The organism is Nonomuraea sp. NPDC049695 (assembly GCF_040674955.1).
In the GTDB taxonomy this organism is placed as follows: domain Bacteria; phylum Actinomycetota; class Actinomycetes; order Streptosporangiales; family Streptosporangiaceae; genus Nonomuraea; species Nonomuraea helvata.
The window spans coordinates 1-56,220 of sequence record NZ_JBFANV010000038.1 but is presented as its reverse complement, the minus strand read 5'-3'; the positions used below and the strand labels follow the sequence as shown (position 1 = coordinate 56,220).

The 56,220-nt window shown below is 70.7% G+C and carries 54 protein-coding genes and 1 tRNA gene (1 of these 55 only partly in view); 38 read left to right on the top strand and 17 right to left on the bottom strand.

Features of this window, described 5'->3' with window-relative positions:
- Positions 1–853, bottom strand: partial view of a non-homologous end-joining DNA ligase gene (gene ligD / locus AB0J64_RS29590; protein WP_364033722.1) — the 5' portion only. It extends 149 nt beyond the left edge of the window; 853 of the gene's 1,002 nt are visible here — the first part of the coding sequence; it begins with the start codon at positions 851–853; the stop codon falls past the left edge of the window.
- 48 nt (positions 854–901) lie between these two features.
- Positions 902–1,096: a hypothetical protein gene (locus AB0J64_RS29585; protein WP_344985132.1), complete on the bottom strand. Its 195-nt coding sequence runs from the start codon at positions 1,094–1,096 to the stop codon at positions 902–904.
- 390 nt (positions 1,097–1,486) lie between these two features.
- On the opposite strand from AB0J64_RS29585, the gene hisD reads away from it, so the two are divergent.
- Genes hisD through hisF form a run of 9 tightly spaced genes read left to right on the top strand, consistent with a single transcriptional unit; the run spans position 1,487 to position 7,497 of the window.
- A complete protein-coding gene (hisD, locus tag AB0J64_RS29580) occupies positions 1,487–2,803 on the top strand; it encodes a histidinol dehydrogenase (RefSeq protein WP_364033719.1) in 1,317 nt (438 codons plus the stop codon).
- Positions 2,800–3,870, top strand: a complete 1,071-nt coding sequence (locus AB0J64_RS29575) for a histidinol-phosphate transaminase (protein WP_364033716.1) — start codon at positions 2,800–2,802, stop codon at positions 3,868–3,870. Before hisD ends, AB0J64_RS29575 begins: the two co-directional genes overlap by 4 nt.
- Positions 3,867–4,460, top strand: a complete 594-nt coding sequence (hisB, locus tag AB0J64_RS29570) for an imidazoleglycerol-phosphate dehydratase HisB (protein ID WP_344985129.1) — start codon at positions 3,867–3,869, stop codon at positions 4,458–4,460. The genes AB0J64_RS29575 and hisB overlap by 4 nt, the downstream gene beginning before the upstream one ends.
- A complete protein-coding gene (locus tag AB0J64_RS29565; RefSeq protein ID WP_344985127.1) occupies positions 4,457–4,612 on the top strand; it encodes a hypothetical protein in 156 nt (51 codons plus the stop codon). Before hisB ends, AB0J64_RS29565 begins: the two co-directional genes overlap by 4 nt.
- Positions 4,609–5,241: an imidazole glycerol phosphate synthase subunit HisH gene (gene hisH / locus AB0J64_RS29560; RefSeq protein ID WP_364033800.1), complete on the top strand. Its 633-nt coding sequence runs from the start codon at positions 4,609–4,611 to the stop codon at positions 5,239–5,241. Before AB0J64_RS29565 ends, hisH begins: the two co-directional genes overlap by 4 nt.
- A 13-nt stretch (positions 5,242–5,254) precedes the next feature.
- The gene (locus AB0J64_RS29555; protein ID WP_364033712.1) at positions 5,255–5,584 is read left to right on the top strand and encodes a hypothetical protein; all 330 of its coding nucleotides are present in this window, start codon (positions 5,255–5,257) and stop codon (positions 5,582–5,584) included.
- Positions 5,585–6,307 carry a bifunctional 1-(5-phosphoribosyl)-5-((5-phosphoribosylamino)methylideneamino)imidazole-4-carboxamide isomerase/phosphoribosylanthranilate isomerase PriA gene (gene priA / locus AB0J64_RS29550; RefSeq protein WP_364033709.1) on the top strand — a complete coding sequence of 241 codons (723 nt, stop codon included), beginning with the start codon at positions 5,585–5,587 and terminating at the stop codon, positions 6,305–6,307.
- Positions 6,308–6,328: 21 nt separating this feature from the next.
- Complete coding sequence (locus AB0J64_RS29545) at positions 6,329–6,739, top strand: Rid family hydrolase (RefSeq protein ID WP_344985124.1); 411 nt, start codon at positions 6,329–6,331, stop codon at positions 6,737–6,739.
- The gene (gene hisF / locus AB0J64_RS29540; RefSeq protein WP_364033705.1) at positions 6,736–7,497 is read left to right on the top strand and encodes an imidazole glycerol phosphate synthase subunit HisF; all 762 of its coding nucleotides are present in this window, start codon (positions 6,736–6,738) and stop codon (positions 7,495–7,497) included. Before AB0J64_RS29545 ends, hisF begins: the two co-directional genes overlap by 4 nt.
- A 69-nt stretch (positions 7,498–7,566) precedes the next feature.
- Here the strand turns inward: hisF and AB0J64_RS29535 are convergent, their stop codons facing one another.
- From AB0J64_RS29535 to AB0J64_RS29520, 4 genes are all read right to left on the bottom strand, one after another.
- Positions 7,567–8,928 (bottom strand): glutamine synthetase family protein, encoded by a 1,362-nt coding sequence (locus tag AB0J64_RS29535; RefSeq protein WP_364033702.1) that lies wholly within the window; start codon positions 8,926–8,928, stop codon positions 7,567–7,569.
- 61 nt (positions 8,929–8,989) lie between these two features.
- Entirely contained in the window at positions 8,990–9,151 is a 162-nt protein-coding gene (locus AB0J64_RS29530; RefSeq protein ID WP_357598428.1) for a hypothetical protein, read from the bottom strand.
- A gap of 127 nt (positions 9,152–9,278) precedes the next feature.
- Positions 9,279–9,722, bottom strand: a complete 444-nt coding sequence (locus AB0J64_RS29525; protein ID WP_364033699.1) for an ABA4-like family protein — start codon at positions 9,720–9,722, stop codon at positions 9,279–9,281.
- Positions 9,719–10,639 (bottom strand): hypothetical protein, encoded by a 921-nt coding sequence (locus tag AB0J64_RS29520; RefSeq protein WP_364033696.1) that lies wholly within the window; start codon positions 10,637–10,639, stop codon positions 9,719–9,721. The genes AB0J64_RS29525 and AB0J64_RS29520 overlap by 4 nt, the downstream gene beginning before the upstream one ends.
- Positions 10,640–10,733: 94 nt before the next feature.
- On the opposite strand from AB0J64_RS29520, the gene AB0J64_RS29515 reads away from it, so the two are divergent.
- On the top strand, positions 10,734–11,351 hold the full coding sequence (locus AB0J64_RS29515) for a MerR family transcriptional regulator (protein ID WP_364033693.1): 618 nt from the start codon (positions 10,734–10,736) through the stop codon (positions 11,349–11,351).
- Between the two features lie 23 nt (positions 11,352–11,374).
- Here AB0J64_RS29515 and AB0J64_RS29510 read toward each other — a convergent pair whose 3' ends face one another.
- Entirely contained in the window at positions 11,375–12,004 is a 630-nt protein-coding gene (locus tag AB0J64_RS29510; RefSeq protein WP_364033690.1) for a TIGR03085 family metal-binding protein, read from the bottom strand.
- Positions 12,005–12,128: 124 nt separating this feature from the next.
- On the opposite strand from AB0J64_RS29510, the gene AB0J64_RS29505 reads away from it, so the two are divergent.
- Together AB0J64_RS29505 and AB0J64_RS29500 are read left to right on the top strand one after the other, a co-directional pair.
- Complete coding sequence (locus tag AB0J64_RS29505) at positions 12,129–13,913, top strand: ABC transporter ATP-binding protein (RefSeq protein WP_364033797.1); 1,785 nt, start codon at positions 12,129–12,131, stop codon at positions 13,911–13,913.
- Complete coding sequence (locus AB0J64_RS29500) at positions 13,910–15,691, top strand: ABC transporter ATP-binding protein (RefSeq protein ID WP_364033687.1); 1,782 nt, start codon at positions 13,910–13,912, stop codon at positions 15,689–15,691. Before AB0J64_RS29505 ends, AB0J64_RS29500 begins: the two co-directional genes overlap by 4 nt.
- Here AB0J64_RS29500 and AB0J64_RS29495 read toward each other — a convergent pair whose 3' ends face one another.
- Positions 15,692–16,081, bottom strand: a complete 390-nt coding sequence (locus tag AB0J64_RS29495; RefSeq protein WP_364033684.1) for an ATP-binding protein — start codon at positions 16,079–16,081, stop codon at positions 15,692–15,694.
- A complete protein-coding gene (locus AB0J64_RS29490; RefSeq protein ID WP_364033681.1) occupies positions 16,074–16,955 on the bottom strand; it encodes an MEDS domain-containing protein in 882 nt (293 codons plus the stop codon). Before AB0J64_RS29490 ends, AB0J64_RS29495 begins: the two co-directional genes overlap by 8 nt.
- An 82-nt stretch (positions 16,956–17,037) precedes the next feature.
- Between AB0J64_RS29490 and AB0J64_RS29485 the strand changes: the two genes are divergently transcribed.
- From AB0J64_RS29485 to AB0J64_RS29440, 10 genes are all read left to right on the top strand, one after another.
- Complete coding sequence (locus AB0J64_RS29485; protein ID WP_364033678.1) at positions 17,038–17,388, top strand: STAS domain-containing protein; 351 nt, start codon at positions 17,038–17,040, stop codon at positions 17,386–17,388.
- Positions 17,389–17,817: 429 nt separating this feature from the next.
- Positions 17,818–18,165 (top strand): phosphoribosyl-AMP cyclohydrolase, encoded by a 348-nt coding sequence (hisI, locus tag AB0J64_RS29480; RefSeq protein ID WP_344985112.1) that lies wholly within the window; start codon positions 17,818–17,820, stop codon positions 18,163–18,165.
- A gap of 9 nt (positions 18,166–18,174) precedes the next feature.
- Positions 18,175–18,732: a Trp biosynthesis-associated membrane protein gene (locus AB0J64_RS29475; RefSeq protein ID WP_364033674.1), complete on the top strand. Its 558-nt coding sequence runs from the start codon at positions 18,175–18,177 to the stop codon at positions 18,730–18,732.
- Positions 18,733–18,915: 183 nt separating this feature from the next.
- Positions 18,916–19,563 (top strand): DUF4190 domain-containing protein, encoded by a 648-nt coding sequence (locus AB0J64_RS29470; protein ID WP_364033671.1) that lies wholly within the window; start codon positions 18,916–18,918, stop codon positions 19,561–19,563.
- Positions 19,564–19,724: 161 nt separating this feature from the next.
- Positions 19,725–20,348 carry a CD225/dispanin family protein gene (locus AB0J64_RS29465; protein ID WP_364033668.1) on the top strand — a complete coding sequence of 208 codons (624 nt, stop codon included), beginning with the start codon at positions 19,725–19,727 and terminating at the stop codon, positions 20,346–20,348.
- 23 nt (positions 20,349–20,371) lie between these two features.
- Positions 20,372–20,803 (top strand): DUF2752 domain-containing protein, encoded by a 432-nt coding sequence (locus tag AB0J64_RS29460; RefSeq protein ID WP_364033666.1) that lies wholly within the window; start codon positions 20,372–20,374, stop codon positions 20,801–20,803.
- A gap of 131 nt (positions 20,804–20,934) precedes the next feature.
- Complete coding sequence (trpC, locus tag AB0J64_RS29455) at positions 20,935–21,774, top strand: indole-3-glycerol phosphate synthase TrpC (RefSeq protein ID WP_364033663.1); 840 nt, start codon at positions 20,935–20,937, stop codon at positions 21,772–21,774.
- Positions 21,775–21,812: 38 nt separating this feature from the next.
- Positions 21,813–23,018 carry a tryptophan synthase subunit beta gene (gene trpB / locus AB0J64_RS29450; RefSeq protein ID WP_364033794.1) on the top strand — a complete coding sequence of 402 codons (1,206 nt, stop codon included), beginning with the start codon at positions 21,813–21,815 and terminating at the stop codon, positions 23,016–23,018.
- Positions 23,019–23,111: 93 nt separating this feature from the next.
- On the top strand, positions 23,112–23,906 hold the full coding sequence (gene trpA, locus AB0J64_RS29445) for a tryptophan synthase subunit alpha (protein WP_364033660.1): 795 nt from the start codon (positions 23,112–23,114) through the stop codon (positions 23,904–23,906).
- Positions 23,907–24,048: 142 nt separating this feature from the next.
- Positions 24,049–27,924 carry an endo-alpha-N-acetylgalactosaminidase family protein gene (locus tag AB0J64_RS29440; protein WP_364033657.1) on the top strand — a complete coding sequence of 1,292 codons (3,876 nt, stop codon included), beginning with the start codon at positions 24,049–24,051 and terminating at the stop codon, positions 27,922–27,924.
- Here the strand turns inward: AB0J64_RS29440 and AB0J64_RS29435 are convergent.
- Positions 27,911–28,570, bottom strand: a complete 660-nt coding sequence (locus AB0J64_RS29435) for a VC0807 family protein (protein WP_364033654.1) — start codon at positions 28,568–28,570, stop codon at positions 27,911–27,913. The genes AB0J64_RS29440 and AB0J64_RS29435 overlap by 14 nt on opposite strands.
- Entirely contained in the window at positions 28,567–29,160 is a 594-nt protein-coding gene (locus tag AB0J64_RS29430) for a TetR/AcrR family transcriptional regulator (RefSeq protein WP_364033651.1), read from the bottom strand. The genes AB0J64_RS29435 and AB0J64_RS29430 overlap by 4 nt, the downstream gene beginning before the upstream one ends.
- A 196-nt stretch (positions 29,161–29,356) precedes the next feature.
- Between AB0J64_RS29430 and AB0J64_RS29425 the strand changes: the two genes are divergently transcribed.
- The 7 genes from AB0J64_RS29425 (at position 29,357) to AB0J64_RS29395 (ending at position 35,199) form a co-directional block, all read left to right on the top strand.
- A complete protein-coding gene (locus AB0J64_RS29425; protein ID WP_364033648.1) occupies positions 29,357–29,842 on the top strand; it encodes a MauE/DoxX family redox-associated membrane protein in 486 nt (161 codons plus the stop codon).
- Complete coding sequence (locus tag AB0J64_RS29420) at positions 29,829–30,587, top strand: thioredoxin domain-containing protein (protein WP_364033645.1); 759 nt, start codon at positions 29,829–29,831, stop codon at positions 30,585–30,587. Before AB0J64_RS29425 ends, AB0J64_RS29420 begins: the two co-directional genes overlap by 14 nt.
- 26 nt (positions 30,588–30,613) lie before the next feature.
- Complete coding sequence (lgt, locus tag AB0J64_RS29415; RefSeq protein ID WP_364033642.1) at positions 30,614–31,750, top strand: prolipoprotein diacylglyceryl transferase; 1,137 nt, start codon at positions 30,614–30,616, stop codon at positions 31,748–31,750.
- On the top strand, positions 31,747–32,451 hold the full coding sequence (locus tag AB0J64_RS29410; RefSeq protein WP_364033639.1) for a VIT1/CCC1 transporter family protein: 705 nt from the start codon (positions 31,747–31,749) through the stop codon (positions 32,449–32,451). Before lgt ends, AB0J64_RS29410 begins: the two co-directional genes overlap by 4 nt.
- Positions 32,452–33,593: 1,142 nt before the next feature.
- Positions 33,594–34,301: a hypothetical protein gene (locus AB0J64_RS29405; protein ID WP_364033636.1), complete on the top strand. Its 708-nt coding sequence runs from the start codon at positions 33,594–33,596 to the stop codon at positions 34,299–34,301.
- 26 nt (positions 34,302–34,327) lie between these two features.
- Positions 34,328–34,612 (top strand): hypothetical protein, encoded by a 285-nt coding sequence (locus AB0J64_RS29400; protein WP_364033633.1) that lies wholly within the window; start codon positions 34,328–34,330, stop codon positions 34,610–34,612.
- Entirely contained in the window at positions 34,612–35,199 is a 588-nt protein-coding gene (locus AB0J64_RS29395; RefSeq protein WP_364033630.1) for a hypothetical protein, read from the top strand. The genes AB0J64_RS29400 and AB0J64_RS29395 overlap by 1 nt, the downstream gene beginning before the upstream one ends.
- Positions 35,200–35,432: 233 nt before the next feature.
- Here the strand turns inward: AB0J64_RS29395 and AB0J64_RS29390 are convergent, their stop codons facing one another.
- Positions 35,433–36,977 (bottom strand): bis-aminopropyl spermidine synthase family protein, encoded by a 1,545-nt coding sequence (locus tag AB0J64_RS29390; RefSeq protein WP_364033627.1) that lies wholly within the window; start codon positions 36,975–36,977, stop codon positions 35,433–35,435.
- A 489-nt stretch (positions 36,978–37,466) separates the two neighbouring features.
- On the opposite strand from AB0J64_RS29390, the gene gltB reads away from it, so the two are divergent.
- Both gltB and AB0J64_RS29380 read left to right on the top strand, forming a co-directional pair.
- The gene (gene gltB, locus AB0J64_RS29385; protein WP_364033625.1) at positions 37,467–41,972 is read left to right on the top strand and encodes a glutamate synthase large subunit; all 4,506 of its coding nucleotides are present in this window, start codon (positions 37,467–37,469) and stop codon (positions 41,970–41,972) included.
- A gap of 75 nt (positions 41,973–42,047) precedes the next feature.
- Positions 42,048–43,526, top strand: a complete 1,479-nt coding sequence (locus AB0J64_RS29380; RefSeq protein ID WP_364033622.1) for a glutamate synthase subunit beta — start codon at positions 42,048–42,050, stop codon at positions 43,524–43,526.
- A gap of 31 nt (positions 43,527–43,557) precedes the next feature.
- On the opposite strand, the gene AB0J64_RS29375 is transcribed toward AB0J64_RS29380, so the two are convergent.
- Positions 43,558–44,391: a helix-turn-helix transcriptional regulator gene (locus AB0J64_RS29375; RefSeq protein ID WP_364033619.1), complete on the bottom strand. Its 834-nt coding sequence runs from the start codon at positions 44,389–44,391 to the stop codon at positions 43,558–43,560.
- A 93-nt stretch (positions 44,392–44,484) separates the two neighbouring features.
- On the opposite strand from AB0J64_RS29375, the gene AB0J64_RS29370 reads away from it, so the two are divergent.
- The 3 genes from AB0J64_RS29370 to pyk all read left to right on the top strand — a co-directional run bounded on the left by AB0J64_RS29370 (position 44,485) and on the right by pyk (position 49,115).
- Complete coding sequence (locus AB0J64_RS29370; RefSeq protein ID WP_364033616.1) at positions 44,485–45,546, top strand: aldo/keto reductase; 1,062 nt, start codon at positions 44,485–44,487, stop codon at positions 45,544–45,546.
- A 299-nt stretch (positions 45,547–45,845) separates the two neighbouring features.
- A complete protein-coding gene (locus tag AB0J64_RS29365) occupies positions 45,846–47,474 on the top strand; it encodes a S8 family serine peptidase (protein WP_364033613.1) in 1,629 nt (542 codons plus the stop codon).
- Positions 47,475–47,684: 210 nt separating this feature from the next.
- Positions 47,685–49,115, top strand: a complete 1,431-nt coding sequence (gene pyk, locus AB0J64_RS29360) for a pyruvate kinase (RefSeq protein WP_364033610.1) — start codon at positions 47,685–47,687, stop codon at positions 49,113–49,115.
- Between the two features lie 221 nt (positions 49,116–49,336).
- Here the strand turns inward: pyk and dapD are convergent, their stop codons facing one another.
- Genes dapD through AB0J64_RS29345 form a run of 3 tightly spaced genes read right to left on the bottom strand, consistent with a single transcriptional unit; the run spans position 49,337 to position 51,682 of the window.
- A complete protein-coding gene (gene dapD / locus AB0J64_RS29355) occupies positions 49,337–50,311 on the bottom strand; it encodes a 2,3,4,5-tetrahydropyridine-2,6-dicarboxylate N-succinyltransferase (protein WP_364033607.1) in 975 nt (324 codons plus the stop codon).
- A 24-nt stretch (positions 50,312–50,335) separates the two neighbouring features.
- Positions 50,336–50,758: a pyridoxamine 5'-phosphate oxidase family protein gene (locus tag AB0J64_RS29350; protein ID WP_364033604.1), complete on the bottom strand. Its 423-nt coding sequence runs from the start codon at positions 50,756–50,758 to the stop codon at positions 50,336–50,338.
- Between the two features lie 18 nt (positions 50,759–50,776).
- Positions 50,777–51,682 (bottom strand): LysR family transcriptional regulator, encoded by a 906-nt coding sequence (locus AB0J64_RS29345; protein WP_364033601.1) that lies wholly within the window; start codon positions 51,680–51,682, stop codon positions 50,777–50,779.
- A gap of 71 nt (positions 51,683–51,753) precedes the next feature.
- On the opposite strand from AB0J64_RS29345, the gene AB0J64_RS29340 reads away from it, so the two are divergent.
- A complete protein-coding gene (locus tag AB0J64_RS29340; protein WP_364033598.1) occupies positions 51,754–52,482 on the top strand; it encodes an SDR family NAD(P)-dependent oxidoreductase in 729 nt (242 codons plus the stop codon).
- Between the two features lie 147 nt (positions 52,483–52,629).
- On the opposite strand, the gene AB0J64_RS29335 is transcribed toward AB0J64_RS29340, so the two are convergent.
- A tRNA-Leu gene (locus AB0J64_RS29335) sits at positions 52,630–52,712 on the bottom strand.
- A 109-nt stretch (positions 52,713–52,821) separates the two neighbouring features.
- Between AB0J64_RS29335 and AB0J64_RS29330 the strand changes: the two genes are divergently transcribed.
- The 3 genes from AB0J64_RS29330 to AB0J64_RS29320 form a co-directional block, all read left to right on the top strand.
- Positions 52,822–53,406, top strand: coding sequence for a response regulator (locus AB0J64_RS29330; protein ID WP_364033595.1), 585 nt, complete (start codon positions 52,822–52,824; stop codon positions 53,404–53,406).
- A gap of 254 nt (positions 53,407–53,660) precedes the next feature.
- On the top strand, positions 53,661–54,851 hold the full coding sequence (locus tag AB0J64_RS29325) for an ABC transporter substrate-binding protein (protein WP_364033592.1): 1,191 nt from the start codon (positions 53,661–53,663) through the stop codon (positions 54,849–54,851).
- A 230-nt stretch (positions 54,852–55,081) separates the two neighbouring features.
- A partial coding sequence (locus AB0J64_RS29320; RefSeq protein WP_364033589.1) for an ABC transporter substrate-binding protein occupies positions 55,082–56,220 on the top strand: 1,139 nt, incomplete at its 3' end.

Genomic DNA, 56,220 nt, shown 5'->3' with positions numbered 1-56,220 from the left:
GCTCGACCCAGTGGGCGTCCCTCGCGTACTCGCGCGGCACCGCCTCGTCGAACGGCGGCTCCGGCCGCTCGAGCGCCGCGAGGCGCTCGCCCAGCTCGCGCAGCGCGGCCTCGGTGAACCCGGTGCCGACGTGCCCCACGTACCGCAGCCGGCCCTGGGGGTCGTACGCGCCGAGCAGCAGCGACCCGATCATCCCCGACCGCCGTCCGCCTCCGGGCTTCCAGCCGCCGATCACGACCTCGACGGCGCGCACGTTCTTGATCTTCGTCCAGTCGGCGCTGCGCCTGCCCGGACGGTACGGCGAGCCCATCCGCTTGCACACGACGCCTTCGAGCCCCAGCTGCCTGGAGGAGTCGAACGCGAGCCCGGCGTGGTCGGCGAACCACACCGGCACCTCCCACCGGTAGCCGGGCCTGAACGTGGTCTCGAGCAGCTCCCTGCGCCGGGAGTAGGGGCGGGAGACGATGCTGTCGTCGTCGAGGTGGAGGATGTCGAAGGCCATGTACGTCACCGGCACCGACCTGGCCAGCTCCGCGATCGCCGCGGGATTGCGCTGGTGCATCCGGGGTTGCAGCGCCTCGAAGCTAGGCCGCCCGGTCTCGTCGAACGCCACGATCTCCCCGTCGATCACGGCCGGGTGCCCGCCGGTGGCGCCGGCCATGAGCTGGAGCTCGGGGTAGGCGGCGGTGATGTCCTTGCTGTTGCGCGACATCAGGCGGACGGCGCGGCCCTGGATGTAGGCGAGGGCGCGGACGCCGTCCCATTTCATCTCCACGGCCCAGTCCGCGCCCTGGACGGAGTTCAGGGAGCCGAGCTGGGCCAGCATCGGCGTGTAGGGCGGCAGCCGGACCATGGTGCATGCCGTACCCGGCCCGGCTGATCGACAGTGGCGGGTCAGGGTCTACAGATGGTCAAGGGAGGGGTCTTCGACGAGCTCGGCCAGATCCACGCCGTGGACGGCCAGCTCGGAGACGGTGGCGCAGTAGCCGCGCAGGTACGTCCTGCCGTTGACCTGGTGGGACACACGCAGAAGTGGGCGATCGTCCAGAATGATCGCCTCTACCAGGAGCCCGTCCGGGCTTCGCCACTGTCCCACCCGGCAAGCGTATGGGCTCGGACATAATGGACATGCAATGTGAAAGTACTCACATGGCCTCGAAGGCCGCTGTGACCTCCTCCCTGTCGCGACACGTGCTCCGTGGCCGCCCGGCAAAAACTGCTTGGCGCTTTTTTGGCATGGCGCGTTAGCGACAGGCTCCTGAGGGGCAGTGGTGTGGTCCTGAGCTTTCCCGGCCGTGGCCGTCCCCCCCGTGACGGTCGCGGCGCCGCCCCGGCACGCCCGGTCCGGGGTCGCGGCGGCCGTGGGCGCGACGTCGGCGAGCGTCGCCCACGGCCGCCACACGTCGTCCGTGGGTGCCGCGGGTTGCGTGCGTCCCGCATGGTGGACAGAACCTGATTCAGGGGACGGACTCCGTAGACTGTACGGGTGATTTCCCGTATCGACATGCGCGGTTCTCTGCCGGAGGATCTGCGCGACGTGCTGCCCCGCGCCGAGCTCGACGTCGAGGCCGCCCTGGAGAAGGTGCGGCCCATCTGCGACGACGTACGCCATCGCGGGGCGGCAGCCGTACGGGAGCTGACCGCCAGGTTCGACGGTGTCGAGATCGCCACCACCCGCGTCCCCGCCGAGGCGATCGAGCGAGCGCTGAGCGAGCTCGACCCCAGGGTGCGGGCGGCGCTGGAGGAGTCGATCAGGCGGGCCAGGCTGGTCCACCGCGACCAGCGGCGCGCCGACGTCACCACGCAGGTCGTGCCCGGCGGCACCGTGACCGAGCGGTGGGTGCCGGTCGAGCGCGTGGGCCTGTACGTCCCCGGCGGCCGCGCGGTCTATCCCTCCAGCGTGGTGATGAACGTCGTCCCGGCCCAGGAGGCCGGCGTCGCCTCGCTGGCCGTGACCAGCCCGGCGCAGAAGGAGTACGGCGGGCTGCCGCACCCCACGATCCTGGCCGCGTGCGCGCTGCTCGGCGTGGACGAGGTCTACTCGGTGGGCGGGGCGCAGGCGGTGGCCATGTTCGCCTACGGCACGGAGGAGTGCCCGGCCGCCACGATGGTGACCGGTCCAGGCAACATCTGGGTGGCGGCGGCCAAGCGGCTGCTCAAGGGCCGCATCGGCATCGACTCCGAGGCCGGCCCGACCGAGATCGCCATCCTGGCCGACGAGACGGCCGACCCGGTCCACGTGGCCGCCGACCTGATCAGCCAGGCCGAGCACGACGTGATCGCCGCCGCCGTGCTGGTCACCACCAGCGCCGAGCTGGCCGACGCGGTCGAGAAGGAGCTGCCGGGCCAGGTGTCGGCGACCAAGCACACCGAGCGCATCACCGAGGCGCTGAGCGGCAGGCAGTCGGGCATCGTGCTGGTCGACTCCATCGACGACGGCATCAAGGTCGTGGACGCGTACGCGGCCGAGCACCTGGAGATCCACACCGCCAACGCCGCCGAGGTCGCCGGGAAGATCCGGAACGCCGGGGCGATCTTCGTGGGCACGTACGCGCCCGTCTCGCTCGGCGACTACCTCGCCGGCTCCAACCACGTGCTGCCCACCGGCGGCTGCGCCTGCCACTCCAGCGGCCTGTCGGTGCAGTCGTTCCTGCGCGGCATCCATGTCGTCGACTACACCCGCGAGGCGCTCGCGGGCGCGGCGGCCCACGTGTCGGTGCTGGCCGACGCCGAGGACCTGCCCGCCCACGGCGCCGCCGTCCGTGCCCGATTCGACTGGAAAGTTCCCACGGAGAACGCGTGAACCTCGACGACCTGCCCATCAGGGACGATCTCCGGGGTAAGTCGCCGTACGGCGCGCCCCAGATCGACGTCCCCGTCAGACTCAACACCAACGAAAACCCCTACCCGCCCTCGCCCGAGCTGGTCGCCGACCTGGCCGAGGCGGTCAGGGCGAGCGCCGCGGACCTCAACCGCTATCCCGACAGGGATGCCACCGCGCTCCGCGCCGACCTGGCCGGCTACCTGGGCCACGGGCTGACCACCGAGCAGGTCTGGGCCGCCAACGGCTCCAACGAGGTGCTCCAGCAGATCCTCCAGGCCTTCGGCGGCCACGGCCGCACGGCCATCGGGTTCGAGCCGTCATACTCGATGCACCCGATCATCACCAGCGGCACCAGCACCGAGTGGATCTCGGCCAGCCGCGAGGACGACTTCTCGATCGACCCCGCCAAGGCGACGGCGGCGATCGAGGAGCACCGGCCCGACATCGTGTTCCTGGCCTCGCCCAACAACCCGACGGGCACCGCCCAGCCGCTCGAGACCATCGAGGCGGTGGTGGCCGCGGCCCCGGGCATGGTCGTGGTCGACGAGGCCTACGCCGAGTTCGCCCGCGAGGGCACGCCGTCGGCGCTCACCCTGCTGCCCGCCCACCCGAGGCTGATCGTCACCAGGACGATGTCCAAGGCGTTCGCCATGGCGGGCACCCGGCTCGGCTACCTGGCCGCCCACCCGGCCGTGGTGGAGGCGCTGCTGCTGGTGCGGCTGCCGTACCACCTGTCCACGCTCACCCAGGCGGCCGCCCGCGTGGCGCTGCGGCACCGCGCCGAGCTGCTGGGCACGGTCGACGCGCTGCGGCGCGAGCGCGACGACACGGTCGCGTGGCTGCGCTCCAAGGGCCTGGCCGTGGCCGACTCCGACGCCAATTTCGTGCTTTTCGGGCGCTTCCCCGACCGGCGCAAGGTGTGGGAGGGGCTGCTGGAGCGCGGGGTCCTCATCCGCGAGGTGGGCCCGCCACAATGGCTGCGTGTGTCGATCGGCACCGGTGAGGAGATGGCGGCCTTCCGCGCCGCCATGGAAGGAGTGTTGTGAGTCGCGTAGGCCGCGTCGAGCGCGTTACGAAGGAGACCTCGGTCCTGGTGGAGGTCGGTCTCGACGGCACCGGCCGGGTCGAGGTCGCGACCGGGGTCGGGTTCTTCGACCACATGCTGGCCCAGCTCGGCAAGCACGGGCTGTTCGACCTGACGGTCAAGACCGAGGGCGACCTGCACATCGACTCCCACCACACGATCGAGGACACCGCGCTCGCGCTGGGCGCGGCGTTCCGCGAGGCGCTGGGCGACAAGTCGGGCATCAGGCGGTTCGGCAGCGCGTCGTGCCCGCTGGACGAGTCGCTCGCCCAGGTGACCGTCGACCTGTCCGGGCGACCGTACCTCGTGCACACCGAGCCCGAGGGCATGGCGCCGATGATCGGCCCCGACTATGACACGACGATGACGCGCCACATCCTGGAGTCGCTGGTCGCGCAGGCCGCCATCTGCCTGCACGTCCACGTCCCGTACGGGCGCAACGCCCACCACATCGTGGAGGCGCAGTTCAAGGCGCTGGCCAGGGCGCTGCGTGAGGCGTCCGAGCTCGACCCGCGCGCCACGGGCGTGCCCAGCACCAAGGGCGTCCTATGACCGACAACCTGCTCGCCGGCGTGATGGTCTTCATCGGCCTGTTCCTCATCGGCGGCGTGTTCTCCCTGTTCAGGCAGGGCCTCAAGATCGGTGCGGCGATCTGCGCGCTGGGCGCCGCGATGGCGATCACGGCGGGGGTGCTGTGGTGGTGAAGCCCAACATCGTCATCCTTGACTACGGGTCGGGCAATCTGCGCTCGGCCGAGCGGGCGCTGGCCAGGGTGGGCGCCGAGGTGACCGTGACGCCCGACTTCGACGCCGCCCTCGACGCCGACGGCCTGGTGGTGCCGGGCGTCGGCGCGTTCGAGGCGTGCATGACCGGGCTCAAGGGCGTCCGCGGCGAGCAGATCATCGGCCGCCGCCTGTCCGGCGGGCGTCCGGTGCTGGGCATCTGCGTGGGCATGCAGATCCTGTTCGCCAGGGGCGTCGAGCACGGCGTCGAGACCGAGGGCTGCGGCGAGTGGCCGGGCACCGTCGAACGGCTCGAGGCGCCCGTGCTGCCCCACATGGGGTGGAACACGGTCAAGGCGCCCGCCGGCAGCGTCCTGTTCGCGGGGCTCGACGCGGCGACCCGCTTCTACTTCGTCCACTCGTACGGTGTGCGCGAGTGGGAGCTCCGTGCCGGCGAGGGGTTCGGCGAGCCGATCGTCACCTGGGCCGAGCACGGCGTGCCGTTCGTGGCCGCCGTGGAGAACGGCCCGCTCATGGCCACCCAGTTCCACCCCGAGAAGTCCGGCGACGCCGGAGCCACACTGCTGAAGAACTGGCTCGGCTCGCTATGAGCCGCGAGATCTCATGAGCAAGGAGCGTGCGCGCCGGCGGGCCGAGCGAGAGGCGGAGCGGGCGCGCGCGATCCGGGTCAATGAGGCGCGGCAGGCGCGCAAGGCGCGCCGCCGCGCGCTCCTGGCCAGGCTGATCCCGCGCCCGGTGCGGTTCTACCGCCAGGGCGGCCTGATCGCCCGCCGCCACCGCGCCCAGAACGTCGCGCTCGGACTGGGCTTCCTGTTCGTGCAGGCGATCGTGTGGCTGCTGTGGGGGTCGATCTTCCTCAGTTTCGGTGTGTTCGTCTTCTCGCTGCTGCTCGCGCCCGTTGTCCTGACTCTCGCTTTCGACCGGAGGACCTGAATGTCGCTCGTGTTGTTGCCCGCCGTGGACGTCGTGGACGGCCAGGCCGTACGCCTGGTGCAGGGCGAGGCCGGCACCGAGACCGGCTACGGCGAGCCGCTCGCCGCCGCGCTGGCCTGGCAGGAGGCCGGCGCCGAGTGGATCCATCTGGTCGACCTCGACGCCGCGTTCGGCAGGGGGAGCAACCGGGAGCTGCTCGCCGACGTCATCGGCCGGCTCGACGTGAACGTGGAGCTGTCCGGCGGCATCCGCGACGACGAATCCCTGGCCGCCGCGCTGGCCACCGGCTGCCGCCGGGTCAACATCGGCACCGCCGCGCTGGAGAACCCCGACTGGTGCCGGAGGATCATCGCCGAGCACGGCGACAGGATCGCGGTCGGGCTGGACGTGCGCGGCACCACGCTGGCGGCCCGGGGCTGGACCGAGGACGCCGGTGACCTGTGGGAGGTGCTCGACCGGCTCGAGTCCGACGGCTGCCCCCGCTACGTCGTCACCGACGTGACCAAGGACGGCATGCTCCAGGGCCCCAACCTCGACCTCTACCGCCGGATCCTGGCCCGCACCGACAGGCCGGTCGTGGCCAGCGGCGGCGTCTCCTCCCTCGACGACCTGCTCGCCCTCGCCACGCTCGTCCCCGACGGGCTCGAGGGGGCCATCGTGGGCAAGGCTCTTTACGCTCACGCGTTCACACTGGAAAACGCGCTTGCCGCAGTACGCGTGTAGCGCTTGCCGGGAGGGGGCGAGATGAGCGTTGGCATCTTCGGCATGGAAAGCACCGGGTCGCGGGTGTTCTCCGGCGGCATCTGGGAGGAGAGGTACGGCTACGCCCGCGCTGTCGTCGCGGGTGATCGGGTGATCGTGTCCGGCTGTACGGCCACGGTCGGCGGAGAGGTGCGCCATCTGGGCGACGCCTACAAGCAGAGCCTGACCGCGATCGACATCGCGCTGGAGGCCGTCACGACCGGCGGCCTGACCTGCGAGGACGTGGTCATGGTCCGTTACTATGTGGTGGAGCAGCGCCACTTCGACCTCGTGGGCCAGGCCATCGGCGAGGTCTTCGGGAAGGTGCGCCCCGCCTGCACTGGAGTGAGGGTGGCCGGGCTGGTCGACCCTCGGATGCTGGTCGAGATCGAAATCGAGGCTGTTCGAGCATGACCGTAGCCGTAAGAGTCATCCCCTGTCTCGACGTGGACGCCGGGCGCGTGGTCAAGGGCGTCAACTTCGAGAACCTGCGCGACGCCGGCGACCCCGTCGAGCTCGCCAGGCGCTACGACGAGGAGGGCGCCGACGAGCTCACCTTCCTCGACATCACCGCGTCGTCCGGCGAGCGGGAGACCATGCTCGACGTCGTGCGCCGGACGGCCGAGCAGGTGTTCATCCCGCTGACCGTCGGCGGCGGCGTCCGCGCGGTCGAGGACGTCGATCGGCTGCTGCGGGCCGGGGCCGACAAGGTGTCGCTCAACACGGCCGCCATCGCCCGGCCCGAGCTGCTCACCGAGGCGTCCCGGCGGTTCGGCGCCCAGTGCATCGTGCTGTCCGTGGACGCCCGGCGCGCTCCGGGCACCGCCAGTGGGTTCGAGGTGACCACGCACGGCGGGCGGCGCGGCACCGGCATCGACGCGGTGGAGTGGGCGGCGCGCGGCGAGGAGCTGGGCGTGGGCGAGATCCTGCTCAACTCGATGGACGGTGACGGCACGCTCGACGGCTACGACCTGGAGATGCTGCGCGCGGTGCGTGCCGCGGTGCGGGTCCCGGTGATCGCCAGCGGCGGCGCCGGCCGCCTGGAGGACTTCCCTCCGGCGGTGGCGGCGGGTGCCGACGCGGTGCTGGCGGCCTCGGTGTTCCACTTCGGCACGCTCAAGATCTCCGAGGTCAAGGAGTCGCTCCGGCTGGCGGGCCACCCGGTCCGCTGACCACACCGCCGATGGGTGTGCGCCCCCGTACGGGGCGTACACCCATCGGGCAGCCGGTGAGTCGTGCCCTCAGAACACCCGCATGTGGTGGAACAGCTCGTACGCGACGTCCTTGGCCGCGAACGCCGCCACCTCAGAGCGCTTGACCGCCAGGTACGCGGTGCGTCGCAGCGGCCCCAGCGCCTCCATGAGCACCTCGTCCGCCTCCAGCGCGTCCAGCGCCTCGTCCAGCGACGAGGGCAGGCGCGTGTACTGGCCGGGCCGCGTGTCCGGGTCCACGTCGACGGCGGGGCCTGGGTCCAGCTTGCGGCGGATGCCGTCCAGGCCCGCGTGGATGACGGCCCCGAGCGCCAGGTACGGGTTGGCGGAGGAATCCGACGGTTTGAGCTCCAGGTTCGGCTCGCCGGTCTCGCCGAGCGGGGAGCACACGCGGACCGCGGCCTCCCGGTTGTCGGGCCCGTAGACGGCGTACGCGCTCGACCACATGCGGGGGGCCAGCCGCCGGAAGCTGTTGACGCTCCCGCACGTCAGCGCCGTCAGGGCGGGCAGGTGGGCGATCAGGCCGCCGATGAACCCGTCGCGCACCTCGCTCTCCTCGGCGAAGAGGTTCCGCGTGTCGTGCCACAGCGACAGATGCAGATGGGTCCCGTTGCCCGCCTGGTCGGCCAGCGGCTTGGGGGCGAGCGTCGCCCACATCTGCATGCGCAGGGCGACGCCGCGCACGGTCTCGCGGTAGAGGACATGGTTGTCGGCGGCGCGCAGCGCGGGCGCGTGGCGGATGGACAGCTCCTGCTGTCCCGGCCCCAGCTCGGGATGGTAGTGCTCGACCCGTAGCCCCTGCTGCTCCAGGGCGTGGATGAGCTTGATCGTGTAGTCGTGGGCGGTGTCGAATCCGACGTTCGCATAGCAGAGTGAGTCGTCGAGCGGCACCAGCCGGTCGGGGCCGCCGGCCGGGTCCGGCAGGCGGCGGCCGAGGGTGAACTCCGGCTCGAACGCGGCCACCAGGGAGTAACCCTCGGTGGCCAGCTCGGCGACGGCGTCCTTGAGGAAGGTGCGCGGGCAGGCCCCCCAGGGCGTGCCGTCGGGCAGGCACAGGTCCGAGAGCATCGCGGCCGCACCGGGGGCGTGAGGCAATGGGACGTACGTTGCGGGGTCGGGAAGAATGCGCACCTCGCCCACCGGACCCATGTGCTCGACCTCCTGGAGCTGGTCGAGCATGTTCATCGCCATCATGGCCACCGTGTGCCCGATGCCCGTGCTGAGCCGTTCGGCCAGCCGTGACCGGGATGCCGCCTTCCCCCGGATCACGCCAGCGTGGTCTGCGTAGAGAAAGCGGATCAGCTCGATGCCCTCGAGCTCAGCTCGCTCGAGGATCCGCCGCGCGTTGGCATCGAGCTGATTGATCTTGGTGCCGCTCGGGCGATCTCTCATCCTGCCTGCGTAACACGATCTGGCAGCGCGGGGAAGCACCAGACGCAGACAGAAGCTCGCGTCAGGTCAGAACATTGGTAAAGAAGACAGCCAGTTGGTTGGCGCCTTGGAGAATTCCATCAAACACTCCGTTGACCGCCGCCGCAGCCTGGGCCGGCTTGGTGAAAAGGTAGAACACCACGAACGCGACAGCCACGTAGGTGAGCACCTTCTTGACCTGCATGGGGGCCTCCTGCAGTCCATTCCCAGCCGTATATACCCGGATCTGGGCGATCACCGGCATCTTCTGTGAAGATGTTCATGATCATAACCGGGGGGCTTCTTGCCACTGCCATGGTACGGGTTAGAACTCAGGCGTGAGCCCCTACCGCGCCGGTATTTCTGCGATAGGCGAGACGGATCACCAGATAGATCGGCAGCGCGATCGGCGACAGCAAGATCGTGAGGATCAGCATCGGGGCCATGACCAGCGGATGGATGGTCCTCTCGCGGCTGTCGAGGTACATCCACCGCCCGAGGAAGAGGTCCCAGGCGATGATCTGCGCCCACAGCGCGGTCAGGGCCTCCGGCCTGGTCACCAGCTCCTGCAGCCCCTCCAATGAGGGCCGCGTCACCACCGGCCAGAACGCGCCGAACAGAGGCACGAGCAGGACGAGTTCGACGGCCACCGCGGGCAGCACGATCAGCGGCGAGCCGGCGACCAGGCGGGTGAGCCGCCAGGTGGGGGCCAGGATCATCAGCGCCCAGAAGGGCGCGGCCACGTAGAAGCTCAGGTCGAACAGGAACGAGGTCATGCGGCGGTCTCTCTCTTGGGCTCTTGCATGGGGCGGAGCGCGACCGCGGCCGCGCTGAGTGCGGTGACGACCAGGACGCCCAGCACGGCCAGGGTCGCGGCGTCGGGGCGGATCAGCGGCTGGCCGCGCAGGGCCTGCCACAGGATGAGGAGGAACAGGCCGCCGTAGGCGAGGCCGGCGATGAGCACCAGGCGCAGCCGCACCTCTTCGCGGCGCAGGACGGCGAAGCGCGCGGACAGGGCCGCGAGCAGCAGCGCGAACAGGGGGAGCAGTTGCAGGGCGTGCATGCCCACGAAGTGCGGAACGCGCAGGTCGCCGCCGATGGTGCTCCAGCCGACCACGGGCAGTCCCGGGCCGCCGTCGGGCACGCCCACGCTGTGGGCGCCGGCGAAGTCCTCGGCCCACGTCTGCCCTGGCACGCTGGTCACCATCAGGCCGCCGGAGGCGATGCCGAACGTGGAGACGACCAGGCCCAGCCGTACCGTCCAGGTGCTCACGCGGTCGGCCTGGCGTTCGATGATCACGAAGACCGCGGCGGCCAGGTTGGCGAGCATGAGCAGGCCGATCGTGACGCCCATGGCGATCCAGATCGACCTGTCGAGCGGGGTCGCCTCGTTGAAGTGACTGTGCCGGCCGCGGGCTGCCTGGAAGGCGATGAGCGCCACCTCGCCCAGCCCGGCCACGACCAGGGCGGTGCCCGCCCACCAGCTCACCCGTCCGGCCCGGTGACGGAGTGAGAGCAGCCAGGCCCACGTGAACGCGTAGAGCGTGAACGAGATCGTGAACTTCAGGGGCTTGATCCAGAGCGGGAGGCCGTCGAGCGTGCGGCCGTCCACGAAGACGAGGACCAGGAAGATCGAGCTCAGCGCGGCCATGGCGGCGGCGAACAGCAGGAGCGGGCGGTGCCATCGCAGCATGGAAGCCTCCGATGTGGATAGTGGATAGCACTACTTATCACTATCTATAGCTAAGCTATCCACATACGGCAAGAGGGGACGTGAAAGCGTGCGCATGGCAGAGCTGAGCGAGTCGACCGGGATCCCGATCCCGACGATCAAGTACTACATGCGGGAGGGCCTCGTGGCTCCCGGCCAGCCGACCGGCCGCAACCAGGCCGACTACACCGAGGAACACGTGCGCAGACTCAAGCTCGTGCGCGCCCTCGTCGAGTACGGCGGGCTGTCCATCGCGGTGCTCCGCGACTTGATCGCGAGGATCGACAATCCGGACCTCGAGGCGTTCGACCTGCTCGGCGCGGCGCAGAAGACCGTGACCCAGGCCAAGGACCCGCGGCCCGGGCCGTACAAGGACCGGGCGGAGCGCCGCCTGCACGACCTGCTCACCGAGCGGGGCTGGCGGATCAGGACCGGCGACCCCGCCTACCGCACGGCCGTCGGCGTGCTGGCGGCCCTCGACGAGGTCGGCCGCCAGGACATGCTCGACGTGCTCGGCTCCTACGCCGAGGCCGCCGAGCGGATCGCCGAGATCGACGTCGGCCTCGTCGGCGACGTGAGCGACCGCGAGCACGCGGTGGAGATCGTGATCATCGGGACCTCGCTGGGCGACACGCTGATCGCCTCGTTGCGCCGGCTGGCCCAGGCCTCCGTCGGGGAGCGCCTATATACCTGAAAGCGCCTATATAGCTAAAGCGCCTATACGCCTAGAGAGGCGTCGAGGAGCCGGTCGGCGGCTTCGGGGTCGCCGGTCAGCTCCACCCTGGTGTGCCGCTGCCGTCCGAAGCAGAACATCAGCAGCTCGCCGGCCCGCCCCGTCACCTCCACCTTGGCGCCGCCGCGGGGACCGCCGAGCGCCACGCCGCCGCCGAGCCGGTGCAGCACCACGCCCACCGGCGCCTTGCGCAGCATCAGCCGCGCACCCGAGGCGACCCGCTTCCAGATGAGCCGCTCGAGGTCGTCGGACAGCTCGCGCGGCTCCCACTCCGGCTGGGCGCGCCGGACGTCCTCGTGGTGGACGAAGAACTCCAGGGTGTTGACGGCCTCGTCGAGGGAGGACAGCAGCCCGTAGACGCCGCCCGGCTTGCGCACCATGCCGACCAGCTCGGGATAGGGATGCTTGGCCTTGAGCCCGTCCTGCACGGAGGCGGTGTAGCCGGCCAGGGGCTTGATCGCGATGCCGCCCATCGCGTCGGGCCGGCGTTCGCGCAGCACCAGGTGGGCGGCCAGATCGTACGTGCTCCAGCCCGTGCAGAGCGTCGGCGCGTCGGGGCCGAGGCGGTCGAACAGGTCGCACAGAGCGGTGCGTTCGTCGCGAGCGTGAGTCACATGGGCAACCCTACCCGCGGGAATAACGTACAGATCTGAAGTGATAGTGACTTAGGCAGATATGTCAGGTATGGAAGATTGAAGGGATCATTTCCGCGTGGCGACGAAGGTCACCTCGGCCGTGATGCGTCAAGGACTCCGTGTCCTTGGGGTGGCCATTCGCACGGAGAAGGCGGTGTTCGCGCTGGCGGTGCTGGCCAGCGCGGTCTACGGGGGCATGACCGTGGGCTCCGCGTGGGCGCTCGGCTGGGCGACGCAGCACGTGGTGCTGCCCACGTTCGCCCAGGGCGACGTCGCCTCGGGCACGCTGTGGACGGGAACGCTCCTCATCATGGGCGCGGCGTTGCTCAAGTCGTTCGGCGTGGCCGGGCGGCGCATCCTCGCCGGGGTCATCCAGTACCGCATGCAGGCCAGGTCGCGCAGGGACGTGACCAAGCAGTACCTGCGGCTGCCGCTGTCCTGGCACCATCAGCACCCGACCGGCCAGCTGCTGTCGAACGCCAGCGCCGACGCCGAGGCCGCCTGGGCGCCGCTCGCGCCGCTGCCGATGGCCGTGGGCGTGATCGTCATGCTGTTCACCGCGGCGATCGCGATGGTGTTCACCGACCTCACGCTCGCGCTGGTGGGTTTCCTGATTTTTCCGGCTATCGCCGTACTTAACCTCATTTATCAGCGCAAGCTCAGCCCGCTCGCCACCCGCGCCCAGCAGCTGCGCGCCGAGGTCAGCGAGATCGCGCACGAGAGCTTCGACGGCGCGCTCGTCGTCAAGACGCTCGGCAGGGAGGAGCTGGAGACCGACCGGTTCCGGCGGCGCGCCCACGAGCTGCGCGACGCCAACATCGCGGTCGGGCGCGTGCGCGGGCTGTTCGACCCGATGCTGGAGGCGCTGCCCACGATCGGCGTGCTCGCGGTGCTCGCCGTCGGCGCGATGCGGCTGTCGGGCGGCTCGATCGACTCCGGCGACCTGGTGCAGGTGGCGTACCTGTTCACGCTGCTGGCCTTCCCGATCAGGGCGCTCGGCTGGGTGCTGGCCGAGCTGCCGCGCAGCGTGGTCGGCTGGCAGCGGGTGCAGGCCGTGCTGGATGCGACCGGCTCCATGGAGTACGGGCAGGCGGCCACGACCTCGTCCGCCCCGGCGGCGCTGGAGGTCTCCGGCGTCTCGTACGCCTACGGCGAGGCCGAGGTGCTGCACGACGTGAGCTTCGACGTGCCCGCCGGCCGTACTGTCGCCCTGGTCGGGCCCACCGGGTCGGGCAAGTCCACGCTCGTTCAGCTGCTGGTCAGGCTCGTGGACCCCGACGCGGGGCGCGTGCTGCTCGACGGCGTGGACCTGCGCGAGCTGGCCTACGGCGGCATCGCCGAGTCGGTGGCGCTGGTGCCGCAGCAGACGTTCCTGTTCGACGACAGCGTGCGCGGCAACATCGCGCTCGGGCTGGAGACCGGCGACGAGGACGTGTGGGCCGCCCTGCGGCTGGCCCAGGCCGACGGGTTCGTCGCCAGTCTCGCCGACGGGCTCGGCACCAGGGTCGGCGAGCGCGGCGCGTCGCTCTCCGGCGGCCAGCGCCAGCGGCTCGCGCTGGCCCGCGCCGTCGTGCGCCGGCCGCGCCTGCTCATCCTCGACGACGCCACCTCCAGCGTGGACCCGCAGGTCGAGGCCAAGATCCTGTACGGGCTGCGGGACGCCGCCGAGGCGTCGACCGTCGTGGTCGTCGCCTACCGGATGGCCACGATCGCCCTGGCCGACGAGGTCGTCTACCTGGACCACGGCCGCGTCGTGGACCGCGGGACACACGAGGAGCTGCTCGAGCGCTGCGCCGGCTACCGCAACCTGGTGACCGCGTACGAGCGCGAGGAGGCCGAGCGGGCCGCCGTAGACGTGACAGCCGAAGGGGAAGAGGTCAGCGCATGACGGCGCAGAGCATTCAGGGCAATTCCGAACGTTCCGCGCTGGCCACCATCCGCCAGGGACTCTCTTACACCCCCGAGTTCCGCAAGGGGCTGGCGGGGACGCTGGCGCTGGCCGTCGTCGCGACCACCGGCAAGATCATCGTGCCGATCGCGGTGCAACAGACGATCGACACGGGCCTCAAGGACGGCACTCCGGACATTCCCTACATCACCGGGGCCGTCCTGGTGTGCGCGGTGGCCGTGCTGCTCACGGCGCTCGCCGCGTACATCATGAACGTCCGCCTCTACAAGGCGACGGAGTCGTCACTCGCGACCTTGCGCGTGCGCGGCTTCCGCCACGTGCACGACCTGTCGGTGCTCACCCAGAACACCGAGCGGCGCGGCTCCCTGGTCTCGCGCGTCACCAACGACATCGACCAGATCAGCAACTTCATGCAGTGGGGCGGGCTGATGATCATCGTGGCGTTCGGCCAGCTCTTCGTGGCCACCGTCCTGATGTTCGTCTACTCCTGGCAGCTCACGCTGCTCGTCTGGGCCTGCTTCGTGCCGCTCATGATCGCCCTGCCGCGCTTCCAGAGGCTGCTGTCACGGGCGTACACGGTCGTGCGCGAGCGCACCGGCGACATGCTGGCGGCCGTCAGCGAGTCCGTCGTCGGGGCCGCCGTCATCAGGGCGTACGCCTCCGAACGCCGTACCGCCGAGCGCATCGACAGCGCCGTGAACGCCAACAGGAGCGCCCAGGTCAGGGCGCAGACCATCGTCGGGTTCGTCTTCCCGCTGACCGAGATCGTGGCCGCGATCGCCATCGCCGGGATCGTGCTGCTCGGCGTGCGGCTCGGCCTGTCGGGGGACATCACCCAGGGGCAGCTGGTGGCGTTCCTGTTCCTGGTCACCCTCTTCGTCTCGCCGCTGCAGACCGCCACCGAGGTGCTGAACGAGGCGCAGAACGCGGTCGCCGGCTGGCGCCGCATCCTCGGCGTCCTCGACACCCCGCCCGACGTGGCCGACCCCGGCGACAAGGGCGTGGAGCTGCCCCGCGGCCCCATCTCGGTCGCCTTCGAGGGCGTGCACTTCTCCTATCCCGGCGGCGCCCCCGTGCTGCGCGAGGTCACGCTGGAGATCCCGCCGCGCTCCCGGGTGGCCGTGGTGGGGGAGACGGGGTCGGGCAAGACGACGTTCGCCAAGCTCCTGACCCGGCTCATGGACCCGGCCTCCGGACGGGTCACGGTGGACGGCAGCGACCTGCGCGACGTCCGCTTCTCCTCCCTGCGCGAGCGGATCGTCATGGTGCCGCAGGACGGCTTCCTGTTCGACGGGACGCTGGAGGAGAACATCCGCTACGGCAAGCCGTCGGCCACCACCGAGGAGATCGAGCTCGCCATGACCGAGCTGGGCCTGGCCGACTGGCTGGAGGGCCTGCCCGCGGGCCTGGACACGCCCGTGGGCCAGCGCGGCGAGTCGCTGTCGGCCGGTGAGCGGCAGCTCGTCGCGCTGGCGCGCGCCTACCTCGCCGACCCCGACCTGCTCCTGCTGGACGAGGCCACCTCGGCGGTGGACCCGGCGACGGAGGTACGGCTCGCGCGGGCGCTGGAGGGCGTCACGCGGGGCCGTACGGCCATCTCGATCGCGCACCGCCTGTCGACCGCCGAGAACGCCGACGAGGTCCTGGTCTTCGACGCGGGCCGCCTGGTGCAGCGCGGGCCGCACGCCGAACTGGTCAACGAGCCGGGAGTGTACGCCGACCTGCACGCCTCCTGGATCTCGGCCGCCCACTCCTGATCAGGGATCCACGGCGGCGAACGTCACGGTCGTGCCCCCGGGCCCGGACACGATCGTGATGTGCTCGCAGAGCATGCGCGTCAACCACAACCCCCGCCCGCGGAACTCGAACCCCGCGGGCGGCCGCGTGTCACCCATCCACCCCGCGGGCAGCCCCGGCCCCTCGTCGGTCACCTCGCACCACAACCGCCCGCCGTGCGACCACAGCCGCAGCCGCCCGTACCCTCCGCCGTGGACCACGGCGTTGGTGGTGATCTCGTTGACCGCGAGCACGAAGTCCTCCAGGCGCCGTCCGCTCAGCCCCTCGTAGGCGGCGTGCTCGGCGACCGCCTTGCGAAGGAGCGTGATGCGCCCGCGCGCGAAGCTCGCGCACAGCACCTGTCTACGCATCGCCCACCCGGCGAACGGTGATGAACTCATCCGCCCTGATCAGCCGGAGCACCCTGGCCATGGAGTCGCCGCAGACGACCACGGTGGACCCCGGGGGCCGCGCCATGGCCGTGAGGGTCAGCAGCTGCGCCGAACCGGCGTCGATGAAGGCGAGATCGGAGGCGTCGATCACGACCTCGGCGGGCTCCTTCTCCAGCCGCCCCAGCAGCGACGCGAACGCCTGCCTGTTGGTCAGGTCGACCTCACCCCAGACCCGCAGCCCGCACGGCTCGTTGGCGAAGCGCAGCAGCGCCTGCTCGGGCGCGACCGGGTGCACGGACATGGCCCGCTCGATGGACTCACGGGCGAACAGGTTGCGGTCGTACTGGCAGACGGCCGCCAGCCACCGCTCGCCGAACAGCTCGTTGGCCGCCGCTTCGAACGCCGCCTGCCCGCCCGCGTCGCAGGCCCCCCAGGACGCGTCGACCAGGGCGTACACGCCGTGCTGGCCGTGCTTGCGCGCCCGCTCCTTGGCGTCGGTCAGCTTCCTGAGCACCCGGTCCGGGTCGAGGCGGCCGTCGGTGAAGTGGGTGTCGGCGCAGGCCAGGATCTCGACCTGCCCGGCCGACTCGGCGTCGGCGAACCCCGGCACGAGCGGCCCCAGCCACCCGCGCGTCCGCTCGGGGCTCTCGGCATGGGTGATGATCATCACTTTGGTACGGCGGCGCAAACCGTTCACCGTGAACGCCCTCGCGGCCGCCATCCGCTCCCGCCGGTCCTCGAACGGCAGGCACACGTGATCCCCCAGGTCGGGATCGAGGACGGAGCCCTGCACCACGATGCTGTCCTCCCTGCACACGTCGCGCCCCGCAGCCGCTCCTCGCGGAGTCGTCACGTAGCGCATTGTCTGCAAAACCTACCGTGACGGGGCGCGGACAGGTGTACCTTTTCGGCTGGGCCGCCCACGGGGAGAAGTCATGAGGAGCACGGGCGTGGATTTCCTGCGGATGACGCGACGTCAACACGGCGACCTCGTGGTGGTCAGCCTGACGGGCGAGGTGGACGTGGACAACGTGTCGCAGGTCAGGCAGTGCCTCGACGAGGCGGCCTCGGCGCCCAGGCCGCGGCTGGTGGTCGACCTGACGGGGCTGACCTTCATCGACACGACGGGCCTCGGGGTGCTGGTGCGCCTGCTGGCCACGCTGCGCGAGCGCAACGGCACGATGGCCCTGGTGGCGCCGGACGGCCAGGTGCTGCGACGGCTCCGCCGTACGAATCTGGCGGCGCTGTTCCCGATCTACGACACCCTCTCCCAGGCCCTGGCCTGACACGGCCCCGCGGTCGCGCACGTCGCGGGGGTCGCTCCAGCGCTCGCGCGGCTCCGGGCACCGAGCCGGGCGCGGCGGTGCTCGGCGCCATGCGCGCGATGGGCGACCCGCGCCGCCGGCGGTCCGTGGCAGCGTCGCCCGGGCGCTGACGGCGCGGCACGGTCGCTTCGCATGCGGCATTCGACCGCGCGGCGGCACGCGCATAGGGGAGGGCGAGTTCGGGGTGGCGAGCACGTAGGGGAGGGCGAGTGCGCGGCGGCACGCCCATGCGGGAGAGAGCGAGTGCGCCGGGTCGGCGGGACGTGGTGCGGCGGTGTCCGGCACAACGTGCGCGGCGCGCAGGCGGTGCCGGCGGGTCGGCAGGGCCTGGTGGGCGGGACGGGATGCGGTGGTGGTCGGGGCGCAGGGGTGGGCTGGTTGAATGGAGGCATGTCCCTCGATCCCAAGGTGGCCGCGCGGTTGAAGCGCAACCCCGACGGCCTCGTCGCCGCGATCGTCCAGCAGTACGACACCGGCGAGGTGCTCATGCTGGCCTGGATGAACGACGAGGCGCTGCATCGGACGCTGACCACCGGCAGGGCCACCTACTGGTCCCGCAGCCGCGCCGAGTTCTGGGTGAAGGGCGACACCTCCGGCAACGTCCAGCACGTCAAGTCCGTGGCGCTCGACTGCGACGGCGACGCCGTCCTCCTCAAGGTCGACCAGGTCGGCGCCGCGTGCCACACCGGGGACCGCACGTGCTTCGACGCCGACCAGCTCGAGATCGCGCTCGGTTAGCAGGTTCGGATGGGGCACAGAGAGCTGTGGGGCTGGGTCGGGGCGACCGCCCTGGGATGCGTGCTCGTGCTGTTCGCCGCGAGCCGCGCCTGGGTGCGGCTCCTGGGGCAGACAGGCGCGAGCGCGCCCACCGGCGGGGACCTCAGCCCCGTGCTGACGCCCGTGGCACTGGCCGGGCTGGCCGGCATCGTGGCCGTGCTGGCGACCAAGGGCGCGGGGCGGCGCGTCGTCGGCGCGCTGATCGCCCTGTGCGGGGTGGGCGCGGCGGCCGGGACATGGACGGCGCTGAGCGGCGACACCGTGGACGGCTGGCTGCGCGAACGCAACGTGCTGCATGGCGTCGCCGGCCTCCCCTGGGAGGTCACGCCGCTCTGGCCGACCGTCGCCGCCGTCGGCGCGGCCCTGATGATCGCCGGCGGGATACTGGCCGTCGTACGCGGCGGCACGTGGGCGGGGATGTCGGCACGCTACGACAGGACCGCGGACAAGGCCCGAGCCCGCGCCCAGGACGACAGGGCGCTCTGGGACGCGCTCGACCGCGGCGACGACCCCACAGACTCCCGCTGACCCCGCCCCAGGGCCGAGCTCAGCTGAGGGCCCCGCGGCCCCTGCGAGCCCGGATGGCCTGGCGTGCCGGGCCTCACGCGCTATGACGATTTCTTTACTGTTTTGAACCTGTGTCTGCTTGGCAAACGTTTCCTCAATAAGCTGCCGTTGCAACTCGCCACGAACACTTGAGGAGCCAAACGCATGAGCTACGGGGATCAGGGCGGTAGCGGCGGCTACGGCGCGCAGCCACCCGGCGGCGGATACGGCCAGCAGCCTCCCGCCGGGGGCGGCGGCTATGGCCAGCAGCCGCCGAGCGGGGGCGGCGGGTATGGCCAGCAGCCTCCCAGCTACGGCCAGCAGCCGCCCGGCGGCGGCGGTTACGGCCAGCAGCCGCCGAGCAGCGGCGGCTACGGCCAGGGCGGCTACGGGGAGCAGCCCCCCAGCTATCCGCAGGAGCTCGGCTACGGCCAGCAGCCGCCCAGCGGCGGCGGTTACGGCCAGCAGCCCCCGAGCTACGGCGGCTACGGCCAGCAGGGCTACGGCCAGTACGGCCCGCCGCCCCAGCAGGCCAAGTCGACCAACGGCATGGCGGTGGCCTCGCTCGTCCTGGGCATCGTCGGCCTGATCTTCTGCGGCCTGACCAGCGTCCCGGGCGTGATCCTCGGCCACATCGCGCTCAACCGGATCAAGAAGACCGGCGAGGAGGGCTCCGGCATGGCCGTCGGCGGTCTGGTCACCTCGTACATCACCGTCGTGCTCTGGGTCATCGGCTGGATCATCTTCGGCGGGATGCTGCTGTCCCTCATCGGACTCAGCGCCGCCGCCACGTCGTCCTCGTACGACTACTGACCCGTCCGTAACGGGGCCTGTACGTAGCCGGACCGTGACGAGCCGCTTGCGGTCCGATTACGAGTTGTCCGCAAGATGGACGTTTCTCCACGTAAGAGATGCATTCTCGCTAGGCTGCCGCGCGACTCACCACGAAGATGACGACATAAGGGGTCATTAGCATGAGTTACGGCAACCAGGGCGACGGCGGTTACGGCGGCCAGCCGCCGGGCGGCGGCTACGGCCAGCAGCCCCCGAGCGGTGGTGGCGGTTACGGCGGCGGCTACGGCCAGCAGCCCCCCAGCGGCGGTGGCGGTTACGGTCAGCAGCCGCCGAGCGGCGGTGGCGGTTACGGTCAGCAGCCGCCGAGCGGTGGCGGCGGTTATGGTCAGCAGCCCCCGAGCGGTGGCGGCTACGGCCAGGGCGGCTACGGCGAGCAGCCCCCGAGCGGTGGCGGCTATGGCGGTGGTTACGGCCAGCAGCCCCCCAGCGGCGGTGGTTACGGCGGCGGCTACGGGCAGCCTCCCGCCGGGGGGACCCCGCCGGAGAACCACCTGGTCTGGGCCATCATCACCACCCTGTTCTGCTGCCTCCCGCTGGGCATCGTGGCGATCGTGAAGTCGTCGCAGGTCAACTCGAAGTGGCAGATCGGCGACTACCAGGGCGCCGTGCAGGCGTCCGAAGAGGCGAAGACCTGGTGGAAGCGGAGCCTGATCGCGGGCATCATCTGGTGGGTCCTGGTGATCATCTTCTACGTCGTGATGTTCGTCATCCTGGCGTCCAGCGTTCCCAACACGACCTACTGAGCCGGAAGGCGGATACTGGGAGCATGAGCATCGCAACCACCGAGCGGCGTGGCACGGCCCGCCTCAAAGGGCTGCTCGCGCCGCTCGGTGTTGCGGGCGCGACGGGCGCCCTGTTCGCGTTCGTCGGCGTGGTGGACCCCAACCAGCCCGGCCACTACCCGACCTGCCCGTTCCTCTGGATCACCGGTCTCTACTGCCCGGGCTGCGGCACGCTGCGCACCATTCACGCGCTGGCCCACCTCGACCCCGTCACCGCACTCGGGATGAACCCTCTCGCGGTGGCCACGATCCCGTTCCTGCTGTTCTGGTGGGGGAGATGGGTCGTGCGCGCCTGGCAGGGCCGGCCGAGACGCACCACGCTCGCCCATCCGGCGTGGCTGTGGGCCTTCATCGCCCTCATCATGGTCTACTGGGTCGTCCGAAACCTGCCTTTCGGGGCGTTCCTCGCTCCCTAGGTCCTGCCTACTTCGGGGGCCTGTGGTGAGGTGACCCCACGCGGGCCGATACCATCGCAGGACAAGGCAGAGAGCGGACGCGACGCGAACTCTCCGCCGCCCCCACTGTCGACCGGAGGGACCCCAATCGCGTGAGTGAGCCGACGGAAGGGCCGAGTGTCCTCGACGACATCCTCGACGGGGTGCGCGCCGACCTGGCCGCCCGTCAGCAGGCCGTGTCCCTGGACGAGCTCAAGCGGCAGGCCGAGCGGGCCCAGGCCCCCAGGGACGCGATGGCCGCGCTCGGCGGTGACAGGATCTCGGTGATCGCCGAGGTGAAGCGGTCCAGCCCGTCCAAGGGCGCGCTCGCCGCGATCGCCGACCCCGCGGCGCTGGCGGCCGACTACGAAGAGGGTGGCGCTCACGTCATCAGCGTGCTGACCGAGCGGCGCAAGTTCGGCGGCAGCCTCGACGACCTGGCGGCGGTCCGCGCCCGGGTCGACATCCCGATCCTGCGTAAAGACTTCATCCTCACCTCCTACCAGCTCTGGGAGGCCAGGGCCCACGGCGCCGACCTGGCGCTGCTGATGGTCGTCTGCCTGGAGCAGGAGGCGCTCGTGTCGCTGATCGAGCGGGCCGAGTCGATCGGGCTCACCCCGCTGGTCGAGGTGCACACCGAGGAGGAGCTCGAGCGGGCGGTCGCCGCCGGCGCCCGGGTCATCGGGATCAACGCGCGCAATCTGAAGACACTCGAGGTCGACCGTGAGGTCTTCACGAAGCTGGCGCCGAAGATCCCCGACAACGTGATCAAGATCGCCGAGTCGGGCGTGCGCGGCCCGCACGACCTGCTCGCCTACGCCAGGGCTGGCGCCGACGCCGTCCTGGTGGGAGAGAGCCTGGTCACCGGCAAGGATCCGCGCAAGGCGGTGGAGGCGCTGGTGACCGCCGGTGCCCATCCATCGACGCGCCCCGACCACTCAGCAGAGGGATAGCAGTGGCACACGAAGGCTCCATCCTGACCTCCGCCGACCTGGCGGGCAACGGCGCGCACGGCGACGACCCCGACGTGCACGGCAAGTTCGGCATTTTCGGCGGCCGGTTCGTGCCCGAGGCGCTCATCCCGGCGCTCGACGAGGTGGCCGCGGTCTACGAGAAGGCCAAGAACGACGCGGAGTTCATCCGCGAGTTCGATCACCTGCTGCGCACGTACGCGGGGCGGCCGACCACGCTGACCGACGTGCCGCGCTTCAGCGAGCAGGCCGGCGGCGCGCGGATCATCCTCAAGCGCGAGGACCTCACCCACACCGGCGCCCACAAGATCAACAACGTGCTCGGCCAGGCCCTGCTGACCAAGCGGCTGGGCAAGAAGCGCGTGATCGCCGAGACCGGCGCAGGCCAGCACGGCGTGGCCACCGCCACCGCGGCCGCCCTGCTCGGCCTGGAGTGCGTGATCTACATGGGCGCGGTCGACTGCGAGCGCCAGGCGCTCAACGTCGCCAGGATGAAGCTGCTCGGCGCCAAGGTGGTGCCGGTGACCAACGGCTCCCAGACGCTGAAGGACGCCATCAACGAGGCGTTCCGCGACTGGGTGACCAACGTCGACACCACCCACTACCTGTTCGGCACCGTCGCGGGGCCCCACCCTTTCCCCGAGATCGTGCGCGACTTCGCCCGCATCATCGGCGTCGAGGCCCGCCGCCAGATGCTGGAGCTGACCGGCAGCCTGCCCGACGCGGTGTGCGCGGCGGTCGGTGGCGGCAGCAACGCCATCGGCATCTTCCACGCCTTCCTCGGCGACGAGGGCGTCCAGCTGCACGGCTACGAGGCCGCCGGGCGCGGCCTGGAGACCGGCGAGCACGCGCTGACGCTCACCTCGGGCTCGGTCGGCGTGCTGCACGGCTCGCGCACCTACGTGCTGCAGGACGACGAGGGCCAGACCATCGAGTCCCACTCGATCTCGGCCGGCCTCGACTACCCGGGCGTCGGCCCCGAGCACGCCTGGCTGAAGGACTCCGGCCGCGCCACCTACCACGGCGTCACCGACGACGAGGCGATGGCCGCGTTCTCGCTGCTGGCCAGGACCGAGGGCATCATCCCGGCCATCGAGTCCTCCCACGCCCTGGCGGGCGCCCTCGAGCTCGGCCGCGAGCTCGGTCCCGAGGCGACCATCCTGGTCAACCTCTCGGGGCGCGGCGACAAGGACATGGGCACGGCCATGAAGTACTTCAACCTGTAGACCGCGACGGCCTGCGCCGGGCCGCCCAGCGCGCCCCCTCCCAGAGGGGCGGCAGGGCATCATGGTGAGACTCGACCTTCGGAACGGACAGACATGACGACTCTTCAGACGGTTTTCGCCAAGGCGAAGGCGGACAACCGGGCCGCGCTCGTCGGCTACCTGCCCGCGGGCTTCCCCTCCAAGGGCGGCGACGTCGCCGCCGCCGCGGCCCTGGTCGAGGCCGGCTGCGACGTCATCGAGATCGGCCTGCCCTACTCCGACCCGCTCATGGACGGGCCGACGATCCAGGACGCGGTGCACAGGTCGCTGATCAACGGCACGCGCATCGCCGACGTGCTGCGCACGGTCGAGGGCGTCGCCGCCACCGGCGCCGCCACGCTCGTCATGACGTACTGGAACCCGATCGACAAGTACGGCGCCGAGCGGTTCGCCCGCGACCTGGCCAACGCCGGCGGCGTGGGCACGATCACGCCCGACCTGACGCCGGAGGAGTCGGAGCCGTGGCGGGCCGCCTCGGCCGGCGCGGGCATCGACACGGTGTTCCTGGTGGCGCCGAGCTCCACGGAGCAGCGCATCAAGGCCGTCGTCGACTGCTGCACGGGCTTCGTGTACGCGGCCTCGCTGATGGGCGTCACCGGCGCCAGGGAGTCGGTCAACTCCGCCGCCGAGGGCCTGGTCCAGCGGACCCGCGCGCACACGGACCTGCCGGTGTGCGTGGGCCTCGGGGTCGGCACGGGGGCGCAGGCGGCCGAGGTGGCGGCCTACGCCGACGGGGTGATCGTGGGGTCGGCGTTCATCCGGCGCATCCTCGACGCGCCCGACGAGGCCGCGGGCCGGGCCTCCATCGGCCAGCTGGCCGGCGACATGGCGCAGGCCGTACGCCGGTAAGGCACAAAGGGATATTTACCGTCCGTATGACGAAATTTCGGGATTAGCGTAAGGTTCTGGCGCTTAAGTCCTTGGCGTGCGGTCCGTCACGGGTGATGATCGAATCCCCGAGCGGTGTGACGCATGACCCGAAAGGACCCCTATGCGTCCCAGTCCCGTCGTCATCGCGGCAGCCCTCGCACTGACGGCTCCACTCCTCGCCGGGGTCACGGCCGCCCCGGCGTCCGCCGACCCGAGGCCAACGCCCACTCCCACACCCGCGCCCACGTACGAGTTGTCGTCCCCGGAGCCGGCCACGACCGGCGCGCCACCGCCCGGCCCCACCGCGCAGAACGCGCCGCCGAGGCCCGCGGACGTGGCGAACCCGATCGCGCTCTCGTCGCCCGCGCTCACCGTGGAGCTGGACCCCGGCTTCCCGCGCGTCCTGCGGTACCTCGACCGGGCCGGCGGGGCTTTCCTCGGCGGCAGCACGGGCGTGCCGGCCGTCGTGCTCAACGGCCAGGCGCGGACCGCCGCCGTGACGCTGACGGGGAACGACGGCGCGACCGCGCGCTACCGGCTGGCCTTCCCCGGCCTGGAAGGCGTCGTCCTGGGCGCCAGCATCGGGGTGAAGGGCCGGGTGACGACGTTCAGGATCGACTCGGTGGCCGACACCGAGGCGTTCCGCGTCAACACGATCGACCTGCCGGGCCACGACCTGGTGTCGGTGTCGAGCGCGCAGCCGGGCGCGGCGACCGCGTTCACCCGGCTGGACCCCAACTCGACCCGCACTGCCGACGTCTTCGCCCGGGTCACGGCGGACACCGCGCCCGACGCCGGTCCGGTCGGGGCGACGTACGCGATCGTGAACACCGACCGGCTGGCCGCGGCGGTCGAGTCGAACTCCACCTACGACCGGCCCTCCGGCGTCACCGACAAGGACGCCGCCAGGCTCTGGCACCAGGCCAGGAAGGACGCCGGCGGCACCGTCACGGTGGGCGTGTGGAGCGGGCAGTGGACGCACCGCGCGGACGGCTCGCCGTTCACCGAGGAGCCGCCCTGGGCCAAGGTCGTGGTCACCCCGGACGCCAACGGCGACGGGACGCTCGACTGGCAGGACGGCGCGGTGGCGTTCAGGGACATCGCCGTCGAACCGCCCGGCGCCGAGCAGACCAGGGACCGCGTGGTCACGCACATCCCGTTCAACTTCTCCAGCCAGGCCACGCACCCGTTCCTGCGCACGCTCGACGACGTCAAGCGCATCTCGCTGGCCACCGACGGCCTCGGCCAGCTCGCGCTGCTCAAGGGCTACCAGTCGGAGGGCCACGACTCGGCCCACCCCGACTACGGCGGCAACTACAACCGGCGCGCCGGGGGACTGAAGGACCTGAACACGCTGCTCAAGGCCGGGAAGGGCTGGAACGCCACGTTCGGCGTGCACGTCAACGCCACCGAGTCCTACCCCGAGGCCAGAAGCTTCAGCGAGCAGCTCGTCAACAAGGACGCCAAGGGCTGGAACTGGCTCGACCAGGCGTACCTGATCGACCAGCGCGGCGACCTGACCAGGGGCACCTTCGCCCGGCGGCTCGCGCGGCTGCGCGCGGAGGCCGACAGGAACCTCGCGGTGCTGTACGTGGACGTCTTCAGGCCGTACGGCTGGGTCGCCGACCGCACGCTGGCCGAGCTGCGCAAGCAGGGCTGGCAGGTGACCACCGAGTGGTCGGACAAGCTGGAACGCTCGTCGCTCTGGTCGCACTGGGCCAACGACCTCAACTACGGCGGAGTCACCAACAAGGGGCTGAACTCGCAGATCATCCGGTTCATCCGCAACGACGAGAAGGACGTCTGGAACGCCGACCCCATCCTCGGCAACGCCCGCATCGTCGAGTTCGAGGGCTGGCAGGCGAAGAACGACTTCACCGCGTTCTACCGCAACATCTGGGAGCACAACCTGCCGGTCAAGTACCTGCAGCACTACAAGATCATGGACTGGAACGCGGACGAGATCGTCTTCAGCGGGGGCGTGCGCGGCACGTACCGGAACGGGAAGCGCGAGCTGTTCGCCGGCGGGCACAAGGTGCTCGACGGGTCCACGTACCTGCTGCCGTGGCAGGGCAAGTACTACCACTACAACCCGGCCGGAGGAGACACCACCTGGGACGCCGACCGCCCGATGACCGTCTACAGGCTCACCGACCAGGGCCGCGTCAAGACGGGCACGGTCACCCCGGTCAACGGCCGGATCACGTTACGCGCGGAGGCGGGCGTGCCGTACGTGCTCTACCCCGGCAGGGCGCCCGAGCAGGCCGCTCCGGACTGGGGGCAGGGCAGCGGCGTGCGCGACCCCGGCTTCAACGGTGACCGGCTCGCCGGCTGGACCGTCACGGGCCCGGTGAGCGTCCAGAAGAACGACCTGGGCCAGCGGGTGGCGCTGCTCGGCGGCGGGGCGCGGGCGCGGCTCGAGCAGCGGCTGAGGGGCCTGGAGCCGGGCCGTACGTACACCGCCTCCGCGTTCGTCGAGGTCCAGCCGGGGAAGACCCGTGAGACCACCCTGGAGGTGGCCGGGCGGTCGGTGACCGTCAGCAGATCCACGGCCAGGAACTACATCGCCTCCGACGAGAAGCACGACACCTTCTTCCAGCGGGCCAAGGTGACGTTCACGGCCCCGGGTGAGTCGGCCACGCTGCGGATCACGGCCGCCGCCGCCGACGGGGACGTGCGGGTGGACGACGTGCGGCTGTTCCGGCGGGAGCCGGAGGGAGCGGTGGAGACGTTCGAGTCGGCCGAGCCCGGCTGGGGGCCGTTCGTGAAGGGCGACGCGGGCGGGTCGTTCGACGCGCGCACGCACCTGTCGGAGCGGCACGAGCCGTACACGCAGGCGGGGTGGAACGGCAAGACGGTCGACGACGTGCTGGAGGGGAACTGGTCGCTGAAGGCGCACGAGGAGCGGCAGGGGCTGATCTACCGCACGCTGCCGTGGACGGCGCGGTTCGAGGCGGGGCACGCGTACGAGGTGTCGTTCCGCTACCAGAACGCGCAGGCGGACACCTACGAGTGGGTGACCGGCTACGACAAGGGCGGCGCCGGCGTCGAGACGCGGCGCACGCCGATCCCCGAGCGGCGCGCCACCGCCACGTTCACCGAGCGCGTGACAGGCGGGTGCGGCGACGTGTGGGTCGGCCTGCGCTCGCTCAAGCCCGAGCAGGCCGGGGCCGACTTCATCCTCGACGACTTCTCCGTGACCGACCTCGGCCCGGCGCAGGACGCCGCCGCCTGCGGGACCTTGGACGTGGCGCCCGCCGCCGTTCTCGAGCAGGGGGTGGCGAACGAGGTCGTCACCACGTTCACGAACCTCGAGGACGTGGCGGCCGCGGACGTGCGCGTGACGCTGGGCGTACCGGACGGGTGGGCGGTCAGCGGCGACGGGACCGGCACGGTGGAGCCCGGTGGGAAGCTGGCCACCACCTGGCAGGTCACGCCGCCCGCGGACGCCGCGTACGGCTCCTACCAGGTGACCGCCACCGCGACGTACACCGCAGGGGGAGCGGCCAAGCGGCTCAACGCCTCCGCCACGGTGCGCACGCTGCCCCCGCCGCCCACCGGGGACGCCTACGCGAGCGACCTGCAGTGGGCCGGCGCCGACAACGGCTGGGGGCCGGTCGAGCGCGACCGGTCCAACGGCGACACCGGGGAGGCCGACGGCGGGCCGATCGTCATCGGCGGGCGGACGTTCGCCAAGGGGCTCGGCACGCATGCTCCCGCGAAAGTGCGTTTCTACCTGAAGGGCGCGTGTACGGGTTTCACGGCGTTCGTGGGGGTTGACGATGTGCAGGCCACGCGGGGGTCCGTGCAGTTCAGCGTGGTGGCCGACGGTGTGGAGAAGGCGCGCAGCCCCGTGCTGAGGGCCGCAGACGAGGCGTACGAGCTGAGCGCCGACGTGTCCGGCGCCCGGTTCGTGGACCTCGTGGCCGGTGACGGCGGTGACGGCAACGGCAACGACCACGCGGATTGGGGTGAGGCCAGGTTCAGGTGCGGCTGAGGTCGTCGCGAAGGCCGGCGTAGAGCTTGGAGTAGCGGTTGTAGAGGCCGGTGGGCACCAGGTAAACGTTGACGACGACCTGCATCAGCGCCAGCCAGACGCCGTACTGCACGCCGCTGAGCCCCGGGACGACGTCCACCGGCAGCGTGTAGGCCATGACGACCCGCACGGCGGCGTCCACCAGCAGGCCCGTGCCGTAGATGACCGTGACCACCCGCCAGATCCTGCGGAAGGCCGGCAGCCGCTCCCACAGCACGTCCCACGACTCGCGGTTCGGCCCGACCCGGCCCTCCAGCAGGAAGCGGGTGAACACGAACGCCAGCGGCCGCTCGCCGCGCGCGCCGGCCAGGAACCACACGCCGGCCACCGCCATGAACCAGCCGTCCTTGGCCAGCAGGAACCGCGTGTCGTGGACGAGCAGGGAGACCAGCGCGCTGGTCAGCATCATGGCCGTCATGAACATGCCCAGGCGGTCGGGGCGGCGGCGGCGTACGAGGTCGGACGCGACGCTCACGCCCGGGACGATCGAGCTGATCAGCAGCGCGCTCTGGTAGCCGGTGCCTAAGGCGCGCAGCACGTAATAGAGGCCGATGGGGAGCCCGATGTCCACCGCGATGGTGAGCAGGCCCCTGAGCCGGGCGCTCATGCCTTGACGGCGCGGGCGAACAGCCCGGCCAGCTCGTCGCCGTACTCGGGCAGGTCGGCGTCCGGGTCGGCCTCGAGCAGGAACGGCAGCCCGTCGAGCGAGCGCTGGATCGCCATCGCGGTCACCCGTACGTTGAACGCGCCGAACTCGCCGGTCTCCTGCCCCCAGGCCAGCAGCCGTTCGACGTGGGAGAGCACCGACAGGTCGGTGGCCGCCTCCCGCGCCGACAAGCCGCCCTCCGGGTGGAAGTTGAGGAAGATCTCCGTGGCCACGCGCATCTCCGCGCGGTGTTCGCTGATGTACTCCACCAGCGAGCGGATGTACGTCTCCAGCGCCGCGCCGGGCGTGCGCTGGGCGCTCACCCGCTCGCTCATGAACGCCGACAGCTTCCCGTAGATCGTGCCGAGAACCTGGCCGATGAGCTCGTCCTTGCCGTCGAAGTGGTACGAGATCAGGCGCGTGCTGCTGAGCCTGGCGCGCTCGGCGATCCGGGCGAACGACGCCTGCTGGTAGCCGAGCTCGGCGATCGTCGCGATGGTCGCGTCCACGATCTGCGCGCGCCTGGCGGTGCCGGTGACTGTTACTGGCATGAGTAAACATTAACTTGGCTGAGTAATTCCGGCAAGAAACCCCATGCTTAGTCGGTGCTTATCCGCCGCGTGGTCATATGGGATCCCGGTACTGTGCCCATCCCGGCCCATGGCGGCTCAACCCGGCACAGAGAAAGAGGAGATACCTGTGGACGCGTCACTATCGTCACGCAGCGCCTTTTCAGCGATACCCTGGGTGACGACCGTCGCCCGGCTGGTCCTGGGCGGGGTGCTGATCGCGGCGGGCGCGCTCAAGATCGGCAATCCGGCCGACTCGGTCGTGGCGGTCAAGGCGTACCAGCTGCTGCCCGAGTCGATCGCCGTCACGGTGGGCTACGCCCTGCCGATCTTGGAGATCGTCGTCGGCCTGCTGCTGGTCGTCGGATTGCTGACGAGGGTGGCCGCGGTGATCGCCGGGCTGCTCATGTTCGCGTTCGTGTTCGGCATCGCCTGGGCCTGGGCGCACGGCCTGCGGATCGACTGCGGCTGCTTCGGCGGCGGCGGCCAGCTGGGAGTGGGACAGGAGCCGGCATACCTGCTCGACATCCTGCGCGACTTCGGGCTCGTGCTGCTCGGCGGCTGGGTCACGCGTTTCGCGCCAGGCCGCTACGCGCTCGACGGAGCTCTGGGCCTGGGGGGCGACAATCGTAATGAGGGGGAGTACGACGATGAACAAGGCTGAGCGCACCAGCGCCAAGACGGCGCGCGAGAAGATCAAGGCGCAGCAGGAGGCCGCACGCGCCCGTGACAAGCGCAAGCGGGTCGCCACCTACGTGACCGCCGGCGCGGTCGCCGTGGCGGCGGTCGGGCTCGGCTGGTGGTGGTCGGCCAGCAACTCGCGCTCGGAGGAGGCCGCGGCCGCCCTCGCGCCGATCACCGTGCAGGCCGACGGGTCGGTCGTGATGGCCAAGCAGGGCGTCACCGCGCCCGTGGTCGACGTCTACGAGGACTTCCAGTGCCCGGCCTGCAAGGAGCTCGAACGGGTCAGCGGCCAGACGTTCAAGAACCTCGCCGCCGAAGGCAAGGCCAAGGTCGTCTACCACCCGATCACGATCTTCTCGCAGGAGCCCACCAAGTCCAACTCCGTGCGCGCGGGCAGCGCCGCCCGGTGCATCGCGGACGGCAAGCAGTGGATGGCCTTCCACGACCTGCTCTACCAGAACCAGCCATCGGAGACCGAGGCGGGCTTCACGCCCGATCAGCTGAAGAACTGGGGCAAGGAGGCCGGAGTGACCGCGCAGGGCTTCGACCAGTGCGTCACCTCGGAGAAGAACGCGGACGCGCAGCTCTCGTTCAGCAAGACGATCATCGACGCACAGAAGATCACCCATACGCCGACGGTGAAACTGAACGGCTCGGAAATCGACAATTCCGCACTCTTCAGCCCGCAAGAACTGCGCCAGGCGATTACCAAGGCCGCCAAGTAGGCTCTCTTCCGCTACCCTCACCTGACATGCCCCTTGCCTCGATTCCCAGCCCTTCTCAGGGGGTCTGGTATCTCGGAATAATCCCGATCCGGGCTTATGCGCTATGCATCGTGCTCGGCGTCATCGTCGCCGTCTGGCTGAGCGAGCGGCGCTGGCGCGCTCGCGGTGGCCAGAAGGGGACGATCGTCGACATCGCGGTCCCCGCTGTCATCTTCGGGCTGATCGGCGGCCGCCTCTACCACGTCATCACCGACTGGCAGACCTACTTCGGCAGTCGCGCGATCAAGGAGCCCATCCAGGCGCTGTACATCTGGGAGGGCGGCCTCGGCATCTGGGGCGCGATCTCGCTCGGCGCGCTCGGCGTCTGGTGGTACGTGCGGCGGCGCGGCATCTCCATGGGCGCCGTCGCCGACACGGTGGCGCCCGGCATCGCCTTCGCCCAGGCCATCGGCCGGTGGGGAAACTGGTTCAACCAGGAGCTGTACGGCTCGCCCACCACGCTGCCGTGGGGCCTGGAGATCGACGCCAACCACGGGGGCGAGCCGGGGGTCCTCTACCACCCGACCTTCCTGTACGAGTCGCTGTGGGACGTGGCGCTCGGCTTCGCGCTCCTGTTCGCGGGGCGGCGCTTCGCGCTGCACCACGGGCGGCTGTTCGCCCTCTACGTCGCGGGCTACACGCTGGGCCGCTTCTGGATCGAGGGGCTGCGCATCGACCCGGTCGGCGGGGTGGACCACGCGGTCACCCTCCTCGGGCTGCGGCTCAACCAGTGGACCTCGATCGTGGTGTTCGTGGCGGCGCTGGCGTACTTCTGGCTGGCCAGAAACCGCGACGGCGCGGAGGTCGTGCTCTCGGCCGACCAGAGCGGCGAGGCGGCCGGTACGCCGGAGGACGGCGATTCGGAGGCCGACGTCTCGGCTGCCGACCGGTCGGAGGAGGATGGGTCGGAGGACGAACGGCAGGCGGAGGACGACACGCCCGACGACACGCCCGACGGCGCGACATCGGAGCCCGCCTCCGAGACCGAGCCCTCGAAGGCTCCTGAGAAGGATGCCTCCTCCGCAACGGAGGACGCGGCGACGGACGCCTCCGAGAGCGAGGTCGCTGCGGAGGCCTCCGACTCTGACGGCGAAGTCGTGACGAAGGAGAAGAACCCTCGATGAGTGGTCGCGCGGAGATCCACCACCAGCATCGCGACGTCACCGGGGGCTGGTTGCGGCCCTCGGTGTTCGGCGCGATGGACGGCCTGGTGTCGAACTTCGCGCTCATCGCGGGTGTCGCGGGCGGCACGGCCAACACGAAGGTCATCGCCCTCGGGGGCGTGGCCGGGCTCGCCGCCGGGGCGCTGTCCATGGCGGGCGGCGAGTACGTCTCGGTGGCCAGCCAGCGCGAGCTGGCCCAGGCGGAGATCGCCGTGGAGCGGCGCGAGCTGGCCCGCCACCCCGACGACGAGCAGGCGGAGCTGGCGGAGACCTTCGTCGACAAGGGCGTGGCCCCTGAGCTGGCCGCCGAGGTGGCCAGGCAGATCTCCCGCAACCCCGACCGCGCGCTGGAGGTCCACGCCCGCAACGAGCTGGGCGTCGCCCCGGGCGAGCTGCCCTCGCCGATGGTGGCGGCGGTGTCGTCGTTCCTGTCGTTCAGCGTGGGGGCGGTGCTGCCGCTGTTGCCGTACGTGCTCGGAGCCCGGGAGCTGGTGTTCTCCGCGGTGGTGTCCTGCCTGGCGCTGTTCGCGGCGGGCGCGGTGGTGTCGGCCGTGACGGCGCGCAGCTGGTGGTTCTCGGGGCTGCGGCAGCTCGCGGTGGGCGGGGTCGCGGCGGCGGTCACGTTCGGCGTCGGCAACCTCATCGGTGCGGCGGGCGTGTGATGGCCCGCAGACGAGGCGGCTCCGGGTCGCACGGCAGACCTTCTCCGAGCCCTGACGGCGCGGGACACTCGCGGGGCACCCACCACTCACCCGGGCAAGGGCCCGATGCGGGGAGCCGCCCCGGGCACGGGTCGGACGATGGCGGCTGGTCCGCGCAGGGTACGGACGGCGGGAGCTGGTCCGGCCGCGGTGTGGACAGCGGCGGCTGGTCCGGCCAGGGTACGGGCGGCGGGAGCTGGTCCGCGCACGATGCGGACGGCGGGAGCTGGTCCGGACGTGGTGCGGACAGTGGTGCCCGGTCCGGACGTGGTGCGGACAGCGGCGCTCGGTCCGGACGTGGTGCGGACAATGGCGCTCGGTCCGGACGTGGTGCGGACAGCGGTGGCTGGTTAGCGCAGGGGACCGACAGCTCCGGTTGGTCCGCCCAGGGTGCCGACGGCGCCGGCTGGTCCGGGGCGGGCCCGGGTAACGGTGCCGGTGGCCGGGCCTCCGGCAGCTGGCCGGCTGTCGGCGCGGCCGGCGGCTGGGAGGCGGGCGACGGTGGCCGGTCGGCGGCGGGCGCTGACGATGGCGGCCGCTCGGCGGGCGCCGACGACGGTGGCCGCTCGGCGGGGTCCCGTGGTGGCCGGAGGGCTGCTCGCACGCGTCGCGCTCGCTCGGCAGACGATGCCCATGGCGGCGGGTGGGGCGCCGATGGCGGCGTTCCCGGTGCTGGGGCGCATGGTCGTGATGCGGCCGATGGCGTTTCGGCCGCGGGGACGCATGGTCGAGGCGCCGCCGATGGTGTTTCGGCTGGTGGGTCCCATGGTCGTGGTCCCGCCGACGGGCCTTCGCCTGCCGGGGTTGATGGGCGTCTCTCGGCCGATGCGGCAAAGGGGGCACGTTCGGCTGCTGGGTCACGTGGCCGGCGCGCGGCCGGTCGAGTAAGCGGTGGCGATCCCGCAGATGAGGTCCATGGCTGGGATTCGGCTGCTGGGGCCGTCCCTTCGGGTGTCGGCGCCGGTGGTGGGGCGTCCGCCGGTGAGGCCGATGGTGGACAGTCGGGGCAGTCGTCGCGTAAGCGGCGGCGTACTCCGCCCTCTGACTGGCAGCTCCCCCTGCTCACCGACTGGGGGCTGCGGCCGAAGCAGCAGCGGCTGCTCGTGATCGTCGTCTCGGTCGTGGCCGTGCTGGCGGCCCTGGGCGGGTTGGTGGCCGTCATCAGCTCCCTCGGCAACTACACCCCGGAACGTCAGCCCGGCGCCGCCGTGGCCGGGCCCGACACGGCGCTGCCGCACATCTTCAGGGGCTGGAGCTCACCCAAGCTGTTCGACGCCGTCACGGACCGGGCCAAGGACCAGCGGGCGCTCACCGAGAAAGAGGTGTTCGGCCAGAACGAGCTCGCCGTCTCCAAGAAGCTCAAGCTCAAGCTCGTCGCCAAGAAACTCGACACCGACTGCTCCGCGGCGCTGTGGGGAGGGACCCTGCTCGAGCAGGTGTCGGACGCTGGATGCACTCAGGCCGCCCGCGGCCTCTACGTCAGCTCCGACGGCCGCTACGTCGGCCAGTACACGTTGATCAACCTCAAGGACGGCAAGTCCGCCGCCGAACTGGTCGAGTCGCTGAAGAACCTCTACCGGGGCGGGTGGATGCGTCCCCTGGAATCCCCCAAGGCCGCCTTCCCCGCGGGCGGCTACTCGGAGGCGGGCGGCTACGCGCTCGGCCACTACGTCGGCCTGGTGTGGCTCGGAAGGGTCGACGGCGCCGAGCCCGGCCCCAAGGACGACTACGTCTCCCTCACGCTGGCGCTGCGCGGGGCGGAGAAGGCCGTGTACCGCCGCGTCGTCTCGATCACAGGACCATCCTCTTGACGCCAAGCCATCTGATTCCGATCGCCATGTCACGCCATCTGCCCGCGATCGCCGTGCCGTGCGGGCCGGTTCCGGCCGACGTGCCGCCCGAGCCGGTTCCGTTCGGCGCCCGGCCTGAGCCGGTTCCCGCCGCCGTGCCGCGCGGGCCGGTTCCGGTCAGCGTGCCGCGCGGGCCGGTTCCGTTCGGCGCGCTGCTTGAGCCGGCTCCCGCCGCCGTGCCGTGCGAGCGGGTTCTGGTCACCGTGCTGCGGCATCTTGTTCCGGTCATCGGGCCGCGCGGGCCGGTTCCGGCCATGGGGGTGGTCCGCTGATGTCGCGTCGTGTCGCCATCACCGCCGTGGTCGTCGGCGTGGCCGTCATCGCCGTAGGCGGCTGGTTGTGGCTGCGTCGCGACGAGCCCAGGCCCGCCAGCTTCCACGCCGAGCGCACCTCCGCCTTCTACACCGCCATCGACACCCGCCGGCACGACGCCGCACCCCTGACCCTGAACGAGGTCTTCACCCCTGCCACCCAGGCCCTCGGCACCATGCGCCTGGGCTCCACGCGGCAGCTCGCCGACTGTGACGAGGTCCTCTGGGGCACCTCCGCCACGGGGTGCACGCAGGCGCTCCAGGCCACGTACAAGGGGAGCACGGTGTCGGGCCAGTTCCTCATCTTCAACATGAGCGACGGGCGGGCGGCCGACGCGCTGGTGTCGGCGCTGGACAAGGACGGGTTCGTACGGCAGGACGCCGTGTTCGAGGTCGCCCGCAGCCGGGCCCAGGCGCGGGCCATGGGCCACTACGTGACCGTGAGCTGGGTCGGAGGGACGGCGTCCGACCAGGACCTGATCGCTGCCCTCGTGGCGCTCGACGGGCTCGGACGGGTGGTCCAGAACCGGGTCGTGGCCGCGACCTGAACGAGCCCGGCGACGGCGTCTGGCCTCGGCGGCCGGCCCCACCTTGGCAACGGCCTGACCTTGGCAACGGTCTGACCCCGGCAGCGGCCAGGCGTCGGCAGCAGCTTGACCCCGGCAGCGGCCTGACCTCAGTGCCGCCTGACCCCCATGACGGCCTGACCCCGGCGTCGGCCGGACCCTCACCGGCAGTCCTGCCCCAGCGGTTGCCCGGCAGGCCCCGTTATGGGTGGAGGTCAGGTGGTCCTCGTCAGGGCGGTGACGGTCTCGGTGACGGCCTCCGGCAGGCTGGACAGGCGGTGGAGCGGGGCCTCCAGCGGGGTCAGGCCCTCCGCCCACGGGGCCGCCTCGCCGATGAGGGTGCGGGCCTCGTTCTTGGTCAGGGTCGCCCCCTGGGCGCGGGCCACCGCGATGAGGGCCTCGCGCCAGGTGTTGGCCAGCTTGGCGTGCCCGTTGTCCAGGATCCTGCGCAGCACCGAGGCCGCCTCGCCGTCCGGCTGCGGCAGGCGTACGGCATCGAGGACGCCGCCGGCGGCGCTCAGTTTGTAGACGGTGGACAGCACGTCAGGCAGGGACGGAAGGCCGGACCCCACGACGCGGACGTGGGAGGCGCGGGTCGCCAGGAGAAGGCGCGGGAGGGCGGCCTCGAGGCCGGGTGGCAGGGCCACGGCCACGCGGTCCGGGGCGGCGGCGTACGGCTTGGAGAGCCAGGTCGAGAGCCGTGCCCGCGGCGTGGTGAGCTCCTTGGGCCAGTCGCCGACCAGCAGCTCGGGGTCGAAGCCCTGAAGGGCCTCCACCGGCGCTGAGAGCGCGCTCTGGGAGCTTTCGACCGCTTGTGGGCCCTGCGTGTAGATGGCGGTGGTTTGACGGCTCAGACGGGACGTCACGGCCGGGCGGGTCTTGGTGGTAGGGCGGAGGATGTACAGGTCGGCGGCGGAACCGATGGCCTCTGCCCCGAAGTATCGGTTGAAGTCGGGATAAATGGCCTCGTAGGCGAGGTTGAGGTCCGCCAGGGCCTGCTGGACCTTGAACGCCAGCATCGGGGTGCGTTCGCTGGCGCCGTACGCGAGCAGGATGCGGCCGTCGTCCTTGACGGCCTCGGCGGCGCGCGCCACAAACAGGCCCGTGCCCTCCGGCGTGTACGGCGGGTCGGTGAGCGCCAGGTCGTGGTCCCGGGCGGAGGCGGGCAGGCCGAGGCGCAGGTCGGCCCAGCGGGTGCGGACGCCCAGCCGCTGGTCGTCGATGTAGGCCAGGATGCGCTCGTCGATGTCGACCACCGTGACGTCGGTCTCCGGATGGACCAGTTTGACGGCCAGCGAGGTCAGGTCGTGGTCGCCCACGCACAGCAGCCGCGTGCCGGGCAGCCAGAACCGGGCGCCCAGCAGCAGCGCCCGCCGGAGCACCGTCTCCGGCGTGGCCGAGACATGGTCGAGCACGTGGCGGGCGCGCGGGGCCCTGGCGACGAGGTCCTTGAGCCGGTCCAGCTCGTGCGTGTAGTGGGGGAGCAGGTGGGCCACCGGATCCTCCGGCGGCGGGGCCAGGGCGATGAGGTCCTGGTAGTCGGGGACGTGGGTCAGCGGGACCCGGAAGGTGTCGTCCCTCCGCTCCAGGCGGAGCTCGCGCAGCAGGGCCTCGATCGTGCGCCTGGACGTGGCGGTCTCCCTGACGAGGTCGGCCAGCGTCCACCACCGGGCGTCGCACAGGAGGGTCAGGGCGTGCCTCAGCCGCCTGCTGTCCGCCCCGGCCTCGCTGAGCAGGCGCTCCACGCCGTCACGCTCCATGAGGGCAACCCTATCGGGGGTTGTCCGACCGCTGATCCGCCCGCACGCCGGCCACATCGCGCCGCACGCCGGCCACATCGCGCCGCGCCCCGCATGTCAGCCGCGTCGCGCCGATCGCCGCCGTACGACGCCTCGCCGGCCCCGGTGCTGTGCCTTCAGCGACTCGTGAGGCAGAGGGTGCCGAAGTGCCCTATGCGGCTCATTGGGTTCGAAACCGACAGCGCATGCGGCAGGCGGGGCCGGCGGGTGGGTGGGCAGTCGCTCCCCATGGCGAAAAACCGCGTGGCCAGCGGGAATTTTGGCGGGCCGGTCCGCGGTTTGGGATAGAGAGTTCGGATGCTGGGACAGGGCCGAATGTTCGCAATGCGGACGTGCTGGGCACCATTCCGGCAGCGTGCGGTAATCTCTACCCACGATATGCAGCAGGGCCAACGTCGTCCCCGCCTGTACGAGCAGTTCACGACAGACGATGACGACGGGAGGGATTAAATGCCTGCTGCCCACCTCGGGTTCCCCGAGCCCCAGGGCCTGTACCACCCCGCCAACGAGCATGATGCCTGCGGTGTCGCCATGGTTGCCGACGTCGCCGGGCGCCGGGGGCACGGGATCGTGGTCAAGGCGCTGACGGCTCTCTGCAATCTCGATCATCGGGGGGCCAAGGGTAGCGAGCCGGACACCGGCGACGGAGCCGGGATCCTGACGCAGATTCCCGATGGGTTCTACCGCGCGAGTGTGCCGTTCGCGCTTCCCTCTGCCGGCGCGTACGCCACCGGCATCGCTTTCCTGCCGTTCGACGAGCAGGCCAGGAGCGTCGCCACCGGCCTGATCGAGGAGATCGCCGCCGAAGAGGGCCTCACCGTGCTCGGCTGGCGTGAGCTGCCGGTCGACCGCGAGCTGCCCGGGCCGAGCGCCAGGGCCGTCATGCCGCACTTCGCCCAGCTGTTCGTCGCCGACCCGGAGGGCCGGGAGGGGCTGGAGCTCGACAGGCTCGCGTACTGCCTGCGCAAGCGGGCCGAGCACGAGGCCCACGTCTACTTCCCCTCGCTGTCCGCCAGGACGATCGTCTACAAGGGCATGCTCACGCCCGACCAGGTCGAGCCGTTCTTCCCCGACCTGAGCGACGAGCGTTACGAGACGGCGATCGCGCTGGTCCACTCGCGCTTCTCCACCAACACGTTCCCGAGCTGGCCGCTGGCGCACCCGTACCGCTACATCGCCCACAACGGCGAGATCAACACGGTCAAGGGCAACCGCAACTGGATGCGGGCCCGCGAGGCGATGCTGGAGTCCGCCCACATCCCGGGCGAAATTTCACGACTTTTCCCCATCTGTGACCCAGAGGGCAGTGACACCGCCAGCTTCGACGAGGTCCTCGAGCTGCTGCACATCGGCGGCCGCAGCCTGCCCCACGCCGTGCTGATGATGATCCCGGAGGCGTGGGAGAACCACACCGAGATGGACGCCGCGCGCCGGGCCTTCTACGAGTTCCACTCCTCGATGATGGAGGCGTGGGACGGCCCCGCGTCGATCACGTTCACCGACGGCACCCTGGCCGGCGCCGTGCTCGACCGCAACGGCCTGCGCCCGGGCCGCTTCTGGGTGACCGCCGACGGCCTGGTCGTGCTGGCCTCCGAGGCCGGCGTGCTGGACTTCAGGCCGGAGGACGTGGTCAGGAAGGGCCGCCTCCAGCCGGGCCGCATGTTCCTCATCGACACCGCCCGCGGCAAGATCATCGAGGACGACGAGATCAAGGCCGAGCTGGCCGCCGAGCTGCCGTACGAGGACTGGCTGCACGCGGGGCTCGTCCGCTTCGAGGAGCTGCCCGCGCGGCAGCGGGAGATCCCCACGCACGAGGCGCTGATCAAGCGGCAGCAGACCTTCGGCTACACCGAGGAAGAGCTGCGCATCATCCTGTCGCCGATGGCCAAGGCCGGCCAGGAGCCGATCGGCTCCATGGGCACCGACACGCCCGTCGCCGTGCTGAGCGAGAAGCCGCGCCTGCTGTTCGACTACTTCACGCAGCTGTTCGCGCAGGTCACGAACCCGCCGCTGGACGCCATCCGTGAAGAGCTGGTCACCTCGCTGGCCAGCACCATCGGCCCCGAGGGCAACCTGCTCGACCCGGGTCCCTCGTCGTGCCGCCAGCTCGTGCTGCCGTACCCGGTGATCGACAACGACGAGCTCGCCAAGATCATCCACATCAACGACGAGCACGACCTGCCGGGCTTCCACCCGTATGTCATCAGCGGCCTGTACGAGGTCGCCGGTGGCGGCGAGGCGCTGCTGCGCCGCCTGGGGGAGATCAGGGCCGAGGCGTCCCAGGCGATCGCGAACGGCGCCCGGATCATCGTGCTGAGCGACCGCGGCTCGTCCGACACGCTGGCGCCGATCCCGTCGCTGCTGCTGACCGGCGCGGTGCACCACCACCTGATCCAGGAGAAGACCCGCACCAAGATCGGCCTGGTGATCGAGACCGGCGAGGCGCGCGAGTGCCACCACATGGCGCTGCTCATCGGCTACGGCGCCGGCGCGATCAACCCGTACCTCGCGATCGAGACCATCGAGGACCTGGTCGACACCGGCGTGCTCCAGATGGACAAGCGCAAGGCCGTGCGCAACCTGATCAAGGCGTACGGCAAGGGCGTCATCAAGGTCATGTCCAAGATGGGCGTGTCCACGGTGGCCTCCTACACCGGCGCGCAGATCTTCGAGGCGCTCGGCCTGAGCCAGGAGGTCATCGACTCCTGCTTCGCCGGCACCACCTCGCGCCTGGGCGGCATCGGGTTCGACGTGCTGGCCAAGGAGGTCGAGCAGCGCCACCGCCACGCGTACCCGCGGGCGGAGAACGCCCACCGCAAGCTCCAGGTCGGCGGCGAGTACCAGTGGCGGCGCGAGGGCGAGCCGCACCTGTTCAACCCCGAGACCGTCTTCAAGCTGCAGCACGCCACGAGGACCCGCCGCTACGAGATCTTCAAGGAGTACACGAACCTCGTGGACTCCCAGGCTGAGCGGCTGATGACCCTGCGCGGCCTGTTCAAGCTGCGCAAGGGCAACCCGATCCCGATCGAGGAGGTCGAGCCGGCCTCGGAGATCGTCAAGCGGTTCTCCACCGGCGCGATGTCGTACGGCTCCATCTCGATGGAGGCGCACGAGACGCTCGCCATCGCGATGAACCGGCTCGGCGGCAAGTCCAACACCGGCGAGGGCGGCGAGGACCCCGAGCGGCTCTACGACGCCGCGCGCAGGTCCGCGATCAAGCAGGTCGCCTCCGGCCGGTTCGGCGTCACCAGCGAATACCTGGTGAACGCGGCCGACCTGCAGATCAAGATGGCCCAGGGCGCCAAGCCCGGCGAGGGCGGCCAGCTGCCCGGCCACAAGGTCTACCCGTGGATCGCCAAGACCAGGCACTCCACGCCGGGCGTCGGCCTCATCTCGCCGCCGCCGCACCACGACATCTACTCGATCGAGGACCTGGCCCAGCTCATCCACGACCTGAAGAACTCCAACCCGGAGGCGAGGGTCCACGTGAAGCTGGTCGCCGAGGTCGGCGTCGGCACGGTCGCCGCGGGTGTGTCGAAGGCGCACGCCGACGTGGTGCTCATCTCCGGGCACGACGGCGGCACCGGCGCCTCGCCGCTCACGTCGCTCAAGCACGCGGGCGCGCCGTGGGAGCTCGGCCTGGCCGAGACCCAGCAGACGCTCCTGCTGAACGGCCTGCGCGACCGCATAGTCGTCCAGGTCGACGGCCAGCTCAAGACCGGCCGCGACGTCGTGATCGCCGCGCTGCTCGGCGCCGAGGAGTACGGCTTCGCCACCGCGCCCCTCGTCGTCAGCGGCTGCGTCATGATGCGGGTCTGCCACCTCGACACCTGCCCCGTGGGCGTCGCCACGCAGAACCCCGAGCTGCGCAAGCGCTTCAGCGGCAAGCCGGAGTTCGTGGTCAACTTCTTCGAGTTCATCGCAGAGGAGATCCGCGAATACCTGGCCGAGCTGGGCTTCCGCTCGCTCGACGAGGCGATCGGCCACGTCGAGATGCTCGACATGTCGGCGGCCGAGGGCCACTGGAAGGCCGACGGGCTCGACCTGTCGCCGATCCTGCACCAGCCCGAGCTGCCCGCCGGCACGGCCCTGCGCCGCGTCGTCGAGCAGGACCACGGGCTGCAGCACGCGCTGGACAACACGCTGATCCAGCTCGCCGAGGGCGCGCTCGCCGAGGGCACCCCGGTCACGCTGGAGCTGCCCATCCGCAACGTCAACCGCACGGTCGGCACCATGCTCGGCCACCAGGTGACCAAGCGGTACGGCGGCAAGGGCCTGCCCGACAACACGATCGACATCTCGTTCACCGGCTCGGCGGGCAACTCGTTCGGCGCGTTCCTGCCGCGCGGGATCACGCTGAGGCTGACCGGCGACGCCAACGACTATCTCGGCAAGGGCCTGTCCGGTGGGCGGGTCACCGTCCGGCCGCACGAGGAGGCCCCGCTCGACGGCCACATCATCTCCGGGAACGTCGCCCTGTACGGCGCCACGTCCGGCGAGGTGTTCGTCCGCGGCGTCGTCGGCGAGCGGTTCTGCGTCCGCAACTCCGGCGCCACGGCGGTCGTCGAGGGCGTGGGCGACCACGGCTGCGAGTACATGACCGGTGGACGGGCCGTCGTGCTCGGCGCGACCGGGCGCAACTTCGCGGCCGGCATGTCGGGCGGCATCGCGTACCTGCTCGACCTGAAGCCCGAGCGGGTCAACCGCGAGATGGTCGCCATCGAGACGCTCACCGAGGAGGACGGCGAGTTCCTCAAGGAGACGGTCGAGAAGCACTTCGCGGAGACCGGCTCGCCGGTCGCCAAGGAGCTGCTGGCCGACTGGGACTCGGCGCTCGCCCGGTTCGGCAAGATCATGCCGACCGACTACAAGCGGGTGATGGCTGCCGCAGAGGCCGCCCGCATCGAAGGCCGGGACATCGACGAGGCGGTCATGGCCGCCGCGGTGCAGTCATGACCCGCCGTAATGAGCCTGGCCATGATGGCCGGCTGTGCTTGTCAACCACTGTTCAGGGTTAAGGAGGCGTACCGAATGGCCGACCCGAAGGGTTTTCTCACGCACGACCGGGAGCTGCCGGCGCGCCGCCCCGTGGACGTCCGCATCAGCGACTGGCGCGAGGTCTACCAGGACTTCTCGCAGGAGAAGCTGACCAAGCAGGCGGCCCGCTGCATGGACTGCGGCATCCCGTTCTGCCACAACGGCTGCCCGCTCGGGAACCTCATCCCCGAGTGGAACGACCTCGTCTACCGCACCGACTGGCGCGAGGCGATCGAGCGGCTGCACGCCACGAACAACTTCCCCGAGTTCACGGGCCGGCTCTGCCCGGCCCCGTGCGAGGCGGCGTGCGTGCTCGGCATCAACTCCGACCCCGTGGCGATCAAGCGGGTCGAGGTCGAGATCATCGACCGGGCGTTCGCCGAGGGCTGGGTGACCCCGCAGCCCCCGGCCGTCAAGACCGGCAAGAAGGTCGCGGTCGTCGGCTCGGGCCCGGCGGGCCTCGCCGCCGCGCAGCAGCTCACCAGGGCCGGGCATGACGTGGTCGTGTTCGAGCGGGCCGACCGGATCGGCGGCCTGCTGCGGTACGGCATCCCCGAGTTCAAGATGGAGAAGCGGCACATCGAGCGCCGCCTGGAGCAGATGCGGGCCGAGGGCACGGAGTTCCGCACCGGCGTCAACGTCGGCGTCGACATCACCGCCGCCGAGCTGCGCGAGCAGTTCGACGCCGTGGTGCTGTCGGGCGGTGCCACCCAGTGGCGCGACCTGCCGGCGGCCGGACGCGAGCTCAAGGGTGTCTACCAGGCGATGGAGTACCTGCCGCTGTCCAACAAGGTCCAGGAGGGCGACTTCGAGAAGTCGCCGATCTCGGCCGAGGGCAAGCACGTGGTGGTGATCGGCGGCGGCGACACCGGCGCCGACTGCATCGGCACGGCGATCCGGCAGGGCGCGAAGTCCGTCACCCAGCTCGAGATCATGCCCCAGCCGCCGGCGAGCAGGCCCGGCAGCCAGCCGTGGCCGACGTTCCCCATCCTGTTCAAGATGGAGAGCGCCCACGAGGAGCTGGCCGACGGCGGGGGAGAGCGGGTCTACGCGGTCTCCACCACGGAGTTCGTCGGCGACGCCGAGGGCAACGTGCGGGCGCTGCGGCTGGTCGAGGTCGAGGGGCCGCAGAGCGGCTTCAAGCCGATCCCGGGCACCGAGCGGGAGATCCCGGCCGAGCTGGTGACGCTGTCCATGGGCTTCCTCGGCCCGGAGAAGGGCGCGCTGCTGCAGGACCTGGCCGAGGTCGCCGGTGACGGCTTCTACGACGCGCGGGGGAACGTCTCGCGCGACAAGACGTACATGTCCAAGGTGGACGGCGTCTTCGTGGCCGGTGACATGGGGCGGGGGCAGTCGCTCATCGTGTGGGCCATCGCCGAGGGGCGGGCCGCCGCCTCGGGCGTGGACCGGTATCTGACCGGGGAGACGGCGCTGCCGTACCCGATCCTGCCGACGGCTCGGCCGCTGGTGTGACATCGAGCCCGGGGCTTCGGCCCCGGGCTTTTCACGTGCACTCGCGGGCGATGGCGTCGAGGACGCTCTGCGAGGCCGGGTCGGCGGCGCGGTAGATGATCAGCCGCTGCTCGGGCGTCTGGAGCGGGGCCAGCACCTCGTAGTCGACGGTCAGCGGGCCCTTCGTGCTGTGCCGCAGCAGCTTCCGGCCCCGGCCGTTGACCCGCACGTCGCGCAGCGCCCACAGGCGGGCGACCTCCTCGCTGCCGGTGGTGAGCTCGTCGATCAGCTCCGTCAGCGCCTTGTCGTCGGGGTGGGCCGCCCATGAGGCCCGCAGGTCGGCGATGCTCTCGCGCAGCGCCCGCTCCCTGTCGCGGAAGAAGTCGCGCAGGCCCGGGTGGAGCATGCACAGCCAGAGCGTGTTGCGCTGCGGCGGGGGCAGTGTGGCCAGGTCCATCGAGAACAGGGCCGCCATCTGCGGGTTCCACGCCAGGATGTCGAAGCGGTGGTTGATCAGCATGGCGGGCAGCGGCGACAGATCCAGCACCAGCTGCCCCAGCGGACCCGCCTCCTCCGCCGGCGGAGCATGCCTGGTGGGCCGCTGCTGGGCCAGGTCGAACAGGTAGGCCCGCTCGTCCTCACTCAGCCGCAGCGCCTCTGCCAGCGCCTCCAGCACCTCGGGGGAGGGGCGCAGCCCGCGGCCCTGCTCCAGGCGGATCACGTAGTCGACGCTGACGCCGGCCAGCTCGGCGACCTCCTCCCTGCGCAGGCCCGGAGTGCGCCGCTGGGTGCGGCGGGCGGGCAGGGAGACCTCGCCGGGGGTCAGCCGCTCGCGCCGGGTGCGCAGGAAGGCCGCGAGCTCCCGGGTCTGATCCACGGTGTTCATCTCATCGATCCTACGACGCGCCTGCCTAGGACCGGGCTTCCCAGGAAGAGCCTTCCCTTCCGCCCCGCGAACCGCCGGAGCAGCCTTGATGGCATGACGACTCTTGACACTTACCGCCTGCTCGGCCGGTCCGGTCTGCGGGTCTCGCCGCTGGCGCTGGGGACCATGACGTTCGGCACGGACTGGGGCTGGGGCTCGGACAAGGACGAGTCACGCCGGATCTTCGACGCGTACGTGGACCGGGGCGGCAACTTCATCGACACCGCCAACCAGTACACGGAGGGCACCTCGGAGACCCTGGTCGGCGAGTTCGCGTCGGGGCGGCGCGAGCAGCTGGTGCTGGCCACGAAGTACACCCTGGCCAGACGGCCGGGCGACCCGAACTCCGGCGGCAACCACCGCAAGAGCATGGTCCAGTCGGTGGAGTCGAGCCTGCGCCGGCTGAACACCGACTACATCGACCTGCTCTACCTGCACGCCTGGGACTTCACCACCCCGGTCGAGGAGATCCTGCGCGGCCTGGACGACCTCGTCAGGTCGGGCAAGGTGCTCTACGCCGGCATCTCCGACACGCCCGCCTGGCAGGTCTCCCGCATGCAGGCCATCGCCGACCTGCGCGGATGGGCCCCACTGATCGCACTGCAGATCGAGTACAGCCTGGTCGAGCGGACCGTCGAGCGCGACCTCATCCCGATGGCCCGGGAGATGGGGCTCGGGGTCATCCCGTGGTCGCCGCTGGCCAGCGGGGTGCTGACCGGCAAGTACAGCCGCGCCGACCTCGACCAGGAGGTCTCCGCCGATCCGTCAGGCACGCGCAAGAACGTCGCGGCGGCCAACGGGTCGCTGACCGAGCGCGCCCTGGACATCGCCGACGTGGTCAAGCAGGTGGCCTCCGACCTGGGCGTGACGCCGTCGCAGGTCGCCCTGGCCTGGACGACGCTCAACCCCGGGGTGACCGCGCCCATCGTGGGCGCGCGCACCCTGCGGCAGCTGGAGGACAACCTGACGGCCCTGGAGGTGCGCTTCAGCGAGAGCCACCTGGCCACGCTGGAGGAGGCCAGCCGGGTGGACCTGGGGTTCCCGCACGAGTTCCTGAGCCGTCCGATGCCTCGCCAGGTCATGCTGGGCGGCGTCAAGCTCGACCTCACGCGCTGAGGGCGGGGCCGATCATGCCGGCCGCCGCCGTACTCCTGGTTTTCCTGAAGGACATGCGCCTGGAGCACGCGGCCGAACCCACGTCCGGGCCCGCGGCCCAAGCCGGGGCCAAGGTGAAGCCCGCGCCGGGTACGCCGGCCTGACCTGAGGTGAAGCGGACCCCATGGCTGGGGTCCGCTTCGTTCCTTACCATCCGAAATTTCACTACGAAGTTGCATCAGCCGATGACTGTCGGGAAGATGCAGAATCTGCGGCACTGGGTGGATGGGGGAAGCATGCGGCGAGTCGCCTCTGGCTTGATGGCGCTTGCCGCCATGGCCGCGTTCACCGCCTGTTCCGCCTCGACCCCGGCCTCGGCCCCGCGCAAACCCGCCGCCCCCACAGGTCCCGAATACCTCGTCTTCTACGCCCAAGGACAGCAGCGCCAGGCGCGGGAGGCCGTCGAGCGGGCGGGCGGGACCACGGTGGGAGGGGACGCCAGGCTCGGCTACCTGACGGCCTCGGGCAGCGGGGGGTTCGTGGAGCAGGTGGGCGCCGACAGGGCCGTCGTCGGGGTGTCCCCCGACCGGAGCATCGGCTTCGCCGCCAACCACGCCGTGGCGGGTGTGACGGCCCGGTCAGCGGCCTTCCCCGATGCGGGGTCGTTCACCAAGAGCCGCTCGGGAGAGCCGCTGGCGGGCCGCCAGTGGGACATGCGGATGATCGGCGCCGACCGCGCCAACGCCAAGGTTCCCGGCAGCAGGCAGGTGCTGGTCGGCGTCATCGACACCGGCGTGGACGGCAAGCACCCCGACATCGCCCCCAACTTCAACCGCGAGCTCAGCCGCAACTTCGTCACCGACAAGCCCAAGGACGAGGACGGCGACACGCTCGACGGCCCCTGCGAGGTCAGCAGTTGCAAGGACCCCGTGGACGAGGACGACGACGGCCACGGCACCCACGTGGCCAGCACGATCGCCTCGCCCATCAACGGCATCGGCATCGCGGGCGTGGCCCCCAACGTCCAGATCGTGAACATCCGAGCCGGGCAGGACTCCGGGTACTTCTTCCTCAAGCCCAGCCTCGACGCGCTCACCTACGCCGCCGACATCGGCGTGGACGTCGTGAACATGAGCTACTACGTCGACCCCTGGCTGTTCAACTGCACGGCCAACCCGGCCGACACCAAGAAGCAGCAGCTCGAACAGCAGGCCATCATCACCGGCATGCAGCGGGCGCTCGACTACGCCCGCCAGCACGGCGTCACGCTCATCTCCGCCCTCGGCAACGAATCCGTCGACCTCGGCAACCCCAAGGTCGACAAGGAGAGCCCCGGCTACCCGGCGGGCGAGAAGAAGGTCCGCCGGATCGACAACTCCTGCATCGACGTGCCGGCCGAGTCGAACGGCGTCATCTCCGTCTCCGCGCTCGGCCCCTCCGGTCGCAAGGCGATCTACAGCGACTACGGCACCGAGCAGACCGACCTGGCCGCGCCCGGCGGCGACGCGGTGGACGGCGAGGGCGCCAAGGCCACCAGGTCGATCCTGGCCGCCGCGCCCGAGCGCGTGCTGCGGGCCGCCGGCCGCATCGACGCCAAGGGCGAGCCCAAGGGCGCGGACGTCGTCAAGGACTGCACGGCCGGCCCCTGCTCCTACTACCAGTACCTCGACGGCACCTCCATGGCCGCCCCCCATGCCACGGGCGTCGCGGCGATCCTCATCAGCCGCTTCGGCAAGCCCGGCAAGGGCGGGCTCGACCTGTCTCCCGCCACGGTCGAGGACCTGCTGTACAAGACGGCGACCCCGAAGGCGTGCCCGACGCCCCGCCAGTACGTGTACAAGACCTACGGCCAGACCGTGACGCAGGAATGCCAGGGCGACACGGCCGACAACGGCTTCTACGGACACGGCGTCGTGGACGCCTGGAAGGCCGCCACCGTCGAACCATGATCTGCTCCCGAGTCGTGGGCGGTGGTGGCGGCGGTTACGATATGAGGACGCTTGGCGCTCGCGGCCTGGGCGTGACCTCGACGTTCACCCCGAGAAGTACACGAACTTGACGCGACCGGGGGTCGCCGTTCTCGTTCTGTTCTCCAACGTGGGCTACGTTCTCCGTCGTCAGTGACTGCCAAGTGGTCTGTACCAATTAAGGTAGGACTCGTGACTCGTCGCGCGAAAATCGTCTGCACTCTAGGCCCCGCCACATCGTCCAAGGAACGCCTGCGCGAGCTGATCGCCGCCGGCATGGACGTGGCACGGTTCAACCTCAGCCATGGCAACCATGACATGCACAGAGAGGTCTACGACCGCGTCAGGGAGGTGGCGGCCGACCTCGGCCGCGGTGTAGGCCTGCTCGCCGACCTGCAGGGCCCCAAGATCCGCGTCGGGACGTTCGAGGAGGGTCCCGTCAGGCTGGGCTTCGGCGACGTCTTCACCATCACCACCGAAGACGTGCCGGGCGACCGCGAGCAGGTCTCCACCACCTACAAGGGGCTGCCCAACGACGTCCGCCCCGGTGACACGATCCTGGTCGACGACGGCCGCCTCGTGCTCGAGGCCACCCGCGTCGACGGCGACCGCGTCATCACCCGCGTCGTCATCGGCGGCATGATCTCCGACAACAAGGGCCTCAACCTGCCCGGCGTCAACGTCAGCGCCCCCGCGCTGACCGACAAGGACGAGGCCGACCTGCGCTGGGCGCTGCGCACCGGCTTCGACATGATTGCCCTGTCCTTCGTGCGCCGCCCGTCCGACGCCGACGTGGTGCGCAACATCATGGAGCAGGAGGCCGTACGCCTGCCGCTGATCGCCAAGATCGAGAAGCCGCAGGCCGTCGACCGCCTCCCCGAGATCGTCGACGCCTTCGACGGCATCATGGTGGCCCGCGGCGACCTCGGCGTCGAGCTGCCGCTGGAGCAGGTGCCGATCGTGCAGCGGCGCATCATCGAGCTCTGCCGCGAGAAGGCCCACCCGGTCATCGTCGCCACCCAGATGCTCGACTCGATGATGAACGCCCCGCGGCCCACCCGCGCCGAGGCCTCCGACGTGGCCTACGCGGTCATGGACGGCGCCGACGCGGTCATGCTGTCGGGCGAGACGTCGGTCGGCAACTACCCGATCGAGTCCGTCTCCACGATGGACCGCATCGCCTGTGCCGCCGAGGAGACGTCCCTGCACGCCACCCACAAGCTCGAGCGCATGCCGGAGACCACCGGCGGCGCCATCGCGCGCGCCGCCGCCGAGGTGGGGGCCGTCGTCGGGGCCAAGGCGCTGGTGGCCTTCACCATGTCGGGCGAGACGGCTCGCCGCCTGGCCCGCTACCGCTCACCGATCCCGCTCCTCGCCTTCACCTCCTCGCCCCACGTGCGGGGGCAGCTGTCGGTGACGTGGGGCGTGGAGACGTACCACGTGCCGTTCGTGCACCACACGGACGACATGGTGCGGCAGGTGGAGGCGTCGCTGCTGTCGTCGGGGAGGCTGGAGAAGGGCGACAAGGTCGTCATCGTCGCCGGCTCGCCTCCCGGCACGCCCGGCTCCACCAACGCCCTCCGCGTCCACACCATCGGCTCGGCCGTCTCCCACGCGCACTGATTCCGTCGTGGCCGGGCCTTCCCGCCGACCGCGGCTGAAGGCCCTCCAGACACCGGTGGGGCGCCCACGTGGTGCCCGCCCGACCCGTCACGCCGACGAGCCGGGTCGAGCGGGTCAAGACGGCGAGGGCCCTTCCACCTGTGGAGAAGGGCCCTGCCCAAATGCGGCGCCGGTGCGCGGGCGACACGGTCTGGAACGCCGCCCGCGCCGACAGGGAAGCGTCAGTTGGCGTGCAGAGCGGCGTTGAGCTCGATGCCCTGGCCCGTGCGGGGCACCGCCTCGACCGCGCCCGACTGCGAGTTGCGGCGCAGCAGGATCCCGTTGGAGCCGGACAGCTCGGCCGCCTTCACCACTGTGCCGTCCGGGAGGGCGACCTTCGTGCCCGCCGTCACGTAGAGCCCCGCCTCGACCACGCAGTCGTCGCCCAGCGAGATGCCGATCCCCGCGTTGGCGCCCAGCAGGCAGCGCTCGCCGATCGAGATGACCTGCTTGCCGCCGCCCGACAGCGTGCCCATGATCGAGGCGCCGCCGCCCACGTCGGAGCCGTCGCCGACCACCACACCGGCCGAGATGCGGCCCTCCACCATGGAGGCGCCCAGCGTGCCGGCGTTGAAGTTCACGAAGCCCTCGTGCATGACCGTGGTGCCTTCGGCCAGATGGGCGCCCAGGCGTACCCGGTCGGCATCGGCGATCCGCACGCCGGAAGGCAGCACGTAGTCCACCATCCGCGGGAACTTGTCCACCCCGTACACCGTCACCGCGCCCCTGCCCCGCAGCCGCAGGCGCGTCTGCTCGAAGCCCGGCACCGGACACGGGCCGAAGTTGGTCCAGACGACGTTGGCGAGCAGGCCGAAGATGCCGTCCAGGTTCGCCCCGTGCGGCCTGACCAGGCGCGCGGAGATCAGATGCAGCCGCAGGTAGACGTCGTGCGCGTCCACGGGCGCCTCGGAGAGCTTGGCGATGCCGGTGCGTACCGCCACCACCTCCACGCCCCGCGCCGCGTCGGGACCCGCGAGCTCCATCAGCTCGGCCAGGTCGCCGGCCGCCTCGCCGGCGGAGAGCCGCTCGGTGCCCGTCACGGGCGCGTCGCCCAGCTCGGGGGCGGGGAACCAGGTGTCGAGTACGGTGCCGTCGGCGGCGATGGTCGCGAGCCCGACGCCGAAAGCGCCGGTAGAGGTGGGATCAGTAGCAGTCACGAGCCCAAAAATACCGTTCGCGGGTCAGCCGAGAGCGCCCAGGTCGGCGGAGAGCCAGTGTTCCGGCCGCATCCTGAACGTCACGAGCGCGTGCAGGTCGGAGCCCTGCACGTATCCGTCCACCGCGTCGGGCGGCAGGTAGCGGGAGGCGATGCGGGTGAGGTCCTCCAGCGTCGTGTGCTCGGAGCTGGTGACCGGGCCCTCGACGGACACGTACCGATAGGTCGGGCTGACCCGCTGCACCAGCATCGAGAACCTGCCCGCCTTCGCGATCAGCCGGGCCTTGCGCGAGTCGCCGTCCGTCAGGAACCTGATATCGCCACCGGGAACGTAGTCGTACCAGACGGGCACGGCCAGCGGTGCCCGCCCGTCACCCGCCTCCACTGCCAGGCTCGCGATGTACGCCTCCGCCAGGAACGCCTCCCGCTCCGCCACGCTCAACGGCATCCCGCCCCACCCCCGTCTTCATCGATCTTGAGAGACGGTATTCCCGGTGTGAGCGGTCCCGAAAGCTGCTGACCACGCCTTTTGCGACCCTGTGACGGCGGCGGCGGGGTGCCGCGCCGCGACGGTGGTCGCCGTGTGGACGAACGCCGCCAGCGCCCGCGACCGCGTCCCCTCGGGCCAGGCCAGCACCACGGTCGTCGGCGTGCCGTCGAGCACCGGCACGGCCACCAGATCGCGCCGCAGGTGATCCGCCACCGACTCCGGCGCCACGGCGATCAACCGCCCCAACGCCACCAGCTGCATCAACGTGGCCGGATCGCTGATGTCGGGATGCTCGCCCGGCCAGCACGGCGCCGGGTCGTCCGCCAGGTCGGCCAGCCGTACGAAGGAGCGCTCCGCCAGCCGATGCCCTGGAGGCAGGATCGCCACGCTGCCCTCGACCCGGAGCGGCTCGCTGTCGAAGCCCGTCAGATCCTCGTACGGGCTGTGCAGGAACGCCACGTCGGCCGTGCCGTCACGCAGCATCCGCGCCCGCTCCGTCACCGCGCACAGCACCAGCTCCACCTCCACGGCGTCGGGATGCGCGCGGTAGGCGGCGAGGATCTCCGGCAGCAGGCCCCCGTCGCCGCCCGCCTTCAGCACCACGACCAGCCGGGGCTCGGCTCGCCCTGCCCGCTGCGTGCGCACGGTGGCGGCGGCCACCGCGTCGAGGACCTTGGCCGCCTCCCTGGCCAGCACCTCGCCCGCCGGAGTCAGCGCGATCCGCCGCCCCGACCGGTCGAACAACGTGACCCCGAGCCGCCGCTCCAGCTTCTGGATCGCCCTCGACAGCGGCGGCTGCGCGATGCCCAGCCGCTCGGCCGCCCGCCCGAAGTGGAGCTCCTCCGCGACGGCCGCGAAATAGGTCAGCTCGCGCGTCTCCATACCTTCAGGGTATTGGCCATGACCCACCCGGTGTTGGCCCCGGAACGGCAAGCGGTGATGTGCTTCCCGACATGACGGAGAACACCACAGCCCTGGTGACGGGGGCGAACAAGGGCATCGGATACGAGGTCGCCGCGGGGCTCGCACGCGAGGGCATGACCGTGCTGCTCGGCTCCCGCGACCGCGAGCGGGGCGAGCAGGCCGCCGCCCGCCTCCGCGCGGCCGGCGGCGACGTACACCCGATCGTGCTGGACGTCACCGACCCGGCTGCCATCGAGGCCGCCGCGGCCGCGCTGACCCGCCTCGACGTGCTCGTCAACAACGCCGGCATCTCCAGCCCCGTGGACCGGCCGCCCGGCGCCACGCCGCCGCAGGCCCTCAGGGACGTGTTCGAGACGAACATCATCGGCGTCCTCATGGTCACCAACGCCATGCTCCCCCTGCTCAGACGCTCACCAGCGGCCCGCATCGTGAACGTCTCCAGCGGCGTCGGCTCCCTCGCCCACCACACCGACCCCGGCCACTACATGTCCGGCCTGCCGCCCATGGCCACCTACCCGGTGTCCAAGACCGCGCTCAACGCCCTCACCGTCCAGTACGCCAAGGAACTCCACAAGGACGGCATCCTCGTCAACGCCGCCGCCCCGGGCGCCTGCGCCACCGACCTCACCAAGGACCTGCCGTACAAGATCACCCGCACTGCCGCGGACGGGGCGGCCGTCATCGTCAGGCTGGCCACTCTCGGCCCCGACGGGCCGACGGGCGGCTTCTATGACGATGACGGGATTGTGCCGTGGTAGACGTCATTGAACTGAACCGGCGATCCGTGCAGGTCGAACGCCTCACCACAGAGTGTCGGAGGACTCGTTCTTGAACAGGTAGCGGGGTATTCGCACCAGCGCACGCCGCTGGGAGTGGACGACGCACCCGATTCATCCCGCGATAGGTGCCGGAAGCGGGATTCGAACCCGCACGCCCTTTCGAGCAGACGCTTTTGAGGCGTCCATGTCTGCCATTCCATCATTCCGGCGGATTTATCCGGATTTGTCCGGACATACGCCGTGCCCCGCTGCCGAAGTTGATCAACCGGAGGGCGCCAGCGTGGCTCTAATGTACCGGACATCGGTACTCTTCTGCTCGTGAGTACGCAGCGGCGAGTAGTGATCGCGGAAGACGAGGCCCTGATCCGCCTCGACCTCAAGGAGATGCTCCAGGAGGACGGCTACGTCGTCGTCGGCGAGGCCGGGGACGGCGAGCAGGCGATCCGGCTGGCCGCCGAGCAGAAGCCCGACCTCGTCATCCTCGATGTGAAGATGCCGGTGCTCGACGGTATCTCGGCGGCTGAGCGGATCGTGGCGGAGCGGATCGCCCCGTGCCTGATTCTTACCGCGTTCTCCCAGCGTGACCTGGTTGAACGGGCCAGAGACGCGGGGGCGATGGCTTATCTGGTGAAGCCGTTCACGAAGGCGGATCTGGTGCCGGCGATCGAGATGGCGGTCAGCAGGCACGAGGAGATGGTGGCGCTGGCGGCCGAGGTGTCGAGCCTGTCGGAGCGGCTGGAGACGCGGAAGCTGGTGGAGCGCGCCAAGGGGCTGTTGATGACGCAGCACGGTTGGAGCGAGCCTCAGGCGTTCAGGTGGATTCAGAAGGCGTCGATGGATCGGCGGTTGAGCATGCGTGAGGTTGCTCAGATCGTTATCGACGACGCGGCCGGGCGGAGCTGAGAAGGCCCAATATCAGGTGGTTCGGGCCGGTGGGTTGTGGTGTGGTCACGAGTGGGCATCCAACCGGCTTCGGGCGCTTTCATGGGAGGTGTTCCGGCGCGTAACTGATGGGTGGACGGCAGGTTCGCTCATCTCGAACGGAGACGCTTTCGATGATCCGCTCCATTTGCGCGCCGATTCGCACGGTCGCCCGAGGGCCGGCCCTTCTCGCTGCGGGCTGCCTGGTGCTGGCGGCGTGTTCGAGCACGACGGCTGTGAGGTCCGGACCGTCCTCCTCGGCTTCGGCGGGGAGAGGGGACGGCGGGCTGGCCATCGGCACGGTGTTGCCGCAGACGGGTTCGCTGGCTTATCTGGGTCCGCCGATGTTCGCGGGCGTCGATCTGGCGCTGCGGGAGGTGAACGAGGCGGGCGGGGTCATGGGCAGGCCCGTCTCCAAGGTCGACACGGACTCGGGTGACTCGGCGACCAACATCGCCTCGCAGTCGGTGGACAAGCTGCTGGCGCAGAAGGTGGATGCGATCATCGGCGCGGCCGCGTCGTCGGTGTCGGAGTCGATCATCGACAAGATCACCCGGGCTGGGGTGGTGCAGTTCTCGCCGGCCAACACCTCCGACAAGTTCACCACGGTCGACGACAAGGGCCTGTATTTCCGTACGGCGCCGCCGGACAAGCTGCAGGGGCGGGTGCTGGGCGATCTGGTGGCGTCCGACGGCAATGACACCGTGGGGATCCTGGCGATGCAGGACTCGTACGGCACCGGCCTGGCCGACCAGGTGCAGAAGAGTGTCACCGAGGGTGGCGGCGAGGTCGTCGAGCGCGTCGACTACGACCCGAAAGCGCCGGATTTCTCCGCCGATGTGGCCAAGATCAAGATGAAGAACCCGAAGGCGATCGTGCTGATCGGGTTCGAGGAGACGGCGAAGGTCGTGGCGGAGCTGGTCAAGCAGGGTCTGACGGCCGACAGGCACAAGTGGTACATGGTGGACGGCAACATGTCGAACACCAACTTCCTGAAGATGCCCAAGGGCACGCTCAAGGGCGTCAAGGGCACGTTGCCCGGCGCGGCGGCTCCGGAGGCGTTCCAGAAGAAGCTGCTGGAGGTCAATCCCAAGCTGACGGAGTTCACGTATGCGGCGGAGTCGTACGACGCCGTGACGCTGGTGGCGCTGGCCGCCGAGGCGGCGGGGGACGACTCGGGGGTGGCGGTCGCGGCGAACCTGGTGGACGTGAGCAAGGGCGGGGAGAAGTGCACCGGGTTCAAGGAGTGCGCGGACCTGCTCAAGGCCGGTAAGGACGTCGACTACGAGGGCGTGAGCGGGCCCGTCGACTTCGACGACGTGGGCGATCCGTCGGTGGCGACGATCGGGGTCTACCAGTACGGCGCGAACAACAAGTTCGACGCGGGCAAGGCCGTCGAATATCGCAAGGGCCACGTCGCCGGCTGAAGCCCCCCAGATTCCAGCCCGGATCCCGAAATTTCCAGCCAAGGTCATCAACGCTGACAGAAGTCCGTAACTCTTACGAAACAGGCCATTACCGGGCGTGTTTGGGACATTACGAATCCGCATAAAAGCGGCGTAAGAACTCCCCACCCCTTCTCCGAACAGGCAAGCTGAGCTCGGCAAACGCAGCGAAGGTGATCGTTCCTTCGTTGAGATTAGGGGGAGTCTCTTTTATGATCCGCATTGCTCCAGCAGGACGCGCACTGGCCCTCGCCGCCGCGGCGAGCCTGGCTCTGACGGCCTGTGGTGGAGGCGGTGGTGACACGGCCGCGAAGCAGTCCGACTCGGCGGCCCCGTCCGCGGCGGCCTCCTCGGCTCCCGCGGCCAAGGGTGACGGCACGCTGACCCTCGGCACGGTGCTGCCGCAGACGGGTTCGCTGGCCTTCCTCGGCCCGCCCGAGTTCGCCGGCGTGGACCAGGCCGTCAAGGAGATCAACGAGGCCGGTGGCGTGCTCGGCAAGCCGATCACCAAGGTCCACACGGACTCGGGTGACACGACGACCAACATCGCCTCGCAGTCGGTGGACAAGCTGCTGGCGCAGAAGGCAGACGCCATCATCGGCGCGGCCTCGTCGTCGGTGTCGGAGTCGATCATTGACAAGATCACAGGTGCGGGCGTGGTGCAGTTCTCGCCGGCCAACACCTCTGACAAGTTCACCACGATCAACGACAACGGGCTGTACTTCCGCACGGCGCCGCCGGACAAGCTGCAGGGCCGCGTGCTGGGCGACCTGGTCGCCGCCGACGGCAACGACACCGTCGGCATCCTGGCCATGCAGGACTCGTACGGCTCCGGCCTGGCCGACCAGATCACCAAGACCGCCGAGGACGCCGGCGCGAGCGTCGTGGAGCGCGTGGACTACGACCCGAAGGCGGCCGACTTCTCGGCCGACGTGGCCAAGATCAAGGCGAAGAACCCGAAGGCGATCGTGCTGATCGGGTTCGAGGAGGGCGCCAAGGTCGTGGCGGAGCTGGTCAAGCAGGGCCTGACGGCCGACAAGTACAAGTGGTACATGGTGGACGGCAACATGTCGAACACCAACTACCAGAAGATGCCCAAGGGCACGCTCAAGGGCGTCAAGGGGACCATCCCCGGCGCCGAGGCGCCCGACGAGTTCAGGAAGAAGCTCCTGGAGCTCGACCCCAAGCTCAAGGACTACACCTACGCCGCGGAGTCGTACGACGCGGCGAACCTGATCGCGCTGGCCGCCGAGGCCGCCAAGGACGACACCGGCCAGGCCATCGCGGCCAAGCTGCCCGAGGTGAGCAAGGGCGGCGAGAAGTGCAAGAGCTTCAAGGAGTGCGTCGACCT

Excerpts from the sequence above, each read along its gene's own strand:
- AB0J64_RS29380 (WP_364033622.1), top strand. The coding sequence starts at position 42,048 with ATGGCCGACCCGAAGGGTTTTCTCACGCACGACCGGGAGCTGCCGGCG.
- gltB (WP_364033625.1), top strand. The coding sequence starts at position 37,467 with ATGCCTGCTGCCCACCTCGGGTTCCCCGAGCCCCAGGGCCTGTACCAC.
- hisI (WP_344985112.1), top strand. The coding sequence starts at position 17,818 with ATGTCCCTCGATCCCAAGGTGGCCGCGCGGTTGAAGCGCAACCCCGAC.
- AB0J64_RS29525 (WP_364033699.1), bottom strand. The coding sequence starts at position 9,722 with ATGACCTCGTTCCTGTTCGACCTGAGCTTCTACGTGGCCGCGCCCTTC.
- AB0J64_RS29395 (WP_364033630.1), top strand. The coding sequence starts at position 34,612 with ATGTCGCGTCGTGTCGCCATCACCGCCGTGGTCGTCGGCGTGGCCGTC.
- AB0J64_RS29460 (WP_364033666.1), top strand. The coding sequence starts at position 20,372 with ATGAGCATCGCAACCACCGAGCGGCGTGGCACGGCCCGCCTCAAAGGG.
- AB0J64_RS29400 (WP_364033633.1), top strand. The coding sequence starts at position 34,328 with ATGTCACGCCATCTGCCCGCGATCGCCGTGCCGTGCGGGCCGGTTCCG.
- AB0J64_RS29350 (WP_364033604.1), bottom strand. The coding sequence starts at position 50,758 with ATGCCGTTGAGCGTGGCGGAGCGGGAGGCGTTCCTGGCGGAGGCGTAC.
- AB0J64_RS29555 (WP_364033712.1), top strand. The coding sequence starts at position 5,255 with ATGAGCAAGGAGCGTGCGCGCCGGCGGGCCGAGCGAGAGGCGGAGCGG.
- AB0J64_RS29505 (WP_364033797.1), top strand. The coding sequence starts at position 12,129 with ATGCGTCAAGGACTCCGTGTCCTTGGGGTGGCCATTCGCACGGAGAAG.
- AB0J64_RS29435 (WP_364033654.1), bottom strand. The coding sequence starts at position 28,570 with ATGAGCGCCCGGCTCAGGGGCCTGCTCACCATCGCGGTGGACATCGGG.
- hisF (WP_364033705.1), top strand. The coding sequence starts at position 6,736 with ATGACCGTAGCCGTAAGAGTCATCCCCTGTCTCGACGTGGACGCCGGG.
- AB0J64_RS29345 (WP_364033601.1), bottom strand. The coding sequence starts at position 51,682 with ATGGAGACGCGCGAGCTGACCTATTTCGCGGCCGTCGCGGAGGAGCTC.
- lgt (WP_364033642.1), top strand. The coding sequence starts at position 30,614 with ATGCCCCTTGCCTCGATTCCCAGCCCTTCTCAGGGGGTCTGGTATCTC.
- AB0J64_RS29375 (WP_364033619.1), bottom strand. The coding sequence starts at position 44,391 with ATGAACACCGTGGATCAGACCCGGGAGCTCGCGGCCTTCCTGCGCACC.
- AB0J64_RS29465 (WP_364033668.1), top strand. The coding sequence starts at position 19,725 with ATGAGTTACGGCAACCAGGGCGACGGCGGTTACGGCGGCCAGCCGCCG.
- AB0J64_RS29545 (WP_344985124.1), top strand. The coding sequence starts at position 6,329 with ATGAGCGTTGGCATCTTCGGCATGGAAAGCACCGGGTCGCGGGTGTTC.
- trpA (WP_364033660.1), top strand. The coding sequence starts at position 23,112 with ATGACGACTCTTCAGACGGTTTTCGCCAAGGCGAAGGCGGACAACCGG.
- AB0J64_RS29535 (WP_364033702.1), bottom strand. The coding sequence starts at position 8,928 with ATGAGAGATCGCCCGAGCGGCACCAAGATCAATCAGCTCGATGCCAAC.
- AB0J64_RS29340 (WP_364033598.1), top strand. The coding sequence starts at position 51,754 with ATGACGGAGAACACCACAGCCCTGGTGACGGGGGCGAACAAGGGCATC.
- AB0J64_RS29430 (WP_364033651.1), bottom strand. The coding sequence starts at position 29,160 with ATGCCAGTAACAGTCACCGGCACCGCCAGGCGCGCGCAGATCGTGGAC.
- AB0J64_RS29470 (WP_364033671.1), top strand. The coding sequence starts at position 18,916 with ATGAGCTACGGGGATCAGGGCGGTAGCGGCGGCTACGGCGCGCAGCCA.
- AB0J64_RS29530 (WP_357598428.1), bottom strand. The coding sequence starts at position 9,151 with ATGCAGGTCAAGAAGGTGCTCACCTACGTGGCTGTCGCGTTCGTGGTG.
- AB0J64_RS29410 (WP_364033639.1), top strand. The coding sequence starts at position 31,747 with ATGAGTGGTCGCGCGGAGATCCACCACCAGCATCGCGACGTCACCGGG.
- AB0J64_RS29495 (WP_364033684.1), bottom strand. The coding sequence starts at position 16,081 with ATGCGTAGACAGGTGCTGTGCGCGAGCTTCGCGCGCGGGCGCATCACG.
- AB0J64_RS29500 (WP_364033687.1), top strand. The coding sequence starts at position 13,910 with ATGACGGCGCAGAGCATTCAGGGCAATTCCGAACGTTCCGCGCTGGCC.
- AB0J64_RS29365 (WP_364033613.1), top strand. The coding sequence starts at position 45,846 with ATGGCGCTTGCCGCCATGGCCGCGTTCACCGCCTGTTCCGCCTCGACC.
- AB0J64_RS29440 (WP_364033657.1), top strand. The coding sequence starts at position 24,049 with ATGCGTCCCAGTCCCGTCGTCATCGCGGCAGCCCTCGCACTGACGGCT.
- AB0J64_RS29475 (WP_364033674.1), top strand. The coding sequence starts at position 18,175 with ATGGGGCACAGAGAGCTGTGGGGCTGGGTCGGGGCGACCGCCCTGGGA.
- AB0J64_RS29515 (WP_364033693.1), top strand. The coding sequence starts at position 10,734 with ATGGCAGAGCTGAGCGAGTCGACCGGGATCCCGATCCCGACGATCAAG.
- AB0J64_RS29420 (WP_364033645.1), top strand. The coding sequence starts at position 29,829 with ATGAACAAGGCTGAGCGCACCAGCGCCAAGACGGCGCGCGAGAAGATC.
- priA (WP_364033709.1), top strand. The coding sequence starts at position 5,585 with ATGTCGCTCGTGTTGTTGCCCGCCGTGGACGTCGTGGACGGCCAGGCC.
- AB0J64_RS29485 (WP_364033678.1), top strand. The coding sequence starts at position 17,038 with ATGAGGAGCACGGGCGTGGATTTCCTGCGGATGACGCGACGTCAACAC.
- AB0J64_RS29390 (WP_364033627.1), bottom strand. The coding sequence starts at position 36,977 with ATGGAGCGTGACGGCGTGGAGCGCCTGCTCAGCGAGGCCGGGGCGGAC.
- AB0J64_RS29565 (WP_344985127.1), top strand. The coding sequence starts at position 4,457 with ATGACCGACAACCTGCTCGCCGGCGTGATGGTCTTCATCGGCCTGTTC.
- AB0J64_RS29520 (WP_364033696.1), bottom strand. The coding sequence starts at position 10,639 with ATGCTGCGATGGCACCGCCCGCTCCTGCTGTTCGCCGCCGCCATGGCC.
- AB0J64_RS29370 (WP_364033616.1), top strand. The coding sequence starts at position 44,485 with ATGACGACTCTTGACACTTACCGCCTGCTCGGCCGGTCCGGTCTGCGG.